The 57,671-nt window shown below is 39.4% G+C and carries 52 protein-coding genes and 1 tRNA gene (1 of these 53 only partly in view); 22 read left to right on the top strand and 31 right to left on the bottom strand.

All coding sequences use genetic code 11. The features are described 5' to 3' along the window. From rpoD to I6F53_RS03790, 10 genes are all read left to right on the top strand, one after another. Positions 1–1,730 carry the 3' portion of an RNA polymerase sigma factor RpoD gene (rpoD, locus tag I6F53_RS03835; RefSeq protein WP_165741636.1) on the top strand. The gene continues 121 nt to the left of window position 1, outside the view, so the window shows 1,730 of its 1,851 coding nt (coding positions 122–1,851); its start codon lies off the left edge, out of view; its stop codon occupies positions 1,728–1,730. Between the two features lie 67 nt (positions 1,731–1,797). Continuing rightward, positions 1,798–2,679 (top strand): 50S ribosomal protein L11 methyltransferase, encoded by an 882-nt coding sequence (gene prmA, locus I6F53_RS03830; protein ID WP_197238552.1) that lies wholly within the window; start codon positions 1,798–1,800, stop codon positions 2,677–2,679. Positions 2,680–2,961: 282 nt separating this feature from the next. Continuing rightward, complete coding sequence (gene dusB, locus I6F53_RS03825; protein ID WP_024603689.1) at positions 2,962–3,933, top strand: tRNA dihydrouridine synthase DusB; 972 nt, start codon at positions 2,962–2,964, stop codon at positions 3,931–3,933. 19 nt (positions 3,934–3,952) lie between these two features. Continuing rightward, positions 3,953–4,243: a DNA-binding transcriptional regulator Fis gene (gene fis, locus I6F53_RS03820; RefSeq protein WP_002957804.1), complete on the top strand. Its 291-nt coding sequence runs from the start codon at positions 3,953–3,955 to the stop codon at positions 4,241–4,243. 325 nt (positions 4,244–4,568) lie between these two features. Then, a complete protein-coding gene (purH, locus tag I6F53_RS03815) occupies positions 4,569–6,155 on the top strand; it encodes a bifunctional phosphoribosylaminoimidazolecarboxamide formyltransferase/IMP cyclohydrolase (protein ID WP_197238551.1) in 1,587 nt (528 codons plus the stop codon). A gap of 106 nt (positions 6,156–6,261) precedes the next feature. Beyond that, on the top strand, positions 6,262–7,083 hold the full coding sequence (locus I6F53_RS03810) for a class I SAM-dependent methyltransferase (protein ID WP_197238550.1): 822 nt from the start codon (positions 6,262–6,264) through the stop codon (positions 7,081–7,083). A gap of 15 nt (positions 7,084–7,098) precedes the next feature. Then, entirely contained in the window at positions 7,099–8,382 is a 1,284-nt protein-coding gene (purD, locus tag I6F53_RS03805; RefSeq protein ID WP_197238548.1) for a phosphoribosylamine--glycine ligase, read from the top strand. A 112-nt stretch (positions 8,383–8,494) separates the two neighbouring features. Then, positions 8,495–11,035, top strand: a complete 2,541-nt coding sequence (locus tag I6F53_RS03800) for an EAL domain-containing protein (RefSeq protein ID WP_197238547.1) — start codon at positions 8,495–8,497, stop codon at positions 11,033–11,035. Between the two features lie 22 nt (positions 11,036–11,057). After that, on the top strand, positions 11,058–11,867 hold the full coding sequence (locus I6F53_RS03795) for a DUF2797 domain-containing protein (protein WP_197238545.1): 810 nt from the start codon (positions 11,058–11,060) through the stop codon (positions 11,865–11,867). 6 nt (positions 11,868–11,873) lie between these two features. Then, positions 11,874–12,167, top strand: a complete 294-nt coding sequence (locus tag I6F53_RS03790) for a hypothetical protein (RefSeq protein WP_197238544.1) — start codon at positions 11,874–11,876, stop codon at positions 12,165–12,167. A gap of 8 nt (positions 12,168–12,175) precedes the next feature. Here I6F53_RS03790 and I6F53_RS03785 read toward each other — a convergent pair whose 3' ends face one another. The 6 genes from I6F53_RS03785 to I6F53_RS03760 form a co-directional block, all read right to left on the bottom strand. Further along, a complete protein-coding gene (locus I6F53_RS03785; RefSeq protein WP_197178034.1) occupies positions 12,176–13,093 on the bottom strand; it encodes a histone deacetylase family protein in 918 nt (305 codons plus the stop codon). A 118-nt stretch (positions 13,094–13,211) separates the two neighbouring features. Continuing rightward, positions 13,212–14,753, bottom strand: coding sequence for a serine hydrolase (locus I6F53_RS03780; RefSeq protein WP_197238542.1), 1,542 nt, complete (start codon positions 14,751–14,753; stop codon positions 13,212–13,214). A gap of 15 nt (positions 14,754–14,768) precedes the next feature. Beyond that, positions 14,769–15,263 (bottom strand): gamma-glutamylcyclotransferase family protein, encoded by a 495-nt coding sequence (locus I6F53_RS03775; protein ID WP_197238541.1) that lies wholly within the window; start codon positions 15,261–15,263, stop codon positions 14,769–14,771. A 32-nt stretch (positions 15,264–15,295) separates the two neighbouring features. Beyond that, positions 15,296–15,922 carry a LysE family translocator gene (locus tag I6F53_RS03770; protein WP_197238540.1) on the bottom strand — a complete coding sequence of 209 codons (627 nt, stop codon included), beginning with the start codon at positions 15,920–15,922 and terminating at the stop codon, positions 15,296–15,298. An 11-nt stretch (positions 15,923–15,933) separates the two neighbouring features. Beyond that, positions 15,934–16,707 carry a hypothetical protein gene (locus I6F53_RS03765; RefSeq protein WP_197238539.1) on the bottom strand — a complete coding sequence of 258 codons (774 nt, stop codon included), beginning with the start codon at positions 16,705–16,707 and terminating at the stop codon, positions 15,934–15,936. A gap of 59 nt (positions 16,708–16,766) precedes the next feature. Next, entirely contained in the window at positions 16,767–17,252 is a 486-nt protein-coding gene (locus I6F53_RS03760) for a CreA family protein (protein ID WP_197238538.1), read from the bottom strand. A gap of 209 nt (positions 17,253–17,461) precedes the next feature. Here I6F53_RS03760 and I6F53_RS03755 point away from each other — a divergent pair, with 209 nt between their 5' ends. The 6 genes from I6F53_RS03755 (at position 17,462) to I6F53_RS03730 (ending at position 21,866) form a co-directional block, all read left to right on the top strand. After that, a complete protein-coding gene (locus I6F53_RS03755) occupies positions 17,462–17,791 on the top strand; it encodes a 5-carboxymethyl-2-hydroxymuconate Delta-isomerase (RefSeq protein WP_166421783.1) in 330 nt (109 codons plus the stop codon). A 583-nt stretch (positions 17,792–18,374) separates the two neighbouring features. Further along, positions 18,375–19,718, top strand: a complete 1,344-nt coding sequence (locus I6F53_RS03750; RefSeq protein ID WP_197238537.1) for a tyrosine-type recombinase/integrase — start codon at positions 18,375–18,377, stop codon at positions 19,716–19,718. Then, the gene (locus tag I6F53_RS03745) at positions 19,715–20,386 is read left to right on the top strand and encodes a hypothetical protein (protein WP_197238535.1); all 672 of its coding nucleotides are present in this window, start codon (positions 19,715–19,717) and stop codon (positions 20,384–20,386) included. Before I6F53_RS03750 ends, I6F53_RS03745 begins: the two co-directional genes overlap by 4 nt. A 79-nt stretch (positions 20,387–20,465) precedes the next feature. Beyond that, entirely contained in the window at positions 20,466–20,666 is a 201-nt protein-coding gene (locus I6F53_RS03740; RefSeq protein WP_197238534.1) for a hypothetical protein, read from the top strand. Between the two features lie 2 nt (positions 20,667–20,668). Beyond that, complete coding sequence (locus I6F53_RS03735) at positions 20,669–20,956, top strand: helix-turn-helix domain-containing protein (RefSeq protein ID WP_197238533.1); 288 nt, start codon at positions 20,669–20,671, stop codon at positions 20,954–20,956. A gap of 313 nt (positions 20,957–21,269) precedes the next feature. Continuing rightward, complete coding sequence (locus tag I6F53_RS03730; RefSeq protein WP_197238532.1) at positions 21,270–21,866, top strand: YagK/YfjJ domain-containing protein; 597 nt, start codon at positions 21,270–21,272, stop codon at positions 21,864–21,866. A gap of 433 nt (positions 21,867–22,299) precedes the next feature. On the opposite strand, the gene I6F53_RS03725 is transcribed toward I6F53_RS03730, so the two are convergent. The 3 genes from I6F53_RS03725 to I6F53_RS03715 form a co-directional block, all read right to left on the bottom strand. Then, positions 22,300–22,376: transfer RNA gene (locus tag I6F53_RS03725), tRNA-Ile, on the bottom strand. Between the two features lie 1,063 nt (positions 22,377–23,439). Further along, positions 23,440–23,598, bottom strand: a complete 159-nt coding sequence (locus I6F53_RS03720) for a YqaE/Pmp3 family membrane protein (protein WP_166421653.1) — start codon at positions 23,596–23,598, stop codon at positions 23,440–23,442. Between the two features lie 72 nt (positions 23,599–23,670). Beyond that, positions 23,671–24,234 (bottom strand): BON domain-containing protein, encoded by a 564-nt coding sequence (locus I6F53_RS03715; protein ID WP_197238530.1) that lies wholly within the window; start codon positions 24,232–24,234, stop codon positions 23,671–23,673. Between the two features lie 328 nt (positions 24,235–24,562). On the opposite strand from I6F53_RS03715, the gene I6F53_RS03710 reads away from it, so the two are divergent. After that, positions 24,563–25,225, top strand: a complete 663-nt coding sequence (locus I6F53_RS03710) for a LiaF domain-containing protein (RefSeq protein ID WP_166421655.1) — start codon at positions 24,563–24,565, stop codon at positions 25,223–25,225. A 38-nt stretch (positions 25,226–25,263) separates the two neighbouring features. On the opposite strand, the gene I6F53_RS03705 is transcribed toward I6F53_RS03710, so the two are convergent. Continuing rightward, complete coding sequence (locus I6F53_RS03705) at positions 25,264–25,680, bottom strand: VOC family protein (protein ID WP_197238529.1); 417 nt, start codon at positions 25,678–25,680, stop codon at positions 25,264–25,266. A 255-nt stretch (positions 25,681–25,935) separates the two neighbouring features. Between I6F53_RS03705 and suhB the strand changes: the two genes are divergently transcribed. Beyond that, a complete protein-coding gene (gene suhB, locus I6F53_RS03700) occupies positions 25,936–26,739 on the top strand; it encodes an inositol-1-monophosphatase (RefSeq protein ID WP_166421657.1) in 804 nt (267 codons plus the stop codon). Positions 26,740–26,785: 46 nt separating this feature from the next. Here suhB and I6F53_RS03695 read toward each other — a convergent pair whose 3' ends face one another. The 6 genes from I6F53_RS03695 to queA form a co-directional block, all read right to left on the bottom strand. Next, positions 26,786–27,595, bottom strand: a complete 810-nt coding sequence (locus tag I6F53_RS03695; RefSeq protein WP_197238528.1) for a substrate-binding periplasmic protein — start codon at positions 27,593–27,595, stop codon at positions 26,786–26,788. A 324-nt stretch (positions 27,596–27,919) separates the two neighbouring features. Continuing rightward, complete coding sequence (secF, locus tag I6F53_RS03690; RefSeq protein ID WP_166420455.1) at positions 27,920–28,867, bottom strand: protein translocase subunit SecF; 948 nt, start codon at positions 28,865–28,867, stop codon at positions 27,920–27,922. 9 nt (positions 28,868–28,876) lie between these two features. Continuing rightward, entirely contained in the window at positions 28,877–30,736 is a 1,860-nt protein-coding gene (secD, locus tag I6F53_RS03685; protein WP_197238527.1) for a protein translocase subunit SecD, read from the bottom strand. 19 nt (positions 30,737–30,755) lie between these two features. Then, positions 30,756–31,094, bottom strand: coding sequence for a preprotein translocase subunit YajC (gene yajC / locus I6F53_RS03680; RefSeq protein ID WP_197238526.1), 339 nt, complete (start codon positions 31,092–31,094; stop codon positions 30,756–30,758). A 25-nt stretch (positions 31,095–31,119) separates the two neighbouring features. Next, the gene (gene tgt, locus I6F53_RS03675; protein ID WP_197238524.1) at positions 31,120–32,247 is read right to left on the bottom strand and encodes a tRNA guanosine(34) transglycosylase Tgt; all 1,128 of its coding nucleotides are present in this window, start codon (positions 32,245–32,247) and stop codon (positions 31,120–31,122) included. A 182-nt stretch (positions 32,248–32,429) separates the two neighbouring features. Then, positions 32,430–33,461 (bottom strand): tRNA preQ1(34) S-adenosylmethionine ribosyltransferase-isomerase QueA, encoded by a 1,032-nt coding sequence (gene queA / locus I6F53_RS03670; protein WP_197238523.1) that lies wholly within the window; start codon positions 33,459–33,461, stop codon positions 32,430–32,432. Positions 33,462–33,648: 187 nt separating this feature from the next. On the opposite strand from queA, the gene I6F53_RS03665 reads away from it, so the two are divergent. Continuing rightward, positions 33,649–36,180, top strand: a complete 2,532-nt coding sequence (locus I6F53_RS03665; protein ID WP_197238522.1) for a two-component system response regulator — start codon at positions 33,649–33,651, stop codon at positions 36,178–36,180. A gap of 190 nt (positions 36,181–36,370) precedes the next feature. After that, positions 36,371–36,583, top strand: a complete 213-nt coding sequence (locus tag I6F53_RS03660; protein WP_166420449.1) for a hypothetical protein — start codon at positions 36,371–36,373, stop codon at positions 36,581–36,583. Between the two features lie 30 nt (positions 36,584–36,613). Here I6F53_RS03660 and I6F53_RS03655 read toward each other — a convergent pair whose 3' ends face one another. From I6F53_RS03655 to I6F53_RS03625, 7 genes are all read right to left on the bottom strand, one after another. After that, positions 36,614–37,540: a hydrogen peroxide-inducible genes activator gene (locus I6F53_RS03655; RefSeq protein ID WP_149593788.1), complete on the bottom strand. Its 927-nt coding sequence runs from the start codon at positions 37,538–37,540 to the stop codon at positions 36,614–36,616. Between the two features lie 82 nt (positions 37,541–37,622). Continuing rightward, on the bottom strand, positions 37,623–38,891 hold the full coding sequence (locus I6F53_RS03650; protein ID WP_166420448.1) for an inorganic phosphate transporter: 1,269 nt from the start codon (positions 38,889–38,891) through the stop codon (positions 37,623–37,625). A 39-nt stretch (positions 38,892–38,930) separates the two neighbouring features. Next, on the bottom strand, positions 38,931–39,608 hold the full coding sequence (locus I6F53_RS03645) for a TIGR00153 family protein (protein ID WP_166420447.1): 678 nt from the start codon (positions 39,606–39,608) through the stop codon (positions 38,931–38,933). Positions 39,609–39,758: 150 nt separating this feature from the next. Next, a complete protein-coding gene (gene phoU / locus I6F53_RS03640) occupies positions 39,759–40,460 on the bottom strand; it encodes a phosphate signaling complex protein PhoU (RefSeq protein WP_166420446.1) in 702 nt (233 codons plus the stop codon). A 46-nt stretch (positions 40,461–40,506) separates the two neighbouring features. Next, complete coding sequence (gene pstB / locus I6F53_RS03635; RefSeq protein WP_166420445.1) at positions 40,507–41,334, bottom strand: phosphate ABC transporter ATP-binding protein PstB; 828 nt, start codon at positions 41,332–41,334, stop codon at positions 40,507–40,509. Positions 41,335–41,361: 27 nt separating this feature from the next. Beyond that, positions 41,362–43,011: a phosphate ABC transporter permease PstA gene (gene pstA, locus I6F53_RS03630; protein WP_197238521.1), complete on the bottom strand. Its 1,650-nt coding sequence runs from the start codon at positions 43,009–43,011 to the stop codon at positions 41,362–41,364. A gap of 15 nt (positions 43,012–43,026) precedes the next feature. After that, the gene (locus I6F53_RS03625) at positions 43,027–45,261 is read right to left on the bottom strand and encodes an ABC transporter permease subunit (protein ID WP_197238520.1); all 2,235 of its coding nucleotides are present in this window, start codon (positions 45,259–45,261) and stop codon (positions 43,027–43,029) included. Positions 45,262–45,642: 381 nt separating this feature from the next. On the opposite strand from I6F53_RS03625, the gene I6F53_RS03620 reads away from it, so the two are divergent. Further along, positions 45,643–46,149, top strand: coding sequence for a glycine cleavage system protein R (locus I6F53_RS03620; protein WP_197178043.1), 507 nt, complete (start codon positions 45,643–45,645; stop codon positions 46,147–46,149). A 181-nt stretch (positions 46,150–46,330) separates the two neighbouring features. Here the strand turns inward: I6F53_RS03620 and I6F53_RS03615 are convergent, their stop codons facing one another. The 7 genes from I6F53_RS03615 to I6F53_RS03585 all read right to left on the bottom strand — a co-directional run bounded on the left by I6F53_RS03615 (position 46,331) and on the right by I6F53_RS03585 (position 55,623). After that, positions 46,331–46,786: a hypothetical protein gene (locus tag I6F53_RS03615; protein WP_166420441.1), complete on the bottom strand. Its 456-nt coding sequence runs from the start codon at positions 46,784–46,786 to the stop codon at positions 46,331–46,333. A 191-nt stretch (positions 46,787–46,977) separates the two neighbouring features. Then, entirely contained in the window at positions 46,978–50,097 is a 3,120-nt protein-coding gene (locus I6F53_RS03610) for an efflux RND transporter permease subunit (protein WP_197238518.1), read from the bottom strand. A gap of 8 nt (positions 50,098–50,105) precedes the next feature. Then, a complete protein-coding gene (locus I6F53_RS03605) occupies positions 50,106–51,662 on the bottom strand; it encodes an efflux RND transporter periplasmic adaptor subunit (RefSeq protein WP_197238517.1) in 1,557 nt (518 codons plus the stop codon). Then, positions 51,652–53,028: a TolC family protein gene (locus I6F53_RS03600; RefSeq protein WP_197238515.1), complete on the bottom strand. Its 1,377-nt coding sequence runs from the start codon at positions 53,026–53,028 to the stop codon at positions 51,652–51,654. Before I6F53_RS03600 ends, I6F53_RS03605 begins: the two co-directional genes overlap by 11 nt. A gap of 255 nt (positions 53,029–53,283) precedes the next feature. Continuing rightward, positions 53,284–53,646 (bottom strand): hypothetical protein, encoded by a 363-nt coding sequence (locus I6F53_RS03595; RefSeq protein ID WP_331460748.1) that lies wholly within the window; start codon positions 53,644–53,646, stop codon positions 53,284–53,286. A gap of 94 nt (positions 53,647–53,740) precedes the next feature. Further along, a complete protein-coding gene (locus I6F53_RS03590; RefSeq protein ID WP_197238514.1) occupies positions 53,741–54,355 on the bottom strand; it encodes a paraquat-inducible protein A in 615 nt (204 codons plus the stop codon). Between the two features lie 2 nt (positions 54,356–54,357). Continuing rightward, entirely contained in the window at positions 54,358–55,623 is a 1,266-nt protein-coding gene (locus tag I6F53_RS03585; RefSeq protein ID WP_197238512.1) for an EAL and HDOD domain-containing protein, read from the bottom strand. Positions 55,624–56,088: 465 nt separating this feature from the next. Between I6F53_RS03585 and I6F53_RS03580 the strand changes: the two genes are divergently transcribed. Next, on the top strand, positions 56,089–56,655 hold the full coding sequence (locus I6F53_RS03580) for a PhnA domain-containing protein (RefSeq protein ID WP_166420435.1): 567 nt from the start codon (positions 56,089–56,091) through the stop codon (positions 56,653–56,655). A 49-nt stretch (positions 56,656–56,704) separates the two neighbouring features. Here I6F53_RS03580 and I6F53_RS03575 read toward each other — a convergent pair whose 3' ends face one another. Further along, the gene (locus I6F53_RS03575; RefSeq protein ID WP_166420434.1) at positions 56,705–57,544 is read right to left on the bottom strand and encodes a 23S rRNA (adenine(2030)-N(6))-methyltransferase RlmJ; all 840 of its coding nucleotides are present in this window, start codon (positions 57,542–57,544) and stop codon (positions 56,705–56,707) included. Positions 57,545–57,671 lie beyond the last annotated feature (127 nt).

Raw genomic sequence — 57,671 nt, 5'->3', positions numbered from 1 at the left:
TAGAAGATATCATAAGCATGATTAATGATATGGGTATCAAGGTTAGCGAAAACGCGCCTGATGCTGATGAATTAATGATGCAAGAAACAACGACAGACGAAGACGCAGCTGAAGCTGCCGCGGCAGCACTTGCAACTGTAGAAAAAGAAATCGGCCGTACAACGGACCCGGTTCGCATGTACATGCGCGAAATGGGTACTGTTGAACTTCTTACACGTGAAGGCGAAATTGTAATCGCTAAACGTATTGAAGAAGGCATTAACCAAGTACAGATTTCTGTTGCAGAGTACCCTGAAGCAATTACTTACCTGCTAGAGCAGTGGGATAAGTTTGAAGCTGAGGAAATGCGTTTAAGCGATATCATCGTTGGATTTATCGATCCGAATGAAGATACAGCGCCAATTTCAGCAACTAACATCGGTTCAGAATTAAGTGCTAAGCAACTTGATGATGACGATAAAGATGACAAAGATGATGCTGATAGCGATGACGAAGATGAAGAAGAAGTAGACACAGGTCCAGATCCTGAAGAAGCTCGTATTCACTTTGAAAACTTACGTGATTTATACAATAAAGCACGTGATACGTTTGAAGCTAAAGGTCGTTCGCATCCTGAATCACAAGCCGCCATTTTTGAAATTGGTGAGCTTTTCAGAACCTTTAAATTAATACCTAAACAGTTTGATCGCATGGTAAATAACATGCGTGAAATGATGGATAGAGTTCGCGTTCAAGAACGTCTAATCATGAAACATGCTGTTCAAATTGCTAAATTACCGAAGAAAACATTCGTTAAGCACTTTGCTAACAACGAAACTGATGCTTCTTGGGTTGATTTAGAAATTTCAGGTAACGAAAAGTATTCAGCTAAACTTGAAGAAGTGAAGCCAGAAATCATTCGTAGCATTAATAAATTATCTGTTATTGAACAAACAACAGGTTTAAGCATTGAGCGTATTAAAGACATTAACCGTCGAATGAGCATTGGTGAAGCGAAAGCACGCCGTGCGAAAAAAGAAATGGTTGAAGCTAACTTACGTCTTGTAATCTCAATTGCTAAAAAATACACAAACCGTGGCTTACAATTCTTGGATTTAATTCAAGAAGGTAACATTGGTCTGATGAAAGCGGTTGATAAGTTTGAATATCGCCGTGGTTATAAGTTCTCTACTTATGCTACGTGGTGGATACGTCAAGCAATCACTCGCTCTATTGCTGACCAAGCAAGAACAATCCGTATTCCAGTACATATGATTGAAACGATTAATAAACTTAACCGTATTTCTCGTCAAATGTTACAGGAAATGGGTCGTGAGCCAAATCCAGAAGAATTAGCAGAACGCATGATGATGCCTGAGGATAAAATCCGTAAGGTACTTAAGATTGCTAAAGAGCCAATTTCAATGGAAACACCAATCGGTGATGATGAAGATTCTCACTTGGGTGACTTTATCGAAGATACAACAATTGATTCGCCAATCGATTCGGCAACAATGGAGTCTCTTCGTGGCGCAACTAACGATGTACTAGCAGGCCTAACAGCCCGTGAAGCTAAAGTACTACGTATGCGTTTTGGTATTGATATGAATACCGACCACACCTTAGAAGAAGTAGGTAAACAGTTTGACGTAACACGTGAACGTATTCGTCAAATAGAAGCGAAAGCGCTGCGTAAATTACGCCACCCTTCTCGCTCAGATTTACTGAAAAGCTTTTTAGACGCTAAATAATTTAGCGCTACTATATAAACTAAAAAGGCCGCTATAGCGGCCTTTTTTCTATTTGAAGGAAATAATCATGGCTTGGATCCAAATTCGTATTAACGCCAATGCTGCAACAGCAGATGCAGTAAGTGACCTATTAATGGAAGCGGGTAGTGCTTCGGTAACCTTTATTGACGCAAAAGACACCCCTATTTACGAACCCAAAATTGGCACTGTTGTATTCTGGGCTGATACAACAGTAATTGGCTTGTTTGAAGCTAATCACGATATGAATACAGTCGTTGCGTTATTAAAACGCCATGATGAGCTAAAAGACAATTTAGTATACAAAATAGAGCAGCTTGAGGATAAAGACTGGGAACGTGAATGGATGGATAACTTCCACCCTATTCAATTTGGTGAAAGGCTATGGATTTGTCCAAGCTGGCGCGATATTCCAGACCCTACTGCGGTAAATGTACTACTTGATCCTGGCCTTGCTTTTGGCACCGGCACACATGCAACAACGGCCTTATGTCTTAAGTGGTTAGAAAGCCAAGACCTAACAGGTAAAACAGTTGTTGATTTTGGTTGTGGCTCAGGCATTTTAGGTATCGCAGCGATAAAATTAGGTGCAGAGCGCATGATTGGGATTGATATTGACCCTCAAGCACTCGAAGCAAGCCTTGATAACGCTAACCGAAATGGTGTTGCAGACAAACTTGAAGTATACCTTCCAGAAAACCAACCTGAGTTTACCGCCGATATAGTAGTGGCAAATATTTTAGCCCAGCCACTTCGCGAATTGCACAGTGTAATTTTAGGCTTATTAAAGCCTGGCGGCAAAATTGCCATGTCGGGTATTTTAGAAGAACAAGCGCAATCAGTTGCTGATATTTATGCACCCTTTATTGAGCTAGATGATATTGCCGTTGAAGGTGATTGGACTCGAGTAAGTGGCACCAAAAAAGCCTAATAAATCGCATAATCAAATTTAGAGCATTAACTCAAAACATCTGCGTAAAGCCTGTATTTAACAGGCTTTACTATTTTTTTACATATCAAAATATTTTCTGATTATTGTATAAAAAATAAAGACTGTACGAATTTCAAACAAATAAACCCAATTGTCATATGGTTATCAAAAGTCAATACGAAAAGGGCAAAAAAAAGTTACTTTTGTTCAATTTATAGCCTTTGATTTTTGCTAAAAAAACCGTAAACTTAGCGCCCCTTGAAAAGAGGCCTATTGAATATAGTGCGTATCGGTAAATACCAACTTGAGAATAATGTAATTGTCGCGCCAATGGCTGGCATTACAGACAGACCATTTAGACAACTTTGCCGTCGTTTAGGCGCAGGGCTAGCTGTTTCTGAAATGCTATCGTCTAATCCTAAGGTTTGGAAAACGGAAAAGTCGATGAATCGTATGGATCACAGCGGTGAGTCGGGTATACGCGCGGTGCAAATTGCAGGAGCAGACCCTGAGCTTATGGCGCAGGCCGCACAATTCAATGTTGCTAACGGTGCACAGATCATAGATATCAATATGGGGTGCCCAGCAAAAAAAGTGAACAAGAAACTCGCAGGCTCTGCCTTATTACAGTTTCCTGAACTTGTGGAAGAGATTATTGATGCAGTCGTTAATGCTGTTGATATACCTGTGACACTTAAAATCCGTACAGGATGGGATCCGGATAACCGTAATGGTGTAGAGATTGCGAGAATAGCTGAACGTTATGGCATTGCATCACTTGCTGTACATGGGCGTACGCGCGCATGTATGTACAAAGGTGATGCTGAGTACGCCACGATTAGGGATATAAAACGTTCAGTGTCGATTCCTGTTGTTGCCAATGGTGATATTACATCACCAGAAAAAGCAAAGCAGGTTTTAGACTATACGGGTGCAGATGCCATTATGATTGGCCGAGCCGCCCAAGGTCGCCCTTGGATATTTAGGGAGATAGACCACTATTTGCGAACTGGGGAACATTTACAGCCACCTGCTATTGCAGAGGTACGCAGTATTTTAATGGAGCATTTAACAAACCTCCATATGTTTTACGGTGAGCCGATGGGAGCGCGAATTGCTCGCAAACATGTATCTTGGTATTTGCAAACCCATGACAGTGATGGTCAGTTTAGGCGAGTATTTAATGCGCTCGACAACCCACAGGCACAGGTCGTCGCATTAGAGCAATACTTTAAAACACTAGCAGCTAACTAAGAAAGAAAGAGACTTAATAATGTTCGAACAAAACGTGACTTCTCCATTTATCACTAACCCTCATGTTCAGTCACACGAGAAACCGCAGCCATTGCGTGATGCAGTAAAAAAAGCTGTTCACCACTATTTAAAACAGCTTAACGGTCAAGATGTGCAAGACGTTTACGACCTTGTTCTTTCAGAGCTAGAAGCGCCATTACTTGAAGAAGTAATGACATATACACGTGGTAACCAAACTCGTGCAGCTATTTTACTAGGTATCAACCGTGGTACTTTACGTAAAAAGCTTAAAAAATACGGCATGAACTAATACCAATTATATTGAAAGCGTAAGTATTCTAACGAGCTAAACAAGCCCATAACGTCGTTAAAAATTTCTTATGTAGAATAACTACACAGCAAAATTTTTGCCTTGTTATAGACTTGTTTTTCTATCGTTATAACTACTTACTAATCCAATACAACTAGTATTATGCAAAAAAAGCACCCTAGGGTGCTTTTTTTATGCCCGTAATTTAATAGCCAAATTGCAAAAAGCTCATGGTTAATGGATCGTTATAAGTCGTTTTTTGAGTAGTAATCAGTTAAAATGCCCGCTTCTAAGCTAGCTCATTAACTGAGGAAATCAAACTACAATGGATACTCATCGTCCCATTCGTCGCGCACTATTAAGTGTGTCTGATAAAACCGGTATTGTTGAATTTGCCCGCGCACTAGAAGCGCAAGGTGTTGATATATTATCAACTGGCGGCACATGTAAACTACTTGCTGATAACGGCATAAAAGTGACTGAAGTGTCAGATCACACAGGTCATCCTGAAATCATGGATGGTCGTGTAAAAACACTTCACCCAAAAATTCACGGCGGTATCTTAGCCCGTCGCGGACAAGATGAAAACGTAATGGCAGATAACAACATTTCTGCTATCGACATAGTTGTAGTTAACTTATACCCCTTTGCGAATACTGTCGCTCAAGAAAACTGCAGCCTTGAAGATGCCATTGAAAATATTGATATTGGCGGCCCTACAATGGTTCGTGCAGCAGCTAAAAACCACAAAGACGTAACAATAGTGGTAAACGCGAGCGACTACGACCGTGTTATTAGTGAAATGCAAAACAACAATGGCTCTACTACGTACAAAACACGTTTTGATTTAGCTATTGCTGCTTACGAGCATACAGCTGCATACGATGGCATGATTGCGAACTACTTTGGTAAAATGGTTCCTGATTACACAGAGGAAGCTGCTGTAGAGACTAAATTCCCACGTACTATCAATATGCAGTTCACTAAAAAGCAAGATATGCGTTACGGTGAGAATTCTCATCAAGATGCTGCTTTTTATGTTGAAAGTGACATCGCTGAAGCATCAGTTGCAACGGCCACTCAACTGCAAGGTAAGGCCCTTTCGTTTAATAACATTGCAGATACCGACGCAGCTCTTGAGTGTGTTAAAGAATTTGACGTACCAGCGTGCGTAATTGTAAAGCACGCTAACCCGTGTGGTGTTTCAATTGGGGGCAATATTCTTGAGGCATACGAGCGCGCTTTTAAAACAGACCCTACATCAGCATTTGGTGGCATTATTGCCTTTAACCGAGAGCTAGATGCCGCAACTGCACAAGCAATTGTTGACTGTCAGTTTGTTGAAGTAATTATTGCACCTAGTATTTCGAGCGACGCTGCAAAAATTATTGAAGCTAAAAAGAACGTTCGTTTATTAGAATGTGGACAGTGGACAGGTAAAGCCGCTGGCCAAGACATTAAACGCGTTAATGGCGGTATTTTAGTTCAAGATCGCGACTTAGGCATGGTAACGCAAGGCGACTTAAAAGTTGTTTCTAAGCGCCAGCCTACAGAGCAAGAACTTAAAGATTTACTGTTTTGCTGGAAAGTAGCTAAGTTTGTTAAATCAAACGCAATTGTTTATGCCCGTGACGGTATGACCATTGGTGTAGGCGCAGGCCAAATGAGCCGCGTATACTCAGCTAAAATTGCAGGCATTAAAGCAGCTGACGAAAACCTTGAAGTTAAAGGTTCAGTAATGGCATCTGATGCATTCTTCCCATTCCGTGATGGAATTGACGCAGCCGCAGCCGCTGGTATTACTGCGGTAATTCAGCCTGGTGGCTCAATGCGCGACGAAGAAGTGATTGCAGCCGCTGATGAAGCCGGTATGGCAATGGTACTTACTAGTATGCGCCATTTCCGCCACTAATCACACAAAGGGTTAAACGTTGGTTTAACACTTTTTGTTTGCTATAAATTCACGTATTCTGATTATTCAATAACCTATTTAAAATTATAATGTGAAGGAACAAACAATGAAATTTGCGCTAAAATCGCTACTTGTAGCCACACTAACGATGACATCGACTATGGCGCTTAGCCATAACCACGAATCGAGCCTTGAGCATGCACTTCAATCAAGCGAACGCAGCGCTAAAAACAGCGTTCGTGACGAATATCGTCACCCGGCTCAAACATTGGCATTTTTTGGCTTTAAACCAACTATGACAGTTGTTGAAATTGCGCCAGGCGGTGGTTGGTATAGTGAAATTTTAGCGCCAGCACTAAAAGAGCAAGGCACTTATTATGCCGCGCACTTTCCTGCTGATTCATCAGTTGGCTACTACCAACGCTCTCTTGCGGGCTTTAAACAAAAAGTAGCTGAAGATGAGCGCTTTAGTAGCGTTAAAATTACTGAGTTTGCACCTGTAACACATTTAGATATCGCGCCAGCTGGCAGTGCCGATATGGTTTTAACTTTCCGTAATGTACATAACTGGTATATGGGTAAAGATAAAAGCGGTGCATTAAGTGCATTCCAAGCTTTTTATAAAGTCCTTAAACCAGGTGGTACATTAGGTTTAGTTGAACATCGTTTAGCTGAAGAACGAGCTGACGAAGATCAAAAAACCACAGGCTACATGAAGCAGAGCTACGTAGTAGACCTTGCTAAACAAGCTGGGTTTGAATTAGTAGCAAGCAGTGAAATAAATGCAAATCCAAAAGACACAGCCGATCACCCTAAAGGTGTATGGACGCTGCCACCAAGCTTAAGACTCGGCGAACAAGATGCCGACAAATACAAAGCCATTGGTGAAAGCGACCGCATGACGCTGAAATTTAAGAAATCGCTTTAAATAGGAATTTTCGCCATGAATGTTTTAGTCATTGGCAGCGGCGGCCGCGAACACGCTCTTGCGTTTAAAGCCGCTCAAAACACCAAAGTAAATACTGTATTTGTAGCCCCTGGTAATGCAGGTACTGCACTTGAACCAAAACTTGAAAACGTAGCAATAAACGTTGACGACTTAGAGGGTTTACTTAGTTTTGCACAACAAAACAAGGTAGAGCTTACTATTGTAGGTCCAGAAATACCGTTAGTACTGGGTGTTGTTGATAAGTTTCGTGAACATAACATGGCTATTTTTGGCCCTACAGCGGGTGCAGCTCAGCTTGAAGGCTCTAAATCGTTTACTAAAGACTTTTTAGCACGCCATAATATTCCATCAGGCGATTATCAAACGTTTGAACAAATTGAACCTGCCCTTGCTTATTTAAAAGAAAAAGGCGCGCCAATTGTTGTAAAAGCAGATGGTTTAGCTGCGGGTAAAGGCGTAATTGTCGCCATGACCGAGCGTGAAGCTGAAGATGCTATTCGCGATATGCTTGCGGGTAATGCGTTTGGCGATGCAGGAAGTCGTGTTGTTATCGAAGAGTTTTTAGACGGTGAAGAAGCGTCTTTCATTGTAATGGTTGATGGCAAAAATGTATTACCCTTTGCCACCAGTCAGGATCATAAGCGTGCTTACAATGGCGATGCCGGTCCTAACACGGGTGGCATGGGTGCATACTCACCTGCGCCAGTTGTTACGGATGAAATCCACCAGCGTATTATGAACGAAGTGATCTACCCTACGGTAGAAGGCATGGCAAGCGAAGGCCATCCGTACACCGGCTTTTTATACGCAGGTTTGATGATTGACGAAACAGGTACCCCTAAAGTAATCGAGTACAACTGTCGTTTTGGCGACCCTGAAACTCAACCAATGATGCTACGTTTACAATCAGACCTAGTTGAATTGATTGAAGCTGCTAACCGTGTAGAACTTGATAAAACAACGATTAAGTTTGATTCACGTGCAGCCGTGGGTGTTGTACTTACAGCTAAAGGTTACCCTGGTGATTACCCTAAGGGTGATGCTATTTCGGGACTAAAAGTTGATTACCCTGCGGGTGAAAAAGTGTTTCATGCGGGCACTAAGCAAAGTGGCAACGACGTTGTAACCGCAGGCGGTCGCGTATTATGCGCAACAGCACTCGGCAACACTGTTACAGAAGCACAGCAGCGTGCCTATGAGCTTGTTAAAGAAATTAGCTGGGATGGTATGGAATATCGTACAGATATAGCTTACCGTGCTATTGCACGCGAGCAATAGCCTATAATACCTATTCATTGGTATAACCAGTTAATTTAACTAAAAAAGCGCAGTTTATCTGCGCTTTTTTAGTGCTACACTAATTAAAAGGTTTTTTAAAAGTGTACAAACGTTGGAACTAAGAACTTTACGCTATCATTCAATTGCTGCTGCCATACTGATATTTATATTTTTTATAATCAGTACATTGGCATCAAACCTAATCGTGCCTACACGATATACAATTGATAAAACGGCTCCAATGTACCTCGATTACGCCTACTATATTGACGAAACCAAAACTAAAACATTCGACACCATCATTAACCAACCTGAACTACTTACCCATCAACCATTTTCAGATGTGCCATGGAGTTTTAGCCATCAAAACTATTGGTTGTTTCTTGATTTAGAGAATAAAAGTCTTAATAAGCAAAACGTTGTAGCACACTTTGATAACCCTATGGTCGATCACTTAACTATTTTTCGTCTCGATAAAAACAATAAACTAATTGAAACTTACAAACTAGGCGATAAAGAAGAAGCCCTCTCTTTATTTGAATATAGCGTGCCGCATATTCGCTTTTCGGTAGAAAGAAAATCCTCACAGCGCCTAGTAATGAAAATAGACACAACCGGTATAAGTAAAACACCTGTAAACTTATATCGTGATAAAGAGTTTATTGACTTAGTACGCTCCCAGGCCGGGATCTGGGGGATTTTTGTAGGCGTGCTATTAATGGCTGCGCTTTATAATTTGGTGCTTTACTTTGGTATAAAGGACCGTGTTTATTTAATTTATATTGGCTACATAGTTAGCGCTATCGCGCTAATGGGAGCCGTATTAGGCTTTGGCTTTTACTTATGGCCTAAGCAATGGCAGCTCTTTATTCACGAACAAATTGTGTTTAGTAATTATGGCGTCGCCTTTTTTACTCTTGCTTTTTGCACCATGTTTTTACGCTATCATAAAGACAAATGCTGGCGCTACAAAATGAGCATAACCTTACTTTGGCTTATGTTTGTTCTTGCTGTATCTAGCTTGTTTATTCCTGAAAGCATAGCGGCGCCTATATTTTTTGGTGTGATGGCAGTCTTATATATTGCCTGTATTATTTTAATATATAACAAGTTACGCAGTGGTTTTAGATGGGCTAAATTTTATGTTTTTTCATGGGTACCACTAATAATTGGTGCGGTAATTCAACCTATGGAACTCACCGGCTTTTTACCGTATACCTTTACAACCCGCCATGCCTTTTTAGTTGCTATTTTGTGTGAAGTTATTTTAATGGCCATGGCACTAGCAGACCGAGTAAGGTATCAGCGCGAACGTGCGCTTTACCATGCTACGCATACACAACAAACAAAATTACTTAATAGCTCTAAACTAAAACAAGCATTTATGGCACTACAAAGCCAAAATCGCTCAACAACTTTGTGTTTAATAAAAATACGTCACTTTAATTCACTCAATACTATTATTACCTCCTCTCAGGGCTACACCCTTATAAAGCATGTAGCTAAAGAGCTGGAGTTAGAACTGAGCCATGAACGCGAATTTACAAACCTCGAAACAGATTTAAATACCAGTCCACGCTTAGCCGATTTAAGTAGTGGTGTATTTGCCTGTATTTCTACTAAAACACAAAACCAAGAAATGCTAGAAGCACTACTGACTAAAATAATTAGCAGCCTACCAAAACAATATGAAATTAAAGGGCTAAACCTGCAGCTTAGTTACAGTATAGGTATTAGTAGTGCAGGTAAGAGTAACGACTTTGAATATTGGTTAAAGCGTGGTTATTTAGCCCTTAAAAAAGCAAAAGGTAGTGTTAATCAAGTTGGGTCATCGTCAAACGGTAATAATCTAATGATGGACGTTGCTCTAGCCGCTAAGCTGCAACAAGCTATCAAAACAAATCAACTAGCGCTTTACTACCAACCTCAAATTAATTTATTGAGTAACAACGTCAGTGGTGCTGAGGCTTTATTACGTTGGCCAGACCCAACTTACAGTAACTTATCAATAGAGGAGTTGATAACACTTGCTGAGCACACCGGCATTATTAACGAGCTAACACTGTGGGTAATAGAGCAAGCCTGTAAAGACATAGTTGAGCTTATAAAAAATGGCTATAACGAGCATACAATTAGTGTAAATTTGAGTGCTAAAAATCTAACTATAAATAACTTAGCCGAAAAAGTAGAAAACATTTTAATTAAATACCAAGTGCCAGCTTACTTACTTAAATTTGAGCTAACCGAATCTGCCTTTGTAGACAGCCAAGATGCACTTATAAAGTTAGTTGATGAGCTAACCGCATTGGGTATTAAAGTGGTATTGGATGACTTTGGAACTGGCTATGCATCACTTAGCTACTTAGTTAACTATCACTTTAGTGAGCTTAAAATAGATAAGTCGTTTGTTTTTGATTTACCTAATAACCCAACTCATCAAGTTATTGTACAAACAGCGATTGATATGGCGCATAACCTCAATTTATCAATAACAATTGAAGGAGTAGAAACACAAGAGATTCATCACTTACTCAAAGATATGAACGCTGATAACGCCCAAGGTTATTTATACGCAAAAGCACTGCCTTACACCGACTATTTACACTTCTTAAAAAGCCAATATAGCTTAAAAATGTTAGACTCCTCTTTTTAACATCTTTAGGGGCCAAGTAAAGATGCAAGGCACACTGCGTAAACTAAAATCGAGCTTAACCGAACCAGTACAATATCACTTACCTGTAGGTGAACACCTAGTAGACTTAAATGCATTTATAGGTAAAGAGCTTACCATTACATTTAGTGGCACCATTCTATGCTCTAACTGCGGTAAAAAAACTAAAAAAAGCTATTCTCAAGGTCACTGTTTTGTATGTATGCGCAAGCTCGCTAGTTGCGATATGTGTATTATGAAACCAGAAACCTGTCACTACGACCAAGGCACCTGTCGAGAGCCAGAATGGGGCGAAGCGAACTGCATGATCCCACACTATGTATATCTCGCTAATACCTCAGGGTTAAAAGTGGGCATTACCCGCCACACACAAATACCGACTCGTTGGGTTGATCAGGGTGCGACTCAAGCATTGCCTATTTTTAAAGTGCAAACTCGCCTGCAATCAGGTTTAGTGGAAGTTGCATTGGCTGAATTTATTGCCGACAAAACTAATTGGCGCAATATGCTAAAAGGTCAAAACGAAGCAATTGACTTAAAAGCCGCTGCAGCCGAACTGATCCCACAAATTAGTGAAAAGCTAAACGAGTTAAGTGAGTTATTTGGCGCAACAGCAATAGAACAACTTGATGAAGATGTGGTTGATTTAGATTTTCCGGTAACCGAGTACCCAACAAAAATCAGCTCATTTAACTTTGATAAAGACCCTGTTGTAAGCGGTGTTTTACAAGGTATTAAAGGCCAATACTTAATTTTTGAAAAAGGCGTTATTAATATTCGTAAATTTACGTCTTACGAAGTGACAGTAGGCTAAAGTGCTATGTTAAACAGCTACCCACTGTTATTGGTTATTTATAATGAGCTTGAAATAGCCCATAACCAACAAGAGCAACAAGAGTGCTTACACAGTGTCATGCAAAGTGAGATAAGCGATGTGCGAGTACTTAATAAGCAAGGTGACTACCTTAATTTACAAGGTATTGCTTGCCCTGCTCTGAGTGGCGAGCAGCTAGCACTGTTGGTTACTGCTTACTTATTAAATGAAGGGCAATGCTGCCTTGGTAAAATTAAAACCCTAAGCACAACCCAGGCGTTTGATTTACTAGGGTTATAAAGCTCTCTTTAAAGCTCAGTAAGCACTTTTATATGCGCTACAGCACTTCTACCCAACGCTGATAGCGCATAGCCACCTTCTAAATACGAGATAACACCTTTGCATCCGCCCTCTTTTGTTACCTTACATAGCTGCTCGGTAAGCCAAATGTAGTCATCTTCAACAAACTTTAAGCTCGCCATATCATCTTCTAGGTGGGCATCAAACCCTGCGCTTATAAAAAGTAATTCAGGCTTAAACGCTTTTAATTTTGGTAACCATTGCTGAGTAAACACCTCTTTTAGGTCATCGCCATTGCTGGCAATTGGCAAAGGAGAGTTAACTATATGGCTATTATTTTTAACGGCTGTATTTGGATAAAACGGATACTGAAATAACGAACAAAGCAGTACGTTTTCGTCATCAATAAAAATGTCTTGTGTGCCATTACCGTGGTGTACATCAAAGTCAGCAATCGCAATCCGCTTAATCCCTTTGCTTTGAGCGTACTTAACGGCAATTGCTAAGTTATTAAACACACAAAACCCAGATGACGAATCTTTATTAGCATGATGCCCTGGCGGGCGTACTGAGCAAAACGCAGCATCGAGTTTGTCGGCAAGTATTTCATCAACCGCTAACAACCCGGCACCTACTGCACGCTCAATCGCTTTAAACGAATCGGGGCACAACCACGTATCGCCGTCTAAATTAGCGAGCCCTTCGGTTGGTAGCGTGTTTTCTACGTGTTTAATGAGCGCTTCATCATGGGCTAATAAATAATGCTCACGCTCAGCCTTAGGCGCTTGTAGGTGTGTTAAGCCAACATCTACACCACTTGCAAGTAATCGGTCGGTAATTGCATCTAGGCGCTCTGGGCACTCGGGATGGTCATCTATCATTTTATGTTTACGGCAATGAGGATGAGAAATAACAGCGGTACGCATAAAAAGTCCCTTACAAGGTGTAAAAACTTAATATAACAAAGCCACCGACAGGTGGCTTTGCGACTTTGGTTTATATTGATATTTAGAGTATCGATACTTTAAATATCAAAGCTATTAGCTACTTTGCTTTTAAATGCAGGTTTCTAAAGTCAAAGCTAAAGTCGGTTACTTGTGTTGATACTGCGCGCATTTTAGCGCTGTTCACTCTATTTTTAGTACTCATATCAAAAGTAATAAACGCATCTGCTTCAAGCAGCTTTTCATCCCACTTAACTATAAATGTATTACCGGTGTAATGCTCAAGTGTGCCTTTTAAGCGCTTGGTATGCGTAAAATCAATATGCAATTTACTATCAAGCTGCTCAATAATTACATCGCCATACCAATCATCATGTAATGTACCGGTATAATTAATGTTTGGTAATTGCAGTTGGTAGTCAGCCGGGGCTTCTGGTTTTGCATTAGCGTATGCTTGCTGTTTGCCTTCAAAATGACTTTTAGCTAAATCCTCTACCCAGTCTTTATCTTCAAGCTCAAGCGCATCTTCAAGTACTTCATGGGTTACTGCCGAAAGTGCACCAAAAGCTTGTTGGTTAGATAAAATAACAATACCGAGCTTTTTCTCAGGCAATAAAGTAACTTGCGATACCATTCCTAAAATACCACCACCGTGACCTAACTTTTTAAAGCCGTGGTAGTCTTCAATACTCCAACCTAATCCATAACCTCTAAACTGCTGATGATACGACTCAAACGCGCTTTTAGACGCCATAGACGTAATATGTGGGTGCCACATTTGCGCTTGTTGCTTTTCGCTAAACAGTTGCTCACCACTTGGCATTTTACCGCCCGCTAATTGCGTGCGAAGCCACTGGCTCATATCGCTTACACTTGAGGCAATGGCACCTGCGCCTCTAAAGTCTTCGAGGTAATTCACAAAAAATGGATGAAGCGTGCCATCCATAGGAATATGACCTGTAGCCCAGTTTTTATTACTTTTTGGAATACGCGAAAACCCCGCGCGCGAGTTATCCATGTGTAGCGGCTGTAATATGTTTTTTTCGATATAATCATTCCAACTCATACCCGACACACGTGCAACCACCTCACCAGCGGTTACAAACATTAAGTTGTTATAAGCGTACTTACTGCGAAAACTGCTAGCCGGTTTTAAATACTGTAATCCCGCTAAAATTTCATCAACTGACTTGTCGGTACTTGGCCAAATCATTAAATCGCCCTGCCCAAGTCCGAGCCCACTGCGGTGACTTAATAAATCACGAATACGCATTTCGCGTGTTACGTATGAGTCGTATAATCTAAACTCTGGTAAATGATCAATTACGCGGTCATCCCAGCTTAATTTGCCTTCATCAACCAACTTAGCCAGTGCCGCTGTCGTAAATGCCTTGGTGTTTGAAGCAATACCAAACAAGGTGTCTTTGTTTACTTTTTTGTTGGTATCGAGATTAGTTACACCAAAACCTTTAGCAAATATCACTTTATCGTTTTCAACAATGGCGACTGCCATACCGGGTACGTCAAAACGTGCCATTGACGCTTTAATAACGTCGTCAATTTTGTTGGTATCGACTTGTGCCCAGCTACTAAACGTAGTGCCAGCTAATAATGCAATTGCGGCAAGTTTGGTTAATTTCATATCAATCCTATTTTATTATTTTTGATGAACTGCAAACTCAATGGCTGCGCGTTCTTGATTGGTATCGCTTTTTTGTGCGCGATTTAATATGGCATCACTGTATTCTTTTGGTACGCCCGCTTCAAGTGATCCGCGATGAACGTGTTTTATGTACCAATCGTATGGGAGTACATCGCTGTCGTGCGTATTAGCTATATAACAATGTGCGGTTAGAGTCTCACCGCTTAAAAGCGTTGGGGTTATATCTACGCAATCGTAACCCACGCCTTCTATACCATCTAAAATAGCTTTTTCATCTTCATTGAGCTCATAAATAACGCCGTAAACCAGCGCGTCTTCTTTATCGCTTGGGCAAATACTGCATTTACCTGAGCCATCTTTAAATAGCATATCAAAAGTAAGTTCGTAGCCTTTAAGTACCGCAGTTCCTACACGCTTTACATTGGGTAAGCGCGCTAGCAAACGATTAAATGACATATTAGAGCCAAACGAAAAATTATATAACGGCATTTTATCTCCTACTCTCTCATTAAAAATATAACTTAAATAACAACGCGAATAGCCAAAGCAATTAAAATTACACCTATACCTCTATCAAACCAGTAACCACTTTTTTGAAAAAAGCCGCGCACACTCGGTTTACAAAGCACTAACGATAACATTGAAAACCACGCCCAAGTAGCCAATGCCATGTACACGCCGTAGCCGACCTGTATGCTAGTAGGTGTTGTTGGGCTAATCACGAGTGTAAATAACGACATAAAAAACAATGTGGCTTTTGGGTTTAATGCATTGGTGAAAAAGCCGCGTCTAAAGGCCAGCCAAACAGATTCTTCGGCTACCGTTTTTGTTTCTATATTATCTTGATTACTTGCTGGAGGTTTTGCAGCTCTGAGTGCTTGTACGCCTAAATAAGCTAAATATGCACCGGCAAGATACTTAAGCGCCATAAATAAACTAGGCGATTGCGTTAAAATAAGCGCCACACCTAAAACGCAATAGCCAACGTGCAGTAAAATAGCAGCGCCAACACCGGCGCTTGTCCACAGTGCATTGCGTCTACCTTGTTGCACACTTTGCTTAAGTACTACGGCAAAGTCAGGCCCTGGGCTTGCTACTGCAAAAAAATGAGCAATAACAATCAGTAAAAATTCATCTAAGTATTCCACGCAGATCCTTGCTAGTTTGGTGAATAAGCTAATAACAGCGGATTAGCCGAGTTATTTACCAATGCTTTAATTTCTTTTTGCGCTTTTTTAAACTGACCGCGCAAATGCGGCTTTAAATGCTTTTTAGAGTCTTTATCGTTTTTAAAGTAACTAATAAGAGCATGCATAAATACCGTGTGCGTTTCACTTAACTTAGCTTCACGATTAGCGTATGGGTTATAACAAGAGCCACACCCCCCTTTAAACTGATACACCGTGTTGCTCATCATTACACCAAACCCTAAAAAGCAGGCAAGCGCATCGGCAGCTTGTGGTAAATAATCTTTACCCCCAGGTGGTAATACACCAACATGATGAATAAGTATGGTGGCCAGTGTACCCGCATAACTTGCTACTAAATCTTGTGGCTGATTTATCTGATTTGGATTAAAAGAAATATTAATCGTATGGCTTGGCGGCACAATTAAATGACTACCTTCGCCACGTATTTGTTCACTAAATTCAAAATGCGGAAAAACCTGCGGTTGTAATTGCTGAGGTGCAACTAATTGAATAGGCCATGCATTCATACCCGCGTAATTAGTAACGCGGGTAAAAACGTTGGTCGCCATTTCTTCAATGCTCGATACCGAGTCAGGAAAAAACGTGGCTGTAGGTAGTATTATTTGAGTGTGCTTAGTAAAAAATTCAGCCTCAAAATTTTCTACAGCCCAAATAAATGTATCAATAAGCCATTGCTGTTCTTGCTGCTCTAATAATGGCTTTGATTTAAATAAAGCTAACATAGTGTGCTCTTTTAGGTTTCAGTTTAAGTGCTAGTTTAAGTGTTATTTTAGGTGCTGCTTTAGTCTTTTTGTGTAAGTGCCCAGTCCCACGCTTGAGTATTATATAGCGGCACTGTTGATAGCGCATGGTGGTGACTACCACTAGATTCTTTAGTTGAGTACGATAAATATAATAAGGTACGATTTTTAGCATCGTAAATACGGCGCACTTTTAGTGATTTAAACAAAATACTCTTAGATGATTTAAATATCACCTCGCCCGACTTGCTACGGTCTATTTTTTGTAGCTGCTGCGCTGTAATAGGCCCCGTTTGACGACATGCAATAGACATATCAGAGGGATCTGAAAAGTCCAAATTAGCCTCTATATGACTAATATGACAAGTAACGCCTTTGAGGATTGGATCTTGCTGCGAATTAACCACAACATCTTTAGTTGTAAATAACCCAAGGCTTACCGACGCAACATCATCAGAGCAAGCACTTAACGTAACAACTGCACCTGCAAGTAACGCTAAACGTTTAAATTTTTGTGGTAATTTCATACTTATCCTTAATCAATATATAGGTAACTTAGTAGCTAAGTTACTAAGCGAAGGTTCACCTGTTTGTTTTTATACTAACATCAAAAATAAATACGACTAAATTAGTTTAAAGTAAACATTTTAATGTCGTGAGGGGTTAGCGAGTATCGACGTATTTGCTACAATAAGGCTCTCGTCGCAAGTAGTAACTCATAATAGGAAACGCTGTAATGCCGCATATTATTATTGAACACTCAGAAGATCTCCCTGTATTACCACAAGTTCTCGTAGAAAAAATTCACAACACCGCCTTCCAAAGTAACTTATTTGAATTAGAAACCATAAAAACGCGCGCTATTGCTTATCAGCAATATCAACTTGGCGCAGGAAAATCAGGGTTTATACATATTGCGGTACATATATTGGCTGGGCGCTCAATTGAGCAAAAGCAAATGCTAAGCGAACTGCTACTTTCGTGCTTAAAAACGTATTGTCGCGATTCAGATAGCTTAAGTGTAAACATTTACGATATTGAGCATGAGATATACCGTAAAAATTAGTTAACTCTTGTAGTTTTGAGCAATAAAAGTAAACACTAATAACATAAAGCCCCGATTGGGGCTTTTTTGTATTCTTAAATTAGATGCTGCTGACTGTCATTTATAGCGCGGAGCATACATAGCATCTGATCTAACGCTGAAATTTAATAATGTATTTGCACTCTTTCTAATTTAAGAAAGCTTAGCTTAATCTATGGATTAACTTTATTTAGATTACTTTTTATTATTAGGGGTACTAAAGAATAATAAATAACACGAAATTAAATTCATGTAGTTTTGAATAATTTGAGTAGGTATTTACTTGGAAAGTTTGTAAAAGTGGTGGCCCCTCCCAGACTCGAACTGGGGACCTAACGATTATGAGTCGAAGAAGAAAAGCATTTACCCGCATTGATTGAACCTCAGAAACCCCCATAAATACTAGCCTTCAGCACAACAATCACATATGGCGCATTGTTTCATATTGATGTATATTTACTCAAAACAGATCCGCAGCCGTTCCGTGAGCGATCCGCAAAGATAAAAAGCCCTAACTATGCGCCAACACAGCTAGGGCTACCAGAAGAACCATAAGGAGGTTCAAATGGCTAAAGTAAATACTAACACTAATAAGGTAAATTTTACCGCTGACCGAGTACGCAGCTTTAAATGTGCCGATGATAAAAAAGAGTCCTTTCTATGGGATAGTGGTTGCACAGGGTTAGGCATAAGAGCTTACTCATCTGGTAAAAAAACATATATATTCCAAGCGTCAATAAATGGCAAGACAAAAAGAGCTGTAATTGGTCCTGTCGATAGCTTTGATATAAACGAAGCCAGAGATAAAGCGAACGAATATCAAAAAAATGCTAAAAACTTTATCAGCCCAACCAAAGTTAAACGAGAAAAAGCAGCTATAGAGTTAGCCGAAGAACAAGAAGAATTACGCGGCATTATCAAGTTAAAACAAGTATGGCTTGAATATATAGAATCGAACAAAAGTCGATGGGGCGAAAAGCACTATAAAGACCACCTAAAAGCAATACAAGAGCCTAATCAGCCTTGGGCTAGGGGCAAAGGTCGATTAACTAAAGCTGGTTGTTTATATCCATTAATAGACACAAAGTTGAAAGACCTAACACCTAAAAAGATTGAATCTTGGTTGCAAAAAGAAAACGAGACACGCGCAGGAGTTGCCGCGCAAACTTACCGCTTACTATTTGCCTGTTTAAGTTGGTGTACCGAACAAGAGCAATACACTGGTTTAATTGATGTAGCAAAACTAAAAACAAAAGACGTAAAAAAAACAGTCGTTAAACTGAGCGCACGAACCGACAGCTTACAAAAAGAACAGTTACCCGCTTTTTTTAAATATGTAAGACAAATACAAAACCCCATTATTTCAGCGTTTGTGCAAACACTACTCTTAACGGGTGCGCGAAGAAATGAGCTAGTGGGCCTTAAATGGACCGAACTAGATTTACAGTGGAATAGTATGACCATACGCGATAAAGCCACCAGCAGCGGCTCTGACGCAGGTTATAGAGTAATTCCCTTAACGCCTTATGTAGCTAGTTTGCTTGTTAACCTACCCCGTAGAAACGAATGGGTTTTCTCTACCCCTACTGGCACAACAGGCAAATTAACAGACCCTAGAAAAAGCGTAGAACCTGCCCTATCAGCCGCTGGTCTTGAGGGATTAACGCTACACGGTTTAAGACGCAGCTTTTCAAATCTTAGTGAATGGGTAGAAATTCCAACGGGCGTTGTTGCTCAAATCATGGGCCACAAACCCAGTGCCACCGCTGAAAAGCATTACAAACAAAGGCCGCTCGATTTATTAAGGAAGTGGCACACAACGTTAGAAGCTTGGATATTAAAGCAAGCTTGTGTAGCTATGCCTGCGATCAATGAGCAGCGCTTAACAGTGGTTGGAGGTGGACTATGATGGTTTCAAAAAGAATTGAGTGCATCAAGCTATACCAAGTAAAAGAGTTTTCTTTTTTGCATGTGAAATATGAGAAAGAAAACGTAGAGGAAAGTTATAGAGCTTTTTACTTTGTAGAATTAGCTTTTAAAGAGTACCAACTCTTTGGCGACGACTATAAATTATTAAAGGCTGTTGAGTTTGGTGTAAAGGAGTTACTTTTTGAAAATTATCGCGAAGATTTTCTAGACTATATAACCCGAAAAGAAGCTAAAGGACAAGTAGGAAAATCAAAAGAATCTGACGCCAACATATTGTTTTCTCGTGATTTCATCTGGAGAAAAGTACACTACTACCTTGGGCAAGGAATTAAATTACACGCTACTAATGGAGCATTAGTTCTAGCTGGCGAGGATTATGGTTCGATAGGTAGAACCACAGCAAAAACACGCTACAAGGAGGCCGCAGAACTTCTTGAACGAGCAGCAAATGACAAAAGTTCACCCAATGTATTACGTTTAATCAAAGACGTATATTTCAGAAGAGGACGCATTGATAAAGTAAAGGAAATAATTAATGCGGCAATAGTAAATAAGAAAGGAAAAGAGTACGGAATTACGCTTGCCTGCCAAGAGCTAAAAATTAAAAGAAGCGAGTGTTTGAAGTTCTATGAAGCTAATGGTCAATAAAACCCAAATTTAATTGACCATCAACAACTATCCATCCCCTCTATATTAGACCCATATTAAACAACACAAGCAGAAAGATATGGCTACAAATATAGTAACAAACCAAAGAATAACCACAGAACAGCTTGGCTATGCTGTACACACGAAACCCAACAGCATTAGAACGCGCCTATGTAAAACAGGCAGCTTTTACGGCATTAAACCAATCAAACTCCCATCAGGCCGTTTATTATGGCCTGCCGAAGCTGTGCAAGCTTTATTAACTGGTAAGGGAGTTTAATCATGGCTAAACGCGCCCTATCAGCTACAAACCAACAAGTTCAAGTTGCAAAGTATATAAATAATCATGGTTCTATTAACCGCTATGAAGCTGATGCTATCGGTATCTGTCATTTAGCCCCACGTATCAATGCTCTTAAGCGTCGGGGCATTAATTTTCATTGGATTAATCAAATAATAATAGACTCGAACGATTTTGAACATAAAGGCATAAGACGTTACTGGTTTGATTATGAAAAAATGACGAAAGAACAAATAGAAACGCTTACTAAGTTACTTGGGAAGTCCTAGAACGCATAGCTAAACACTATACGAACTAAGACTAATAACCACAGCTGGTGGGGAAGTTTGGCGACCTAGCCACCAGCTAATTAAGAGTAACTTATTCATGCTTAATATTCATTTTTTTTACTGTCTGAATTTTATTTTTTGCTTTATAAAAGTTTGGCGGTTTTGTCTTTACTCACACTTGGCGGTTTTGTCTTGGCGGTTTTGTCCGTGGGTTATTGCTTTAAGCCCAGCAGTGGCAATATGTGCATTGTTATTAGGTAGTGCAATTTCAGACGGTCGTTTATATTATCCCTTTAAAAGTACCTGTTAGTTTATGCAAAAACATAATCGTAAAAATACAACAGGTCGAAAACACATTTCAAAATCCAATACTGTTTCCCATCGAGGTGAGTTAATACCTGTTAATGCTGGTGGTTCGGGTTGCTACCCTTACATGCTTAAAAAATCATTTGAACAATTTGATATAGGCTTGGATAAATGGAAACGGCAAGTATTTGTCATGGTTGAATTGCACCAATCCGAACCGACCGATGACAATAAACGAATGACGCTATTTAGAAAGCGATTGATGACACGTATTACCGCGCATTATGGCATTACTGAAATCGGCTATTGTTGGGTAAGGGAGTTAGAAAACGCCAAGGCACAGCATTATCATGTCGCATTATGGCTTGATGGTGACTTGGTGAAAACATCACACTACATTTGTAAAATTGCCAAGCAGGTGTGGGAAGATATGGGCGGGTTTTATTCCAAAAATAGAAGAAGCTATATCTATGTAGATTCGCCAGAGGAAAGGCTTAATGCCTTACATTGGTTATCTTACTTGGCAAAAGGCCGAGGCAAGGGCTATAAAAGCACTCAAACTAAGGACTACAGCACAAGTAGGCTCAATAAACCTAAAAGCTAAATACTGTACTTGTAGTTGATGGTTATTCACTCGTAGTTTAATAAGTCTGTTTATTGTCAAAAATTGACTTTGCTACTGTTAAGGGCTGTTAACATTTATAGGGTTTTCTGACTCCATAAAAAGCTAAGTTTTCCTAGTACTAGAACCTCATAAAACCTGAGGAGCTTAGCAAAACTCAACTTTTAGAATCTGTCAAAACCTATCAAAACCTAACATTTAAAAATGTAGCGTGATTGCTTATTCCTAAATTACGGTAAACATAAACAGTTTGGCTATTTTCTTTGATTAATATTCGGAGGGGTATGTGTAAGGCTAAAGTGATTTATGTAAAATTATCGGTCGGAGGTATTATCTCAAATCCGATCCGCTATCGTTCCGTGAATTAAATTATTTTATTTTGTTAGTAGGTATTCACTTGGAAAGCTTTGAAAAGTGGTGGCCCCTCCCAGACTCGAACTGGGGACCTAACGATTATGAGTCGTGTGCTCTAACCAACTGAGCTAAGGGGCCAACTTTTATATAACTGCAAAACAGTTAATTTTTGAAGCGTTCAGTCACAGAGCGACTAAAGCGGGTTGCAGTATAAAAACTTTTTAGGTGCTTGTCACTACCAAACACCTTTATTTTAACAATCAGTAAGCTAACTGCTTAAATAGTAATCTTTTAGGTGGGTATAAACGTAAAATGTAAGATATTTCCCATGACATTCACTGCATTAAATTATAAAAACCTTCCACCCACATCAGTCTTTTATATTTACCGCTCTACTTTTTAAGTAAAGCTAACATATATGTGTAGGCATACAAGGCTGTAAAAAATATGCTTGGGGCTACTGTAAGTGCCAAATTAGGTGTCTGATTAATTACATTCACCAGAATTACTAAGCTCGATTGAACAGTAATCGGAATTACAGGCGCAAAAAGTACGCCTGCTATTTTTTTGTTGTTTAAATACGAGGCGCTGGAGTTAATTGCATTATTAAAGCTTTGTCGTATTGCTACGTTTTGTGGTGTTTTAGAGAGAAACATACAAATAATAGGAGTTACAAACGCAAGCGTTACATAACTCGACTTATACTTGTTGACGACCTTTTCTAAAATAAAAGTAAAAAACAGCGTTACAAATCCACTATACAAGCCTTGCACTAATGCAACTTGGAGCGTGATCGATTTTACAATATCTGCCGAACTGTTTGCCCAGTAGGCCCAACTAAAATAAAAAATGAATGACACAACACCTTACAATATAAACCGAATGTTCAATTTACTACCTCTGTATATATAAAGCGCTATTTAATAATATCAATACAAATCATGATAATGCTATTACTAGATAATAAGGTAATTAATTGCAGATGCACAAAGAAACGAGCATTAAACACCTGCTAAACAGGAGCTCTCCAAAATTAGTTCTTTAGTGTGGTAGACGGTAATTGGGATTTTTTAGTACAGAATAGATGTAGTGCGGAATAATACTAGAAGTAAGTTAAAATTAATATTGTGAGCCGATTAGCACTGAGAATATTCGCTTAGCTAAACCTCAGTTATCGGCTTACACAATATATAATGTATCATTATTTTTTCGCAATAATGTAAATTGCATGTATTAACCCTGGGAAATAACCTAGCAGTGTTAATAAAATATTTAACCAAAAATGCATACCTAAGCCAACTTGCAAAAATACACCTACTGGCGGTAATAAAACCGAAAATATTATACGGATAATATCCATAACCAAACTCCATTTAAATTAAGCATTAAAAAGGGGTAAAGCCCAGTTTTACTGGGCCTTAGCTATACTGTATTATTCAGCAACAATAGTTAACTTATCAACTACGTCACGAACATCTTCAGCATTTTTGGCAATTTTAACTGCTAACTGTTTTTCAGCATCAGACTTTACAGAACCATTCAAAGTTACTATACCGTTGTCTGTATCAACATCGATGCCTGTACCACCAACTTCTGAATTAAATAGAAAGCGAGTTGTGATTACAGTAGTGATTTTAGCGTCCGTTAGGTCATTATCATCATCCATCATATCTTTGTCTGTATCCTTTGCACCCATTTGATTAACAACAGTAAGGCTGTTTTCAACATCAGATACGCCATCTAGGCTAAGTATTAGCTCTTCTGCAAGCTCTTTATCAAGCTCGCTATTAACTTTACCTGTAAGTACTACCTTGCCATTTTTTACATCAGTGTTAATGTCAAAGTTGTTTAGATTAGTGTTCATAAGAAGAACTGTTTCTGCCTTACCATCAATCCAAGCATCTTTACTTTCGTTTTCCCAGCTGTTCGCTTGGGCACCCATAGCCGTAGTACCAAGAACTAAAGCTGCGATAATAGATTTGTTAAATGTTTTCATAATCTTTCTCCTTTTGATTAAAGACACTTTAACTTATGCGAGCTTTAGGCCAAGTTTATTTATCCTTAAAATTCAATTGCTTGGGTTGTTTTCATGATAAAGCTTTAACTATAGCTGTGTAACTATTTACAGGCTACTCGGTAAAACTTTCTCAAATAGTGAAAATAGCTAGATAATTGCTCTTTTGGTTAATCTATCGTTAATATAACAAAGAAAAAAACACCATTAAAAAATAACCAATTGATAATTAAAGTAATTATATTTGGTACGCGGTTTGCAATTAAACATTAAGATAAGTATCAATAGTAAATATAATAAGGAATATCTCATGTCTGTAAAAGTTGAAGACCGTCCGATAGAGCAAGTACGCGAACAGGTGATTGATCAATTAATTTATAATTACAGTCATGGGGTTATTTCAGTTGATGCATTTGAGAGACGTTTAGATGACGCGATGGATGCATCTAACAACGAAGCTCTTTTAGCCTTAGTAGAGGATTTAACACTTAATACAGACCAGCAATATAAAGCAGAAAAACAGTCGCAATTTTCTCCACACTATAGTGCACAACAAAACAGTGATGATGACTTTACACTACGCAGTATTTTAGGCTCTAACGAGCGCAGCGGGCAGTGGGTAGTACCAAAAAACATTTATCTCAGTAATTTTATGGGATCGGTGGTGCTAGATTTTACTGATGCCATTTTTGCGCATCAAAATGTAACTATTCACGTTAACTGTATTTTTGGTAGCGATGAAATATATGTACCAGAACATGTAAACGTAGTCTCTAAAATGTTTTGTATATTAAGCAGCCTTGAAAATAAATCGGTATCACTTAACAAGCGCCAAGGTCCTACTATTCATATTGAAGGTAAAGCGGTAATGGGCTCTGTCGAAATAAAAATAAAACGGACTATTAAAGAAAAGTTTATGAGTTTTGCTAATGAGCTAAAAACACAATTAGGCGCTGGAAATAATCGTTCATAAAGCTTGCTTAAGCACCGCTCTTTGCGGTGCTTAACCTGTTATAAATCGTTATTTCGCTCGCTTGGTATATCACTTAAATACTCTACAAATTCCACCTCAAACCCAGCGGGATCAATAAAGTAAACATTTTTTCTGAAAGGATTCTCACTACCTTGCTTACTTATCCGAAAACCCGCTTTATTTAAGCGTATCACTACCTCATTTAAGTTATTAGTCACATAAGCAAAGTGTGCAAAACCAACTTGATGGCCCGATAAGTTTCTGTTTTCACCTTCACCATGGTCGCTTATCGCAATGTAATGCGTGTCATCTCCAAAGTGTACCCAGCGTCTTGGTTTTCCGTGCCAATCACCTCTACCCTCACTTCTGATTGACCAATGCGGAAATACAGCGCGATAAAATTTAAGCATACTATCTATATCACTCGCGACTAAGTTTACATGCTCTAAATACATAATGTTGTCCTATCAATTAAGTAAACAGCACGATAAAACCTCAAGCTAGCTTTAGGTAAAGTGTTATTTAAAATTAATTCGATTTAATTAGGGCCTGTGACTTAATTATTATCTTGAAAAAATATATACACTTTTTAATCTTGTATAAAAAACAAACATAAGTATTTAGGGTTTATTGTTTACTTTATGTCAAAAGTCGCTAAAATATGCCGGCTGAAATATATAAACGTTCTTTTACAACCCAAAGGTAATACCATGCATCCAATGTTAAACATTGCGGTTCGCGCTGCGCGCAACGCAGGCAAAATTTTACTTCGCGCAAGTGAAGATTTATCAAAAGTTGAAGTGCAACAAAAAGGCGCTAACGACTTAGTAACTAACATTGATAAAGAAGCCGAAGCCGTAATTCGTGACACTATTTTACAGTCTTACCCTACTCACTCTATTGTTGGTGAAGAACTAGGTGAGCATAAAGGCAAGGATGATGATTACCAATGGATTGTAGATCCTATCGATGGAACAACTAACTTCATCAAAGGCATCCCTCATTACGCGGTTTCTATCGCACTTAAAGTTAAAGGTCGTTTAGACCAAGCTGTTATTTATGATCCAATTCGTGGTGAGCTTTTCACTGCTTCTCGCGGTCAAGGCACTCAGTTAAACAGCAAACGTCTACGTGTTAGCAAAACTACAGTTCTTGCAGGCACTGTACTTGCTACAGGTTTTCCTTTCAAAAACAAAAACCACATGGATGCATACACAGAAGCGTTTAAAGCACTGTTTGTACACACTGCAGACATTCGCCGTGCAGGTTGTTCTGCTTTAGATATGGCATACGTTGCCGCTGGCCGTGTTGATGGATTTTTTGAAATCGGCTTAAAACCTTGGAACTCTGCTGCAGGCGAACTTATGGTTAAAGAAGCGGGCGGTATGGTTGTAGATTTCGCTGGTGGTAATAACTATAACCACAGCGGCAATATCATCTGTGGCTCACCAAAACTGACTCAAGCAATTGTTCGCGAAATTCGTCCAGTATTACCTGAGTCGTTACTTCGCTAATAAATAGCATGATGAAAAAAAGGAGCCTAGGCTCCTTTTTTTGTGCCTAAAAATAAGGGTTATCGAGCTTAATTTCAACCGTTTTGCCTTTTGTATAAGGTAGGGTATTTAAACCCTTTGCGAAGTATTCATTAAATAATGCGTCAAACTCACCGTTTTCTTGCATTTTTATCAAGCCCTCTTCAACTGCCTTCGCCAATTCAGGTTTACTCTTTGTCACAAAGTAATAAATACCGGTTGGATAACTTATGTATAAATTAGGCACGATTACTAAATTACTTTGTTTGTTTTCAATAAGCTCAGAGTTAACCTCAATAAACGAGCGAGGAAAGTAATCTATTCGCCCTCGGCTCGTTAAAGTGAACATGGCTTGGTAGTTAGTAAGCGGCCTTACATGTAATCCGTTATACGACATGATTCTTGTATCTGGCCAGTTATGGCCTTGTACTGCTGAAAACTCTCCTAGCTGCTCAAGAGTTTTTACGTTTTTAAAACGTGCTACATTTTGTTTATTAGTGAGTAAAGCCCGCTTTCCTATGTAACCTTTAAATAGCGGTATTTTAATAGCTAAGGCAAGCGCCTCTCGCTCTGGGCTGCTCATACTCCAATACATATCCAATTCGCTATCATCTAGGTTTATTAACTTACGCTTTTGCAGATCTGATATGGGGATCATTCGGATAACACCGGGGTAGTTTACGCTTTCCAGTGCACGTACCAGTAACTCATTGAGATACTCTTCTCGGGCATTTTGGGTATCTTGCTTTTGAGCTACATTAATTATTTGCTCTTCCGCCATAAGTGCAAAACTTATAAACAGACTTAACACACTAATAGAAAGTTTTATTGGCAACATAATAATTACCTACTTTATTTAAATTACCTATTTATTGGCTGAAAGGATAAGCGCTTCAAGAGCCCCCTTTGAGCATATAAATAAATAGATAACTTTAGCGATAACGCTTGGTTTATTTTAGCTTCAGTGGCCTGTGCCTTAACCTGCAGCGATTTGTACATTATTGCAAAAAGGCCCTACCAATTCATACTACAAAGTTAGCACTGTTTTCGTAAGCTTGCACTGTTATACTCGCTAATGAAAACTTAGACGCCTGAATAATTAATAAATTGCAGATATAAAAAAACCGCTCATAAGAACGGTTTTTATTAAGTACAAACCCAATTACGGCATAGCGTCTTGGTCAGCACCTTCTTTTTCTATTACTTCTGGTATTAAATCTTCTTTGCTTACGCCCATTGCTATGGCAACAGAGCTGGCAACATAAATAGAAGAATAAGTACCAATAAACACACCAAATAGCAATGCAGTTGCAAAGCCATGAATGGTTTGTCCGCCCCATGCAAACAAAGCAATCAATACTAAAATAGTCGTGATTGAAGTTACAAGTGTACGGTTAAGTGTTTGCGTAAGTGAAATATCGATTATTTCGATAGTGTCGTCAATGCGTACCTTACGGAAATTTTCACGAATACGGTCAGATACAACAATCGTATCGTTGAGCGAGTAACCTATTACCGCAAGAATTGCCGCTAATATTGTTAAATCAAACTCCAAACCTAATACCGAAAACAAGCCCACAGTAATAATAACGTCGTGTATTAATGCACCTACCGCGCCCACAGCAAAACGCCATTCAAAACGAAACGCAACGTAGATTAAGATACAAATAAGTGCAGTTAACATGGCAAGGCCACCCTGCTCTTTTAAGTCTTCACCTACACTTGGGCCTACAAACTCAATACGGCGCATTACTACGCTGTCGTCTGCTTTTTTAAGCGCATCAATTACTTGGTTACCAATCACTTCAGCTTTAACATCACTACCGCGTGGTGCTAAACGAACTAAAATCTCTTGGCTAGAACCAAATAATTGTACCGATGCATCAGCAAAACCATTATCAGCTAGCGCTGCACGTACTTTTTTAAGGTCTGCTGGCTGTGAAAAACCAACTTCTACCGCAGTACCGCCGGTAAAATCTAAACCAAAATTTAGACCTTTGACAAAAACTGATGCAAACGACGCTAAAATTAATAACGTCGAAAAACCCATAGCCACTTTACGAAGAGACATGAAACGAAGGGTTCTACTACCCAAACTTAAAATTTGCATGTCAGCTCCTTAAATCGAAAGTTTATCAATACGTTTACCACCAACGAACAAGTTGATTACCGCACGGGTACCAACAATGGCTGTAAACATTGAAGTTAAAATACCAATCGCAAGTGTTACTGCAAAGCCAGCTATTGGGCCGGTACCTACTGCAAACAGTATAATGGCAGCAATTAGCGTGGTGATGTTGGCATCAAATATGGTGCTAAATGCGCTATCGTAACCAAAGTGAATGGCTTGTTGAGGGCTACGGCCATCGGCCAGCTCTTCACGAATACGTTCAAAAATAAGTACGTTAGCATCAACCGCCATACCTACCGTTAATACAATACCAGCAATACCAGGTAGCGTAAGTGTAGCGCCCGGAATTAAAGACATAACACCTACAATTAGTACTAAGTTAGCCGCAAGCGCAAGGTTTGCAACCATACCAAAGCCTTTGTAGTACACAAGCATAAACACAAGTACAAACGCAAAACCAAGTGCAACCGCAGTCATACCCGCTTCAATGTTTTCTTGGCCTAAGCTTGGACCTACTGTGCGTTCTTCAACAATTTGAATTGGCGCTACTAGCGCACCTGCACGAAGAAGCAAACTTAAATTATGTGCTTCAGCTGGGTTGTCGATGCCTGTAATACGGAACGAGCGATCAAGACGTGCTTGAATCGTTGCTACGTTAATTACTTCTTCTACCTTAATAGGTGGAAGCGCTTTACCGTCTGCATCTTTTTTACCTGATGGCTTGTACTCAATAAATACCGTTGCCATACGTTTGCCAATAGCACGTTTGGTAAAGGCATTCATTTTTGCCCCACCTTTGCTATCAAGCGTAATACTTACTTGCGGGCGTTGGTATTCATCTGCACCAGATTGCGCACCAGTAATATGGCTGCCTTCTAGGATGATGCGTTTTTTAAGTACAACAGGGTAACCGTCGCGGCTCATGATCATTTCAGTACCCGCTGGGATACGACCTTGAGCAGCAGCACTTGCATCAGCATTTTCGTCTACTTCACGAAATTCAAGCGTTGCTGTAGCGCCTAAAATCTCTTTAGCACGAGCTGTGTCTTGAATACCTGGTAGTTGAACAATAATACGCTCAGCGCCTTGGCGTTGTACGTTAGGTTCTGCAACACCGATTTGGTTGATACGGTTACGAATAATCGTTTCATTTTGCTTGATAGCGTAGTCACGAATTTCTTTGAGTTTTTGCTCACTCATTGTCGCAAAAAATGCTTTATCATTACTGCTGTCATCAATATAGACATTCAGCGGGTAGCGAGTTTCTAAGAAGCTCTCTGCTGCATTTTTGTCTGCTTCGGTACGCATTTCTACACGCATACGATCAGAGCCGGCTACGCGGCGAACACTACGGTAGCGTAGTTTTTCTTCGCGTAAATCGCTACGAAAATCTTGTTCCATTTGCTCAAGCTGGTTATCAACCGCTGTTGCCATGTCGATTTCCATGGTGAAATGTACGCCACCACTTAAATCAAGACCTAGCTTCATAGGGTCACCACCAACCGCTTTTAACCAAGCTGGTTGAGCAGGTGCCATATTAATAGCAGAAATATAATCATCGCTCAGCAAATCACGCAGTAAGTCATGCGCTTTAAGCTGTTCTTCAACATTTTTTAAACGAACTAAAATTTGCCCATCTTCAAGTATTGTTGATTTAGCGGTTACATTATTTTTTTCAAGGATTGCGTTTACTTTGTCTACAACACTGAGATCTACATCAGCGCCTTTAGCACCTGAAACTTGTATAGCCGGATCACGACCATACAAGTTTGGAGAGGCATATAAAAGGCCAATGGCTACCACAGCTAAAACAAGTAAATACTTCCAAACTGGAAACTTGTTTAACACGGGGTCGTCCTTATTATTTTTATAGCGACTTCATTGTGCCTTTTGGCAATACTGCAGAGACAGATGATTTTTGTACTGTTACTTCTGCTTGCTCGTTTAAAGAGATAACGATGAAATCTTTCTCTTCAGAAATTTTCACAATTTTACCCACTAAACCGCCTTGGGTAAGTACTTCATCGCCTTTAGCCATCATACTCATTAAGCTTTTGTGCTCTTTAACGCGCTTAGCTTGTGGGCGATAAATCAAAAAGTAAAAAACTAAACCAAAAATAGCTAACATAATTAGCATTTGCATAGTTCCGCCGCCCGCCGCTGCTGCGCCTGTACTTGCTTGTGCATTTGAAATAAATAAACTCATGATACTTCCTCTTTAATTTTAAAGTTTAATTTTTTATATCTGCTAGCTCTGGCACATCTTGGCCTCGGCGAGCATAAAAATCTTGTACAAATTCTTCTAATTTACCTTCGCTAATTGCATTACGCAAACCTTCCATAACACGTTGATAGTAACGTAAGTTATGAATTGTGTTTAGTCGTGCACCTAAAATTTCGTTACATTTATCAAGGTGATGCAAATAAGCGCGTGAATAGTTTCCACACGTATGGCAATCACACTCAGGGTCAAGTGGCCCTGTGTCTGTTTTATGTACTGCGTTACGTATTTTAACTACACCGGTGGTAATAAATAAATGGCCGTTACGCGCATTACGTGTTGGCATAACACAGTCAAACATATCAATACCACGGCGAACCGACTCAACTAAATCCTCTGGCTTGCCTACACCCATAAGGTAACGTGGTTTGTCTTCTGGCATTTTAAACGCACAATGATCAAGAATATTCATCATTTCGTTTTTAGGCTCGCCTACTGATAGACCACCTAATGCATAGCCATCAAAGCCAATTTCTTCTAAGCCTGCTTGCGATTGTGCACGTAATTCTGGGTACATACCACCTTGAATAATACCAAACAAAGCAGATGGATTGTCGCCATGCCCTTCTTTTGAGCGCTTAGCCCAACGAAGAGATAACTCCATAGAATCTTTAGCTTCTTTTTCAGTTGCTGGATATGGCGTACACTCGTCAAAAATCATAACAATATCTGAGCCTAAGTCGCGCTGTACTTCCATCGACTTTTCAGGCGACATCATAATTTCATCACCATTTACTGGAGATTGAAATAACACGCCTTCTTCAGTGATTTTACGCATTGCGCCTAAGCTAAATACTTGAAAACCGCCTGAGTCAGTTAAAATTGGGAAATCCCAATTCATAAAGTCGTGTAAATCACCATGTTGCTTAATAATTTCAGTACCTGGACGAAGCATTAAATGAAAGGTATTACCTAAACATATTTGCGCACCAGTGGCTTTTACTTCATCTGGCGTCATACCTTTTACAGTACCGTAAGTACCAACAGGCATAAATGCAGGTGTTTCTATTACACCACGGTCAAAAATCAAGCGGCCGCGGCGCGCTTTTCCGTCAGTACAATCTAATTCAAATTTCATATCATCCTCAATGTCAGAAAAACAGTCCAACAAGCTATAATTTAACCGCTCGATTCTACCCTTTTTGCCTCATTAATACTATTAGCTGCGATAAATTCAGTTTTGCTTATTACGTAAACAAAAATCCCAGCTTTGTCGCTGGGATTTTCTGTATTATTTACTGAGTAATAAATAATAAGCTGTTACTTGCGTGTTAAAAACATCGCATCACCGTAACTAAAAAAGCGGTACTGTTGGTCAATTGCCGTATTATATGCACCCATAATATTGTCTTGTCCGCTAAAAGCGCTGACTAACATTATTAGAGTTGATTCTGGTAAGTGAAAATTAGTGACCATGGCATCCACAACATTAAACTGATAGCCCGGGTAAATAAATATATCAGTATCACCAAAATACGTATCTAATTTGCCGCCATGAACTTTAGCTGCCGATTCTAATGAACGCACTGAAGTTGTACCAACCGCAATTACGCGCCCGCCATTTGCTTTGGTTTGTGCAACGGCTTGCACTACGTCATCAGGCACCTCAATGTACTCTGAATGCATTATATGCTCATCAACACTATCTACTCGTACTGGCTGAAAAGTACCAGCACCTACGTGCAACGTAACAAAAGCCATGTTTACACCTTTTTCTTTCAGTGCATTCATTAGCTTATCGTCAAAATGTAAGCCCGCTGTTGGCGCAGCAACTGCACCTGGCTTTTCGCCATAAACAGTTTGATAACGCTCACGGTCAGCTTCGGTATCTGGTCGGTCAATATAAGGAGGCAGTGGCATGTGGCCAATATCATTAAGTATATCTAGCACGTTTTGGCTATGATCAAATTCAAGCTCAAATAAGGTATCATGGCGCGAAACCATTATTGCCTTGGCTTTGCCTTCAAGAATAACTTCGTTACCAACCTTGAGTGATTTACTCGCGCGAACATGTGCTAGCACTCGATGTTCATCAAGCACTCGCTCTACAAGCACTTCAACTTTGCCGCCAGAGGCTTTTTGACCAAACATACGTGCTGGGATCACTCGGGTATTATTAAATACGAGTAAGTCGCCTTCATTAACTAAATCAAGCACGTCACTAAACACTTTATGTTCAATGTTGCCACTAGGGCCATCTAAAGTAAGTAAACGGCTGCTGGTTCTATCCGCTTTAGGAAAACGAGCTATTAATTCATCAGGTAAGTCAAAGCTAAAGTCAGCCACGCGCATAATTAGTAATCCACATCATTTAAAATCGCGCCAAGTGTATATGTATCGGGTATTAAGCTCAAGAATTCAGCCAAACTTATAATATCTTGTTTGCGTGTTTATCATTAAATTTTCTTGTTCTTATGGTTAAATATCATTATTCTTGTTCGGCTGAATTATTATAAGTTTCATTAGGGGTGTTCAACACGTGCCAAACCAGCTTAAATTGCTAATATTAAACGCAAGTAGTGCTGAACGTCGCGCGATTAAGGCCACTTTAGATAGCTTAAATGTATTTACCTTTATTGATGCGCAAGATAGCCAACAAGCTTTAAAGCTTTTAAAACAACACCCTGTTGATATTATAATAACGGGCATTAATGTTGGAAAAATTGACGGTTGGCGCTTTTCTAGGATGATCCGCTCAGGATTATTAAAAACACCAAAAAATACTCCTATTTTACTTATTCCGCCAATTTACTGTGAGCGTATTGCCGAAACAACAGCCCGAAGCTATGGGATAGATGCTGTATTGCCGTTTGAGCATAAAGACATGCTGCCTCAAGTACTTGCGAATGTTTTATCTACTCACCTAGAAAAAAGCAGCCGACTAAATTTATTACTATTAGAGCCAGCTCAAAATACGGCCGACAGAATTAGTGAACAGTTAAAGTTAAACTTTGCTATTACTCACGTTACCTCAGCTAAAGCAGCACTAAACGCTTACAACCAACAACAGTTTTCAATCGTGCTACTCGATGCCACTACATCAAGTGCTGAGAGCTCAAGTGTACTCGTTGAAGAAATTCTCCAACACAATTCTAAACAAGCTATTGTTACGATTATAGAAAGTGACGATGCTGATTATGCTGAACAGCTTTTACTTTCTGGCGTTACCGACTTTATTAGAGCCCCATACGACCCTTCATTTTTAAATAAAGTGTGTGACCACGCTGCACGACGTGAAGATTTTATGGTGAGTTACGCTGAATTTGCCTATAAAGTAGAGCAGCTAAGCGTGAGTGAAGTACGCTATAAAGAGCTATTTTCGGCTCATCAGCGTATTTTATTACATCTAAATACTGTTGTTTTAGAGCTTGATCAACAAGGTAATATTCGTTTTATTAATCCTGCATGGGAAACTTTAAGTGGCTTTGGTGTTAAATCGTCGCTACAAAACCCACTAAGTACTTATTGTAATAATGAAGATAAGGGAAGACTAAACTACACTATTAACGACATTTTACATGGTGGCGAGCAGCAACAACAAATAGAAGTAAAGCTGACCCATAAAAATGGCAACTTAATTTGGGTTGAATGCAGATTACAGCTAATAAAAAACAGCCGTAATAACGCAACTATCACCGCCACCATCGACAATATACACGAACGGAAACAAGCAGAACTTCAACTACGTCATTTAGCACACCATGACCCCTTAACTGGTTTACACAACCGTTATTACTTTGACCAACAACTTAATAAAATATGCCAAGATAAATACACCTATGATGGTATTGAACATGCTGTTATTTATATCGACCTCGATCACTTTAAAATAATAAACGACAGTAAAGGTCATCACCAAGGCGATATAGTATTAAAAGAAGTGGCAAAATTATTTAAAGTAAATATTGGCGACGATCACCTAGTCTGCAGAATAGGCGGCGATGAGTTTGCAGTCATACTTACTGATATGAATTTATTGGATGCCCACCTCATTGCTGAAGGTGTGTGTAGTGCGATAGAAAAACATGCTTTTAAATCAGAAGATCAAATATACACAATTAGCTGCTCTATTGGTTTAACTCAAATTACAACACAAAACAATGACCCTAATGAGTGCTTAAAACAAGCTGATATTGCTTTGTATATTGCTAAAAACCTAGGGCGTAATTTAGTACACTGCTACTCAAAAGAAGATGCTCAAAACAATACGCTTCAAACAGGGCTTGAATGGGGTCACGAAATTCGACAAGCCTTGCAGCAAGATAATATTGAGCTGCATTACCAACCTATTTGGGATTTTAAAGAGTGTAAAGTTGCTTACTTTGAAGCGCTCTTACGCTTAAAACTCAAAGATGAACTTGTATACCCAAATCAGTTTATTCCCTCTTTAGAAATGCTCAACGATACATTTTTGATGGATCAATGCGTTATACGTAATGCCGTTGCTTGTGTGTCTAAGCACCCTGAGTTAAATCAAGTTGCTATTAATTTGTCTGCACAATCATTTTTAGATGAGCGCTTACTGCCTTTAATTGAGTCTAATCTTGAAAAGTATAACGTGCCCGCTTCACGGATAATTTTTGAAATAACTGAATCTGCAAGTATTAACAATTTAAAAGCGACTCGTAAAATGATCGAGAAGCTTAATAGTCTAGGCTGTCATTTTTCTATTGATGATTTTGGAACAGGCTTTAGTACGTTTAACTATTTAAAACAGCTACCAGCACAACATGTAAAAATTGATGGCTCATTTGTAAGTGACATGCTTAATGACCCTATAGACTTAGCGTTAGTAAAAGCCATAAATGATATTAGTAGATCACTCGATAAGCGCTCTGTAGCTGAGTACGTTGAAAACGAAGAGATATTTTTTGCTCTAAAAGAAATTGGTGTTGATTATGGGCAAGGCTATTTTATTGCACGCCCAATACCGGTTGAAAAAGTAAAAGATGAGCTTGAAAAAATTTCAAAAAATAAAACGTTTTACCAACAACAAGCTAGCTCAAAATAAACAAAATTGAACAATTTTAATCATTTTATTACTACCAATATTACCTTTCTTGCCTATACTTTCAGTATCAAATAAAAATGTCGTGCCTTTTAATGCATTTCACTTTAAAAACATGACATTACCTTTTGTCGATGTAGTACTGATATTTATAGTGGGTTTCAAAGCTATTTAAGCTTTTAAGGAGAAAGGTATGACACAACTAGTTATATTGTTACTGATTATACATTTTGCAATTGCGTATCAGTGTTATCGCTACGCGAATATTAAAGGCTACCCAGTTAAAGTTTTTACTGTATTAGGCTGCGTGCCTTATTTTAATTTGGTGGTGTGGATTTATTTACTATTTTTACCCGAACTTGAGCCTTTTGAAAGCCATCTTCAAAATCAAAAGCAGCCTTTATAGGCTGCTTTTGCTAACTTATTAGTTCACGTATTATTCTGCTTTAGAAAAATCTAAACTACATTGCCGCTTTAAAAACACCTCAAGCTGTTGACTAAATAACCTAAAGTCGCGGATACGCCCCGTAGTTTTACGCCACAATATGCCAATATCTCTATATGCATCACTTTGTGATGGTGTGGCCACCATATTTTTATTATCTAAAATACCGGCGTTAATCGCCATTTGTGGTAAAAAAGTCACCCCAAGCTGATGCTCAACCATACTTAATAAAGTATGCAAGCTTGCTGCTTCAAATGGGTTAATACAACTCGCACGGTTTAAATGACATGCACTGAGCGCATGGCCTGTCATACAGTGCTCACGCTCGAGTAAAAATACGCTAGCCTCTGGCAACAAATTAAAGTCTACTACGCCCTTGGCAGCGCTGTAGTCTTTGTGGTGCACTAAACTAAACTGATCTTTTGCCAATACTTGTGTATGAAATTTATCTGTTTCGTATGGCAGTGCAAGTAACGCTAAATCAATATGACCATGCTCAAGTTTATCAAGCAGCTTATCACTCGTATCCTCTATTAGTACCAGCTCTAAATCACAAAAGGTTTCTTTGCAAAAATGATAAAGCGGTGCAGCAATAAAGCTTGCGATTGTAGGTATAACACCGACGGTTAACTTACCATTTAGCGGTGTTAAAAAGCTTTTAGTGAGCTCTTTTAAACTAATTGTATCGTTAATTATTTTACGAGAACGCTCAACAACTTCTTCACCAATGCTGGTAAACATAAGGCTGCGATTTTCGCGCTCGATAAGCTGACAACCCAACGTTTCTTCAAGGTTTTGAATTGCACTACTTAGAGTAGATTGTCCAATAAAGCAGGCACTAGCGGCTCTACCAAAATGCTGATGTTGATGAACAGCTAATAAATACTGTAGCTGTTTAATACTTGGAAGATTGGTCATTTTTTCTTTCCACAAATAAAAAGACCCCAACACCTAGGGCATTGAGATCTTTTCAAGCTAAAAGTCTTTTAGTACTTTTTTATTAAACCCCAAATGCGGTTCTTAGTACGTAGAAAATAACAATAGCAAGGGCAGCGCCAACTGGCAATGTAATTACCCAAGAAACTACGATGTTTCTGATAACACCCATGTTAAGCGCGCCAATTCCACGTGCCATACCTACACCTAATACCGCACCTACTAAGGTTTGAGTAGTAGAGATTGGCATACCAGTACCTGAGGCAATAACAACGGTAGAAGCAGCAGCTAGTTCAGCAGCAAAACCACGGCTAGGCGTTAAATGTGTAATACCTTCACCAATCGTTTTAATTACTTTTTTACCTAAAATAGCAAGACCCGCAACAATACCAAAACCACCTAAAGGTAGAATCCACCAAGCAATAGCGGCTTTCTTAGCAATTTCACCGTTATTTTCAACAATGTTTACAACAGCAGCTAGTGGACCAATTGCATTAGCAACGTCGTTAGAACCATGTGCAAAAGCCATACAACATGCTGTTAATACCATTAATACTGCAAATACTTTTTCAACATTGTTGAACTGCATTTTTTTATCAGCTTTAGGATCAATTTTTAAGCGCGAAATAGCAATTTTACCAATTACACCAACAACTACTGCAACTGCGATTGCAAGGGCATACCCTTCGGCTGCACCTAAATCAACACCAACATGCTTTAAGCCTTTTTTAATTGTAACCAAGGCCATTATAAAACCTGCTAAACCCATATAAAGTGGTACATAGCGTTTAGCATTTTTTAGTGGTGCATCGGTATTGAAAATGAGTTTTTGTGCACTCATAAATATTAAGTATGCAATAAAGCCTGATATGGCGGGCGTTATAATCCAACTACCAACAATACCACCTACTTTATCCCATTGAATCGCCTCAGTACCTACTGCAACTAACGCAAAACCAATGATTGCGCCAATGATTGAGTGAGTCGTTGATACTGGCCAACCTAAGAACGAGGCCATTAATAACCAAGCACCCGCTGCAAATAAAGACGAAATCATACCCAGAACCATAAGCTCCGGAATATCTGCAAATGGTGCCGCATCAATAATTCCTTTACGAATTGTTGATGTAACCTCACCACCTGCTAAGTAAGCGCCTGCAAATTCAAAAATCATCGCTATAAAAATAGCTTGTTTGATTGTAAGTGCTTTTGAACCTACAGATGTGCCCATGGCGTTCGCTACGTCGTTCGCGCCAATACCATAAGCCATAAAAAAGCCGACTGCTGCGGCAATTAAAATTAATACCGTGCCGTAAGATGCAATGATATCCATTGTAAAACCTTAATCTTTCGTGTTTGAACTGATTTTAAATTAACGAGCTAACATCAGCTCAAGACGTGATCCTACGCGCTCTGCAATATCTGCAAGCTCGCCAACCCATTCAATGATTTTGTATAAAAACATCACATCAATTGGATTTAACTCACCCTCTACTGCACGTAGCTGGCGGCGTACTTTTATCTGCATTTCATCCGTGTCTTGTTCTATCGCATCCAATTCAACTAGCATTTTTTCAACTAAGGTCACTTCACGACCTTTAAAACCTGTTTCTAGCAATTCTTCTAACTCGTTAATTGCTTTAGATGCTTGTTTAGTTGCATCTACACAACGCGTTAAATAAGCTAGAAAGTCAGTTTGCATAACTTTTGGTATGGTCATTTCACGACCAATCACTCGTCCTGCAATATCTTTTGCTTTATTGGCAATCTTATCTTGTTGGGTTACTAATTCGAGAAGATCTGTACGCTCTACCGGCATGAATAAACCACGTGGTAATTGTAAACGTATATCTCTTTTCATATCATCAGCTTCACGTTCTAAATTGCGAATAGTGATGCGAAGCTCTTCTGCTTGTACCCACTCTTCTTTAAATACGTGATTAAAAAAAGGTATCAAGGCTTTACTTGCTTGATGAACCTTCTTGATGTGTTCTTCCATTGGTTTGATAGGAGATTTTGCAAATACTCCTAAAAACGCGTTTGTAGGCATAACTGACCCTTTAATCAAATTGATATGCTTTGCAGCATGAATTTTACAGTATTAACCAAGATTGTGAACGCTTTTTATTACTTCACTCAAGCTTGCAATACACAAAGCGGCATTAAGCCGCTTTAATAAAAAAATAAAAACAGGTAAAAATTATAGCGATTTTTCTATATCTTCTTGAGATGTATGACGAATATCTTTGCCATTCACAAAATAAATAATGTATTCAGCAATATTCTGACAGCGATCTCCTATACGCTCTAATGAGCGAACAGACCAAACTAGGTCCATAATTTTCGGGATTGAGCGCGGATCTTCCATCATATAGGTCATTATTTGACGTGTGATGGCTTCATATTCACGGTCAACTTTTGCATCTTCTTTGTGTACTTGAAATGCGCGCTGCACATCCATACGTGCAAATGCGTCGAGTACGTCGTGTAACATTTTTAAAACTTGGCGGCCCATATTCTCAATATTTACTAATAGGTCTTGTTGATCCTTAGTAAATGAGTCTAGTGCAACTTTGGCAATTCGCTTTGCTTCATCGCCAATACGCTCTAAATCGGCGATGGTTTTAGCAATTGCAATCACCAAACGTAAATCACTTGCTGCAGGCTGACGACGAGCAATGATACGCGTACATTCTTCATCAATGCTGACTTCCATCGCATTTACTTTGTAATCGTTTTGACGTACTTTTTGAGCAAGCTCAGCATCATTACGACTCACCGCATCAAGCGCACTATTTAATTGCTGCTCAACTAATCCACCCATGCTTAATACATGATTACGTACATTTTCTAGTTCTTGGTTAAAGCGCCCAGAAATATGCTTATTTATATTATGTTCCATAGTTACCTTCTCTCTTAATCTTGTGCAACACGCTATAACGGGCTAATTAACCGTAACGACCGGTAATGTAGTCTTCGGTCTTTTTCTTTTTTGGTGTAGTAAATAAGGTATTTGTATCTGAATATTCAATCAATTCGCCCATGTACATAAAGGCTGTTTGATCAGATACACGCGCTGCTTGTTGCATGTTATGTGTAACAATAACAACGGTAAATTTGTTTTTTAAATCGTTTATTAACTCTTCGATTACCAAAGTAGAAATAGGGTCGAGTGCCGATGTAGGTTCATCAAGTAAAAGTACTTCTGGTTCAATTGCAATTGAACGAGCAATTACTAAACGCTGTTGCTGACCACCCGATAGGCCAAATGCGCTATCGTGTAATCTATCTTTTACTTCATCCCACAAAGCAGCACCACGAAGTGATTGTTCTACCACTTCGTCTAATTTACGTTTCTCTTTAATGCCTTGTAAACGCAGGCCGTAAACTACATTTTCATAAATTGATTTAGGAAATGGATTAGGACGCTGAAACACCATGCCCACATTACGACGAAGTGCAGCGACATCTACGCTCTTATCGTAAATATTTTGACCGTGAAGTAATATTTCGCCTTCAATTCGGCAAATATCAACCAAATCATTCATGCGATTAATACAACGCAGTAATGTTGATTTACCACAACCCGATGGTCCGATAAACGCAGTTACTTGGCCTTTAGGAATATTCATATTTACTTTATTAAGCGCTTGCTTATCACCGTAGTAAAGATCGAGGTCTTTAATCTCTAGCGCTTTTTGGTCATCAGTTAAGTTTTCTAGGTCTAACTTCTGGCCTATATTAGCTTGGTTTACTCGTGGAGCGACTGTAATCATTTTTATTACCTATAAAATCTTTACTAATTAGTGTTCAAGCGATCTGAATTTTTCACGTAAATGGTTACGTATACCAATGGCCGTTATGTTTAAGGTAATAATCACCGACACCAATAAAAAGGCCGTTGCGTACACCAGCGGGCGTGCCGCTTCAACATTAGGGCTTTGGAAGCCAACATCGTATATATGAAATCCTAAGTGCATAAACTTTCTATCTAAGTGAAAATACGGAAAGTTGCCATCAAGTGGTAATGTAGGCGCCATTTTTACAACACCCACTAACATTAATGGTGCAACTTCACCTGCAGCACGCGCAACTGCCAGTATTAAGCCTGTCATAATTGCAGGGCTTGCCATTGGAATAATGATACGCCATAACGTTTCAACCTTTGTTGCGCCAAGCGCTAGCGAACCATCACGAACCGTACTTGGAATACGAGATAAACCTTCTTCAGTCGATACAATAACAACTGGCAGAGTAAGTATAGCGAGCGTTAACGCTGACCACATAACACCAGGCGTACCAAATACTGGCGTTGGCGACGATTCAGGATAAAATAATTGGTCTAAGCTGCCACCTAGCATGTATACAAAAAAGCCGAGGCCAAATACACCGTATACAATTGATGGAACACCGGCCAAGTTAATCACCGCGATACGAATCATTTTAGTCACTGCATTTTTAGCGGCATATTCGTGTAAGTAAATTGCTGCAACCACACCAAACGGCGTTACTATTACAGCCATCAACATAACCATAAATACAGTACCAAATATAGCAGGGAACACACCGCCTTCTGTATTTGCTTCTCGTGGGTCATCAGATACAAACTTACCTAGCTGCACAAAGTAATGACCTAGTTTTGCAAAAAAGCCCATGTCGTTTGGAAACCAAACATCAAGGACTTGGTACATTGGAATCGTTACAATTTCGCCGCGCATATCTTTTACAGTTACATGGTCACGCTTAGCTTGTTTGCGTAGTGCAAATAAATCTTTTTCAAGTACACCATATTCTGCACGTAATTCAGCTCGCTCTTGAGCTAGCTCAGCAACACGCTCATCAGTAAGTGCGTTATCGAGTAAGTAGCCCTTTTCTTTTAAACGAAGGCGCTCAAGTGCGTAGTTAATATGCCCAATGTCACCATTTTGCAAATCAAGTGCTTCGTCGTTCAAATCAACAGCACGCTCTACAAGCTCATGTAGCGCTTCTATTTTATCGCCACTAACCGGTTGACCGTCTTTAATAACATTTTCAACATAACCATAAAAGTTACCGTTTTTACTACGCTCAAACACAGCAAGCGCCGCTGGTGCTGTTTTATTTGTTATGTCGGTTTCTAATATCCAACGAAAATCTAAATCTACGTACTCGCGGTTACCTGTTTTAATAAGTAAACGCTCTATTTCTTCTTTTTCAAACCCGCTAACGTCAATACCTGTTGCCGCTAAACGCGATTTTGGCACTAATTCACGGTCGTAAACTTCACCAATAACGGTTTGTTTTGCAATTGACCCTTCAAGTTCAAACTGCACAACTTCTGAAGGCCAAAAAAAACTTAATCCCTTCCAGGCTATCATTGCTAATAAGCCTAAAACTGAAATCAAACTGATGCTCACTGCACCACCGGTCATCCAAATCCAAGGAGAACCAGACTTAAACCACTGCTTTACCATGTCGTGTCTCTCCGCTTACATCGAGCTGTATTTTTCACGCAGTTGCTGGCGAACAAACTCAGCGACTGTGTTAAAAATGAATGTGAATATGAATAGTACAAAGGCTGCTAAGAACAATATTCTGTAGTGCGAACTGCCTACTTCAGACTCTGGCATTTCAACTGCAATATTTGCCGCAAGCGTACGCATGCCCTGGAAAATACTCCAATCCATAATCGGTGTATTACCCGTGGCCATAAGTACAATCATGGTTTCGCCAACGGCGCGCCCAAGTCCCATCATTACTGCTGAGAAAATACCTGGGCTTGCTGTTAGTAATACAACGCGTATTAGTGTTTGCCACTGCGTTGCACCTAATGCTAATGAGCCATTTGATAAGTGTTTAGGTACACTAAATACAGCATCTTCTGCAATTGAGAATATGGTAGGAATAACCGCAAAACCCATCGCAATACCAACAACAAGTGAATTACGTTGATCGAATGTCATACCCAGCTCATTTGTTAAGTACTGACGCACATTGCCGTCAAACATCCAAAGTTCAACAAATCCGCTCATCGCAAACGAAAACCAACCAATAAGTAAAACGACCGGAATAAGTATAATGGAATGAGAACCTTCAGGAATTCTGTGGCGAATTTTTGCTGGTAATTTAGTCCAAGCGAAACCAGTCGCTAGCATACTTAGCGGTAATAGTACGAGCAATCCAACAATGGCAGGTAAATGCTCTTCTATTAACGGTGCTAACCAAAGACCTGCTAAAAACCCTAAGATAACCGTTGGTAATGCTTCCATTATTTCAACGGTAGGTTTAACCACTTTACGTAGTTCGCTCGACATAAAGTAAGCCGTATAAATAGCCGCTGAAAGCGCGATTGGTACAGCAAATAACATCGCGTAAAGCGCAGCTTTTAATGTCCCGAACGAAATAGGCACGAGTGAAAATTTAGATTCAAAGTCATCACTGGCTGATGTTGACTGCCAAATATAACCCGGCTCTGGGTAACCTTCGTACCATACTTCTTGCCAAAGTGCCGACCAAGTAACTTCTGGATGCTCATTATGAATGTTTAATACGGTGAGCTTGTTGTCCGCTAAAATTAACGCAGCATTTGAACGTGGTGCAATTGCAAAGTGCTCTATTGCGCCTTCACTTACCCTACCTTGCCAAAGTTTTGCTTCGCTGGTTGTGTAATACACACCTAGCTCACCATTACTGCTGGTAGTAAAAAAAGTGCGACGATAAAACTCAGTAAATACATTTAATTTACTTTGCTTAGTTGTTTCAAATGAACGGATTTTTTGATATTCACGGCCAGTATCAGTGTTTACTTCAAACCACTGCGAAACCTCACCGTTATCATTAGCAAGCATGAGTGAGTTAGCACCAGCCAATAATTGTGCCGACACAATATTTGCATTTTCTTCGTTAGCTGATAGCAATTGAATTTGCTCTACATCACTTGGGTCACGCGTATCGTATACGTAAACTTGATTGGCAGAACGTACAAAAGTGCGTGTTGTATCTGGCGACATTAATAGCTCGTCTACACGTCCTTCAACATCAAGCTCGGTACGTTCAATAACCCATTCAACTTCACCGGTAAACATGTTTTCTTCAGCAACAAAACTACTAAACAGAACACGCTTGTCCTCTGTAAGTGCTACAACCGCTGTTTTGTCTTCATAGTGACTAAATGCAAAGCGTTTAATGGCAGCGCCTTGCTCATCTACTTCTAAAGCTGCTTCCCCAAGAGGAAAGCCTAAACGAGGTGTTAATTTACGCTCGTTATTTGGAAAGGTAACCAAAAATTTAGGTGCAACAACCATTACGGTGCCATCTTCTAAACCAAACGCATAATGCCCTTGAAAAGGCGCACTAGTCGCAAAGCTTGTTGCATCACTTGGTAACTCTGCATTAAGCGTTTTGAGTTTTTTACCAAAACTGCCTGACTCAACACTGTAAAAATCAACCTGCCCTTGCTGACTCAGTAAATAAGCAACTTCAGTTTGCTCTTCTACGCCTAAGCCTGCTATTTGCTGTGAATTAGCGACATGAAAGCTATCGCGTTTTTCTACTTTTGCTGATTCAAAAATTGGCTGTACTACATAAAGAAGGTAAAAGAATATCAGTAGCAGTGCTACCAATACCATTATCCCACCTGCGGTTATACCAAATTTGGCAAACCGATCTTTAAATAGACGGCTTCGATCCGTATTAAAAGTCGGTTTATTCGGATTTGAAGTCATCAAAACACCCTTAAATCTTAACGTTGCATAAATTATATTTCATCAAGATGACAGTAATGTTACAGCAGTAATAATAAGCACTTTAAAACGATTTTAAATAAAACTAGCGGATAAAATGTCTAAATAAGCTTCAAATTGAAGATTTATGAGTGAACTAAATCATAAAATAATTGGACAAAGTATTTATCGAGGTCAATACTAAAAGAGTACTTAGTAAATAATAATTACTATTAATACTGCGTATAGTCAACACAACTATATTCATTTTTATTAATTTAAAATCAAAGATTTATAAAGAGTGCAACAACACACAATTTTGATTGAACAACACACTTAATGCCTATGCATTTACTTTCTTTGGGCTTAAAAAGAGAATTATTTATGAAGCAGTTGGTTATAACTATTTTAGGGCAAGACCGCCCTGGTTTAGTAGAGAGCATCTCATCAGTCGTATTACAAAATCATGGTAACTGGCTAAGCAGTAACTTGAGCCATTTATTAGGTCATTTTGCAGGTATTATTCAACTTGAAGTTGCTGAGGAGCATTTTCAATCATTACAGAGTGCTTTAAATAAGTTACCTAAGTTAGACGTTCGTATTGAAACCGGAAACACTGAAGTTGAACCATCAACACTAGAGCAAATTAATTTAGTAATAACAGGCAACGACCGTCCTGGTATTGTGCAAGAACTGGCAAGTGTAATACGCCACAAAGGCGCTAACATTACTCATTTAAATTCAAGGCAGCAAAGTGCGCCTAATTGGGGAGTGCCTATTTTTAGCGCTGTTGCGACCGTAACTTTACCAAAAGGCATAGACAAAGATGAAGTGATTGAAGCGCTGGAATCAATCACAAGCGATTTGATTGTAGATACAGAAGAAGTTTAACCTCCCTTTTTGCGTGTCACTCTGCTGACACGCATCTCATTCTAACTAATTTTATCAAAATGCTCTGCAGATTATTTAACGCAGACATAAAATAAGCCGATGCAAGCATCAGCTATTTTAAATAACGACCTTAAAGCTAATAAGAGCAAGATAAACTCAGTAATCCCGCTCTTTTATAAAGCTACATATCCATATGACGATTAGTACTTTGCATCATTTGTTTAATGCCTTGCTTTTCAAGCTCTAGTATTTGTTGAAGCTTTTCTTGCCCACTTTCTGTTTCAGCTCGTTCAAGTAAGTATTCATATAACTCAATTACTTTTTGATGCTGCTCTGATAAGTAACCTTGAATAGCTTGCTCATCAAATTTTTGATCTTTGCTAATATCTTTAAAAGTAATTAACTCAGGATTTTTAGCAAAATATTCGTAGCTGTATGTATCGAGCGTATTTATTTCGGTTATCGCTTTAAAGCCAACTAAATCTTCAGCGAGTTTTTTTTCGTAATTTAGATAATAGTCCACCAGCATTGCGTTATGTTCATCGAGTAAATCCTTTACGCTATAAAAATTAGCCGCCATTTGCGTATGAAACAAAACGGTCCAATCGTATACCTCTTTAATTGTTTTAACTTGCATGTGCATTCCTTACTTAGTTGACTGTATAGGTAATACATTGCGTAAAGCGTGCCAATTAAAAAGTTATTTAAAAAACAGCTAGTTAATTTAAATATGAGTAATAACAAGCTATTTAATAGAACAACTTACAAATTATAGGTAATTTTTATAGAGCAATGCGTGAGTAGTAACACCATTGCTCTATCGTCTTATTATTTAAGTCCTTGTTTACGCCATAGTAGGTAAACCGCAGGAATAACAAGTAAGGTGAGTACAATTGCACTGCCCATACCGCCAACCATAGGCGCTGCTATTCGGCTCATTACTTCGCTTCCGGTGCCCGTGCCATAAAGTACAGGTAATAAACCGATAATAATTGTCGCGACAGTCATCATAACTGGGCGTACTCGAAGCCCTGCTCCCTCAATAATAGCTTGCTGTAATTGCACTAAGCTAAGTGGCTTACCTGCCTGCTCTGCTTCGAGGCACTTTTCTTGATAGGCTTGGTTTAAATACACCAACATAATGACCCCAATTTCTACCGCTACCCCAGCTAAGGCAATAAAGCCCACACCTACTGCAACTGAAAAGTTAAAGCCCTCTAAATACATTAGCCATACGCCACCAATCATTGCCAGTGGCAACGTGGCCATAATAATAGTGACCTCAGCAAAGCTTCTAAAATTAAGGTAAAGCAATACAATAATAATCGCTAATGTAAGTGGTAATACATAAGTCAGTTTGTCTTTAGCGCGCTGCATGTATTCATACTGCCCAGCCCACGTAATTGAGTAGCCAGCAGGTAGTATTAGGTCTTTATCGAGCACTTTTTGTGCGTGCTCAACGTAAGTACCAATATCAACGCCATCTATATCAATAAAACTCCAACCGTTTAAACGTGCATTTTCGCTTTTTATACCAGGCGGTCCATCTTCAATAAATACATCGGCTACATCACCAAGTGCTATACGCTGCCCTGTAGGCGTTACAATAGGTAACAACATTAACTCTTCTGGCGAGTCTCTGTATGCTTGCGGATAACGTAAATTAACAGGGTAACGCTCTTGCCCTTCTACCGTTTGTGTTACGTTTGTGCCGCCTATTGCAGTAGATACAACTTGCTGTACATCGCTAATGTTTAAGCTATAACGCGCGGCTTTTTCACGATTTATATCTACTTTTATATAACGTCCACCGGCTACTCGCTCTGAGTAAACCGATGCGGTGCCTTGCACATCTTTTAAAAGCACTTCTATTTGTTGACCAATTTTTTGAATTTCACTCAACCTTGGTCCCGCAACTTTAATGCCCACGGGAGTTTTAATACCGGTTGCGAGCATATCGATACGTGTTTTAATTGGCATTACCCACGCATTCGTCAACCCCGGAAACTTAACCAAACCGTCGAGTTCTTTTTTAAGCTTTTCAAGAGTCATACCCTCGCGCCATTCGTCTTTTGGTTTTAACTGAATAAACGTCTCTATCATTGTAAGCGGCGCAGGATCTGTTGCAGTTTCTGCTCGCCCCACTTTACCAAATACCGTTTTAACCTCGGGTACTGTGGCAATTAACTTGTCGGTTTGCTGTAGTATTTCGCGCGCTTTACCTACCGATAAACCAGGATACGTTGTGGGCATATACATTAAATCGCCCTCATCGAGTGGCGGAATAAATTCACTGCCTATTTTATTTAACGGGTAAAAGCCAATAACAGAAACAACCACCGCGAGTACCAATGTCATTTTTGGAAATTTAAGCACCCAGTTAAGTAGTGGACGATACGCTGCGACGAGTAATCGGTTAACTGGATTTTTTTGCTCCGAAATGACTTTACCTCTAATAAAGTAACCCATTAATACCGGCACTAAGGTAATCGCAAGCCCAGCAGACGCAGCCATAGCATAGGTTTTAGTGTAAGCCAGTGGCGCAAACATACGTCCTTCTTGCGCTTCTAAAATAAATACCGGCATAAAGCTGACGGTAATAATTAATAAACTAAAAAATAATGCAGGTCCTACTTCACTCGCCGATTTAGCCACAACTTCCCAGCGGTTTTCGTTGGTAAGAGGCGTTTTTTCCATATGTTTGTGCATATTTTCAATCATGACGATAGCACCGTCGGTCATTGCGCCTATCGCTATTGCAATTCCCCCTAAAGACATAATATTGGCGTTAATCCCCTGCCAATACATAATTATAAATGCCGTTAAAATCCCAAGCGGTAACGTAATAATCGCCACCAGCGATGAGCGCACATGAAACAAAAACACCACACACACTAAGGCAACTACAATAAGCTCTTCAATTAGCTTACTTGTTAGATTATCTACCGCGTTATTTATTAAGTTGGAGCGATCGTACACAGGGACTATTTCAACGCCCTCTGGTAATCCCTTTTTAAGCGATTCTAATTTTGCTTTTACAAGCTCAATAGTTTTTTGTGCATTTTCGCCATAGCGCATAATAACAATGCCGCCGGTTACCTCGCCTTCGCCATTAAGCTCTGCAATACCACGGCGCATTTGCGGTCCGACTCTAATATCGGCTACATCACGCAATTGCAGCGCAGTACCATTAGCATTTACGCCAAGCGGAATCGCTTCTAAGTCGGCAACACTTTTAATATAGCCGGTGCTTGTTACCATGTATTCTGCTTCAGCCATTTCAACTACCGAGGCGCCCATCTCTTGGTTGCCTTGTTGAATAGCGGTTTGAATAAGGCTAAGCGGAATACCATATGCACGTAATTTATCGGGCTCTACATTAACTTGGTATTGCTTAACCATGCCACCAACAGCAGCCACTTCAGAGACTCCAGGCACGGTTTGTAGCTCAAACTTTAAAAACCAATCTTGTAAGCTTCGTAGCTGACTAATATCGTGTTTATTGGTTTTATCAACGAGTGCGTATAAGTAAATCCAACCTACGCCTGTTGCATCAGGGCCAAGCTCTGGCGTAGCGCTATCGGGTAATCTGCTTGCTACTTGGCTTAGGTATTCTTGTACTCGGCTACGCGCCCAATACAAATCAGTTTTTTCGTCAAAAATAACGTAAACGTACGAGTCACCAAAAAACGAAAAACCCCTTACAGTTTGTGCACCCGGAACAGAAAGCATTGCTGTGGTGAGCGGAAATGTAACTTGGTCTTGCACTACTTGCGGCGCTTGCCCCGGGTAAGTGGTTTTTATAATGACCTGAACATCAGATAAATCAGGCAGGGCATCCACGGGAGTGTTTTTTAGTGCAAACACTCCTCCACCCAGTAAAATTAATGTAAGCAGCAACACAAAAAAGCGATTGCTAACAGACCAGCGAATAATGGCGGTTATCATAATGGCTCCTAGTGAGAACTGTTTTGCATAGGTTGCATAGTAGAATGATCAATCGGCTCTGCGTTTTGCGCTTTAGTTATTACAAATTCATCGTTAATAATGCTAAAAGTAAAATTAATATACTGGGCATTTTCAAACTGAGTAATGTCGATGTCTGGCGCTAATACAAAGTCCATTGTGGCGGGTTCTCTATTCCATTTTTCAATGGCTTCTCGGCTAATATTAATAATACGATTTTGTGTATCTATGGCATTAATAGTACCGTTAACAGTCGCATTTTGTGGCTGCATATCCATGTTCATATTCGAGCCTGAACCAGAACTCATACTTGAGCTAATACCAGAGCCAGGCATTTCCATTCGTTTAAAGTCAGAGCTTTTACTCGACTCAGAATCAATTAAAAATTGCGCTGAGGTCACTACCGTGTCACCTGCCATTACACCTGACAAAATCACCGCTTCGTTACTATTAATTTGCCCAACGTCAACTTCTATCGATTTAAAACGACCCTCACCTAATGCAATAACCACACGGTTTTGATGCTGCGTGCGAATTACCGCTTCTTTAGGGACTGTAAATTGCGCCTTACTCGCTTTAGCGTGAATGCTCACTTGTGCAAACATATTTGGTTTTAACCGATGATCTGCATTATTAAACCTAAGCCTTACACGCAGAGTCCGGTTTTTAGCATCAAGCGCGGGGTAAATGTAATCAACCTTACCTTCCCACTTTTGACCTTTTAAGTAATCAAGCGTCATTGTAACGGGCAACCCAACACTCACTTGTTCTGATTGGCGCTCGAACACTTCCGCCTCTACCCAAATTTCATCAAGCTGGGCAATGCTCATCATTGATGTGCCTGGTTTAACGTAAAAGCCTTCTCGTACTGTTAGCTCATCTACCACACCACTTTGCTTTGCGTAAAAAGTAATATTTTGCATTACCTTTTTATTTTTTTGTAGGCGTTCAATAAATCCATCCGACACATTTAACGACTCTAAACGCGCCTTTGCAGCGCGAATTAACACGGTATTATTACGATTAACTGCCAGTAAAAGCTCTTCCTGTGCGTTCACCAATTGCGGTGAGTACAAGGTATATAAAGGTTCACCGGCTTTAACCTCTGCTCCCTGCGCTTTAACATATAAACTTTCAATCCAGCCCTCTACACGCGGATGAATGTGAATAAGTTGGTCTTGGTTATATTGCACATAACCCACAGTATTTATATCGCTGTGAAGTGTTTTAAGCCCTACTTTGGCAGTTCTTACGCCAAAGTTATTAACTACTGCAGGCGAAATAGTGACAGCACCTGGTCCATCCTGAGCGTTGCTAGCGTTTTCATACACAGGTACTAAATCCATTCCCATTGGGGAAAGCCCTGGCGCGTCACGCCTGTAATTACTATCCATAGGGGCTACCCAATATAAGGGCTGTTTGTCAGCGCTTTGTTGTTCATTCATTGCCGAGTTGCTAGGTAAAAATTGCATAACTAAGCCGCCTATTAACCCAAAGGCGCCTGCGCCAACTAAGGCGGCAACAAGTAACTTTAAATTAGTATTCATTGTGTAATTCTCCAGTTTGCTCGCTCATTACTTGGGTGTCTAAGCTACTTGCATAATAATTAAGGCGGGCGGTAATAATATGTTGATCTACTTGAATGTTCAGTGCGTCTATTTTGGCGTTAAGTTCACTAATGCGCGCGCGCATCACATCAGAAAAATTTCCATCGTCGCGCGTATAAGCATTAAGTGTTGCTTGAGATTGCTCTGACATTTGCGGTAATAACGTATTTTGATAAAGCGCATCGCGTTTTTGCAAACGAGCGAGTTGGCTAAACTCCTTAAAGTACATGCCTTTGAGTTTTTGAAGCGCCACCCGCTTTTGTGTTTTAGTCGCTTCTGCACTAGCGATAGCCGATTTAACCTGTTGATCTTGTCTGTTATCGGTAAACAATGGCAAATCAATACTAAACCCTACCGAGAGTAAATCAGCTCGCGACTCCCCCATCGGGGTATCATCTCGGTAACCATAACCCACATTAACGCCCATTTGAGGTTTGTAGCTTTGCTTAGCGAGTGCAACTTCGGTTTGCTTTGCCATTACGGTTTTATCTATCGCAATAATTGCGGGATGCGCCATAAGCAACTGTATTAGCTCATCAAATTCAAGGCTCGAAAAATCAACCAGCCCTGCGGTTTTAGTAAACTCAGTATTTAAAGGCTGCATAAGCATGTTCATAGGTAACCACTGTGCTAAACGGTTTTTAGCACTTTCAAATTGCTGATCAAGCATAACCAGCTTATCTTCAAGACGGGTGAGCTCTAATTGCGCACGAATAATATCTTGCTGGCGTGTTTTACCTAAGGTACTTGCGTAGCTTGCTTCGGTAATGTCAATAAGTTGAGTAAATAGCCCTTTATCTTGCTCAATTAAAGCAATACTACGCTGAGCACGATACGCGTTTAACCACGACTCAATCACAATTGCTTTTACTTGTGCTAAGCGATCGGCGCGCTGCCAAGGGTATTGTTGAGCAGACTGTGCTAATGCTTTTTGTTTAAGCGCTAAACTATTCCCTCGGCTAAACTTTTGGCTCAAATCAACTTTAAACTGCGTCATCCCTTCTTGATCAAACGCATAACCGTTAGTAGGTAAGTTGAGTAAGCCAACCGTTAAAACAGGATCGGGTAAGGTGCCTGCGGCAATGCTTTGCGCTATTGCTGCATATTCTTGGTAGCCACTCGCTTTTAGCCATGGCTCATGCGTTAGCGCATAATTAAGCGCTTGCGTTAAGCTTAGCGTTTGCTCATTACTAGTTTGATTTAGTATTTCGGTATTTAGGTTATTTTGATTGTTTTGCGCATTAACAGCGGTGCTAAATAACACAACACTACATAATACGACTTTAATACTTACAGCGTGGTTCATCACCTGCTCCATCTAAAAATAAAAGAAAATCTTAAATTAGGAAGCAAAAAAGGTGTTTAGGAGTTTTACAAAACCTTCTATATCAATTGCATTGAATTAATGATCTATTATTGCGGTGGGGAAATAGCTCTATAACAAGGAAAAAATTACGCAGTATATCTGCTTTATATAAGTAATTTTTAACGCAGTTAGAGAGGTATTTAGATCCTAAATGAGCATGTTTTCAATACAATTGATATTACACCTATCTTGCTATTAAGCAGACATAGGAGGGCGGTAGAGTGAACGAGGTATATTAATTTGTGTAGTAAATACACGTACATTTACTTTTTCAGATTCAAGTAAAGTAACGCTAAATAAAGTATCAACATTAAGCATTGAATTAGCAGCGCAGCCACTCATAGGGCATTTACAGTCATTTTGTGGCGTACTTTCGTCGTCGCAACAATCCATCTGCATCATATTATCAGACATGCTAGCGACAGCGGTTGCATCACTACTTTGTGTCATTGGCATTTGGGCATGCATTGCTTTTTTAGTTGGCATATGAGGCATTTCGCATACCATAGCTACAGACGCAACTGCCTGACCCACAAAAGTGAGCAGCAAAGTTATCATGAGTAAACTAGAGTAAAAACGTTGCAACATTATGCCTTTTAATAAACTTTAAAATGATTGTAAGGTAACCTAACGGCAACTACAAATACTTTAATTATGTAGACTGCGGTTTATCAGGTGTTTTAATTAAGTTACTCGCGATAATTGCAAATATACAATATGCGCTAAAATACCAAAACCCTTCACCAAATTGTGCATTCATAACAAGTAGTTCACCACTTTTACCATGGGCGTTACCTGCTAAGTAAGTCACTATTAATGCAATAACAAATACATCAACCATGCTCCACTTACTTAATGCACAAATAACCAGACCGAGCTTTTGCTTAAACCCATTCAAAGGAAGGCAACAATAAAGCAATTGTAATAGCAGCTTCAAGCTTGGAATAACAATAGAAAACAACCCCACTAAAGTGGCTACAAATAAATTATTATTGCTAGCAAGCTCTTTAACTGTGCCTAAAATACTTTGTGTTTTGTTGTAGGCGCTAATCTCACCTTCTAACTTATCAAGCCCTAGCATGTTCGAGAACATCATTAGCATACTGCGAGTTCGACCATCACCTTCTTCAGCCAGCATCTCTATACCCGCTTGGGCTAATTTTGATTTGTCTATATTGCCTTCAATTGTTAATACTGGCTTTGTAATACCAGGAAACAATAAACAAAGAGCAATCACTACACTTATAACCGACAACCAATTACGCATATTTACTCTGCTATAGCCTCAATAATGTCATCACTGTATAAAACAGCATCCAGTAAAAAATTAAACATATGCCCAACATGTAGCTCAGGATTTATTTTAGCCAACAGAGCCATCGCCTTATCAAGGTTATCTACTTCAAACTCTTTTATTAATGATAAACACTTGCCTAAAATACCTTTTTCAAGCAATAAGGCATCTGATATAGCTGCATCCAAGGTGAATTCATTAACTATATCTTTTAAATCAGCATCTAAAATGGCATCAAGCACAGAAAACAGACCTACTAAGTAGCCTTGTTCGGTCAAATCGCTGTTGTTTTGCTCCAAAATAAGCGACATAAATTGCGCACGCGTTAAAGCAAGCTTAGTTAATTCGGTTGGCTTTTCGACACCTAACTCACTAATTGCTAAAACACGTACAAATTGCCTAATTGTATCTTCACCTAAATAAATGACAGCCTGCGAAATCGAAGTAATGACTAAATTTGCTTTACCTGAACGCGCATTAGCCAGCTTTAAAACTCGCGCTGTTATGGCTACATCTCTAGCTACACGTTGATGAACTTCTTTAAAGCAAAGTGTTTGTTTTGCGGTAAAGCGCAAAAGGTCAAATACTGTTAGCTTTGAAGGTTCTACACCTTTATACGTAATCATTTCTGGGCGAGAAAAAAAGAACCCCTGAAATAAATCGCAGCCTGCCAATTTTAATGTATTAAATTGCTCATGCGTTTCTATTCGTTCAACAATTATTTTTGCATGTGGATTTGCGCGTTTTATTTTTTTAATGCGCATATTGGTTTTAATAACCGGATCATCTATCTCAATTTTTATGTAATCAACATGTGCTAATAGTGGCTCCCATTTTGGATCGCCATCGTAGTCATCCAGCGCAAAAACATACCCTTCTTTTTTAAGTTCTTGCACACGCTCAGCAACCGCAGGAATATTCCCCGTGCGCTCTACTATTTCAATAACGCTATTTTCTGGCAATAAAAGTTTGGGAAAATTATCTAAAATAGTTTCTGATGATAAATTTATAAACGCCAAGTGATGCGCTGTTAGTCTATCTAGCCCTAATAGCATTAACGCATTGAAAAACAATCGGCTTGTCGCATGCACATCAGAAGTACCTACAGGAAACGCATTATTGGCTGAGTCTCTATAAAGCAATTCGTACGAAAAAACATTTTGATCAATATCAAAAATAGGTTGCCGCGCGACAAACTGAGTTATTTTTTGGGCCTCATCAGAGATATTATGTAATTTCACTTGGCTCTAAACCTATAAATAAGAGATGGCAAAACAGCCAATAATACGTGTACTTTAATGCAACTCGCATAAGATAAACATAGTAATCATTACAAAACAGCTAAAACTACACAACACTCATATAATAACTTTAATATAAAAGGTGGCGCTTTGACCAACTTTATTCAGATATTAAAGGTTTATCCTTTGCTATTTATATTTTCAACTTTAGCGAAGCCTAACACCGCGCCTTTAAAATATAATGAGAGTGTATCAGACAACCATTATCAATTTTATAAAAACGATTCGGCCAAACCGCATTCTCCCAGGAATAATCAAAAAAGGCCTCAAGGCTATATAAAAAGTATTAAAGATAAGTATATGAGTAATATACCCACACAAAATTAAGGGACTAATGGCGCAGAGCTCATATTTTGGAGTATAATAGCAGCAAATGTTAACTCGACCAGAACTAGAAAGAGCCCCATGAGTATTGAAAAAGCCTTAATCGAACGTAGTAGTAGTCAATGTGAATTATGCGGTGCAACCGAAAACTTATCTGTTTACGAAGTACCACCAGTAACTGAAACCCACTCAGATAAATGCATTTACACGTGTCAAACATGTAAAGATCAAATCGAGAATAACAGTGACATAACGCCTACACATTGGCACTGTTTAAACGACAGCATGTGGAGTCAAACACCTGCTGTGCAAGTTGTAGCTTATAGAATGCTTTCGCGTTTAGCACCAGATAATGGCTGGGCACAAGATGCACTAGACATGATTTATCTTGAAGAAGACACGCTAACATGGGCTAAAAAAGCACTTGCAGAAGATGACGATTTAAAGCATGTAGATAGCAACGGTGTAGTTCTTCAAGCGGGCGATACTGTTACCCTAATTAAAGACTTAGACGTTAAAGGCAGTAGCCTTACCGCTAAACGTGGAACAGCTGTTCGAAATATTGGCCTAACCAGCAACCCTGAACATATTGAAGGGCGTGTTGATGGCCAGCGTATTGTGATTTTAACTAAATACGTTAAAAAATAAGACATATAAACAAGCGCTGTATTGCACAGCGCTTTTATTTAATATTTAGCTATTCATTCACTAATTGTTCGCTACGATAAAAGCCGCTCGGCTTGCTTAATAAAGCCATAAGCTCTGGTAGCAATGCATCCATCGTTTGTTTTAGTTTCCATGGAGGATTAATTACAATCATGCCAGATGCTGTCATACCGTGTACATCGGTATCGGCTTCGGTGCCTAATTCAAATAACTGAATGTTGCGCATACCCGAATCAATTAAGCCCTGCTCCATATTATCAATACGCTCTCTGTCTACTACCGGATACCAAATCATGTAAGTACCAGTAGCGAAACGCTGATGAGCTTTAACTAAGGTTTTTACAACCGTTTCGTAGTCATCTTTAATTTCGTATGGAGGGTCAATTAATACACATGCCCTGCGAGATGCTGGTGGTAATAAACCAACTAAACCTGCGAAACCATCCTCGCCTCGCACCCGAATAGAGCGCTTACCTTGCATGTTTTCTTCAAGCAATAATAAATCGCGCGGATGCAGCTCAAAAAACCAGCCCTTATCTTGACGACGTAAAAAATGCTCTGCAATTTTTGGTGAACCCGGATAAAACGCAAGTTCGTCAGTGTCGTTAAATGACTTAATTAATTCAATGTACTCATTAAGTTCAGCATGCTCGCTTTTATGTTGCCAAAGCTTTTCAATACCATCTTGGTACTCTTGCGTTTTTTGCGCATCGGCAGCGGCAAGTTCAAAAAAGCCAGCACCTGAATGTGTGTCTATATAATCAAGCGGTTTATCTTTAATTGTTTGATAATTTAGTACTTGTGCCAGTACTAAATGTTTAAGTACATCGGCAGGATTACCCGCATGAAATGAGTGTCTGTAACTAAGCATTATTTATTTTCGCCATACGCAATTTAATATCGTAAGTGAACCATAAGCACTGGGCTTTGGCAACTTACACCAAGATAAGGGAGTGTTTAAGTGAACCATTTCTGAATGAAAAAGCTCATATGCTGAA

Origin of the sequence: Pseudoalteromonas sp. SWN29 (assembly GCF_015864465.1) — a bacterium.
Lineage (GTDB): Bacteria > Pseudomonadota > Gammaproteobacteria > Enterobacterales > Alteromonadaceae > Pseudoalteromonas.
This window is presented reverse-complemented; position numbering and strand designations above follow the sequence as displayed.

Excerpts from the sequence above, each read along its gene's own strand:
- I6F53_RS03625 (WP_197238520.1), bottom strand. The coding sequence starts at position 45,261 with ATGACTTCAAATCCGAATAAACCGACTTTTAATACGGATCGAAGCCGT.
- I6F53_RS03660 (WP_166420449.1), top strand. The coding sequence starts at position 36,371 with ATGACACAACTAGTTATATTGTTACTGATTATACATTTTGCAATTGCG.
- pstA (WP_197238521.1), bottom strand. The coding sequence starts at position 43,011 with ATGGTAAAGCAGTGGTTTAAGTCTGGTTCTCCTTGGATTTGGATGACC.
- I6F53_RS03610 (WP_197238518.1), bottom strand. The coding sequence starts at position 50,097 with ATGATAACCGCCATTATTCGCTGGTCTGTTAGCAATCGCTTTTTTGTG.
- I6F53_RS03795 (WP_197238545.1), top strand. The coding sequence starts at position 11,058 with ATGCAAGGCACACTGCGTAAACTAAAATCGAGCTTAACCGAACCAGTA.
- I6F53_RS03600 (WP_197238515.1), bottom strand. The coding sequence starts at position 53,028 with ATGAACCACGCTGTAAGTATTAAAGTCGTATTATGTAGTGTTGTGTTA.
- I6F53_RS03695 (WP_197238528.1), bottom strand. The coding sequence starts at position 27,595 with ATGTTGCCAATAAAACTTTCTATTAGTGTGTTAAGTCTGTTTATAAGT.
- I6F53_RS03735 (WP_197238533.1), top strand. The coding sequence starts at position 20,669 with ATGGCTAAACGCGCCCTATCAGCTACAAACCAACAAGTTCAAGTTGCA.
- I6F53_RS03785 (WP_197178034.1), bottom strand. The coding sequence starts at position 13,093 with ATGCGTACCGCTGTTATTTCTCATCCTCATTGCCGTAAACATAAAATG.
- tgt (WP_197238524.1), bottom strand. The coding sequence starts at position 32,247 with ATGAAATTTGAATTAGATTGTACTGACGGAAAAGCGCGCCGCGGCCGC.
- I6F53_RS03720 (WP_166421653.1), bottom strand. The coding sequence starts at position 23,598 with ATGGATATTATCCGTATAATATTTTCGGTTTTATTACCGCCAGTAGGT.
- I6F53_RS03710 (WP_166421655.1), top strand. The coding sequence starts at position 24,563 with ATGTCTGTAAAAGTTGAAGACCGTCCGATAGAGCAAGTACGCGAACAG.
- I6F53_RS03740 (WP_197238534.1), top strand. The coding sequence starts at position 20,466 with ATGGCTACAAATATAGTAACAAACCAAAGAATAACCACAGAACAGCTT.
- I6F53_RS03705 (WP_197238529.1), bottom strand. The coding sequence starts at position 25,680 with ATGTATTTAGAGCATGTAAACTTAGTCGCGAGTGATATAGATAGTATG.
- prmA (WP_197238552.1), top strand. The coding sequence starts at position 1,798 with ATGGCTTGGATCCAAATTCGTATTAACGCCAATGCTGCAACAGCAGAT.
- I6F53_RS03575 (WP_166420434.1), bottom strand. The coding sequence starts at position 57,544 with ATGCTTAGTTACAGACACTCATTTCATGCGGGTAATCCTGCCGATGTA.
- fis (WP_002957804.1), top strand. The coding sequence starts at position 3,953 with ATGTTCGAACAAAACGTGACTTCTCCATTTATCACTAACCCTCATGTT.
- I6F53_RS03810 (WP_197238550.1), top strand. The coding sequence starts at position 6,262 with ATGAAATTTGCGCTAAAATCGCTACTTGTAGCCACACTAACGATGACA.
- I6F53_RS03750 (WP_197238537.1), top strand. The coding sequence starts at position 18,375 with ATGGCTAAAGTAAATACTAACACTAATAAGGTAAATTTTACCGCTGAC.
- I6F53_RS03755 (WP_166421783.1), top strand. The coding sequence starts at position 17,462 with ATGCCGCATATTATTATTGAACACTCAGAAGATCTCCCTGTATTACCA.
- phoU (WP_166420446.1), bottom strand. The coding sequence starts at position 40,460 with ATGGAACATAATATAAATAAGCATATTTCTGGGCGCTTTAACCAAGAA.
- I6F53_RS03745 (WP_197238535.1), top strand. The coding sequence starts at position 19,715 with ATGATGGTTTCAAAAAGAATTGAGTGCATCAAGCTATACCAAGTAAAA.
- I6F53_RS03580 (WP_166420435.1), top strand. The coding sequence starts at position 56,089 with ATGAGTATTGAAAAAGCCTTAATCGAACGTAGTAGTAGTCAATGTGAA.
- I6F53_RS03765 (WP_197238539.1), bottom strand. The coding sequence starts at position 16,707 with ATGTTAGCTTTATTTAAATCAAAGCCATTATTAGAGCAGCAAGAACAG.
- I6F53_RS03655 (WP_149593788.1), bottom strand. The coding sequence starts at position 37,540 with ATGACCAATCTTCCAAGTATTAAACAGCTACAGTATTTATTAGCTGTT.
- I6F53_RS03780 (WP_197238542.1), bottom strand. The coding sequence starts at position 14,753 with ATGAAATTAACCAAACTTGCCGCAATTGCATTATTAGCTGGCACTACG.
- I6F53_RS03620 (WP_197178043.1), top strand. The coding sequence starts at position 45,643 with ATGAAGCAGTTGGTTATAACTATTTTAGGGCAAGACCGCCCTGGTTTA.
- I6F53_RS03595 (WP_331460748.1), bottom strand. The coding sequence starts at position 53,646 with ATGATAACTTTGCTGCTCACTTTTGTGGGTCAGGCAGTTGCGTCTGTA.
- secF (WP_166420455.1), bottom strand. The coding sequence starts at position 28,867 with ATGCAAATTTTAAGTTTGGGTAGTAGAACCCTTCGTTTCATGTCTCTT.
- I6F53_RS03615 (WP_166420441.1), bottom strand. The coding sequence starts at position 46,786 with ATGCAAGTTAAAACAATTAAAGAGGTATACGATTGGACCGTTTTGTTT.
- I6F53_RS03605 (WP_197238517.1), bottom strand. The coding sequence starts at position 51,662 with ATGAATACTAATTTAAAGTTACTTGTTGCCGCCTTAGTTGGCGCAGGC.
- purD (WP_197238548.1), top strand. The coding sequence starts at position 7,099 with ATGAATGTTTTAGTCATTGGCAGCGGCGGCCGCGAACACGCTCTTGCG.
- purH (WP_197238551.1), top strand. The coding sequence starts at position 4,569 with ATGGATACTCATCGTCCCATTCGTCGCGCACTATTAAGTGTGTCTGAT.
- I6F53_RS03760 (WP_197238538.1), bottom strand. The coding sequence starts at position 17,252 with ATGAAATTACCACAAAAATTTAAACGTTTAGCGTTACTTGCAGGTGCA.
- I6F53_RS03590 (WP_197238514.1), bottom strand. The coding sequence starts at position 54,355 with ATGCGTAATTGGTTGTCGGTTATAAGTGTAGTGATTGCTCTTTGTTTA.
- queA (WP_197238523.1), bottom strand. The coding sequence starts at position 33,461 with ATGCGCGTGGCTGACTTTAGCTTTGACTTACCTGATGAATTAATAGCT.
- I6F53_RS03650 (WP_166420448.1), bottom strand. The coding sequence starts at position 38,891 with ATGGATATCATTGCATCTTACGGCACGGTATTAATTTTAATTGCCGCA.
- I6F53_RS03775 (WP_197238541.1), bottom strand. The coding sequence starts at position 15,263 with ATGCCGTTATATAATTTTTCGTTTGGCTCTAATATGTCATTTAATCGT.
- I6F53_RS03790 (WP_197238544.1), top strand. The coding sequence starts at position 11,874 with ATGTTAAACAGCTACCCACTGTTATTGGTTATTTATAATGAGCTTGAA.
- pstB (WP_166420445.1), bottom strand. The coding sequence starts at position 41,334 with ATGATTACAGTCGCTCCACGAGTAAACCAAGCTAATATAGGCCAGAAG.
- yajC (WP_197238526.1), bottom strand. The coding sequence starts at position 31,094 with ATGAGTTTATTTATTTCAAATGCACAAGCAAGTACAGGCGCAGCAGCG.
- I6F53_RS03645 (WP_166420447.1), bottom strand. The coding sequence starts at position 39,608 with ATGCCTACAAACGCGTTTTTAGGAGTATTTGCAAAATCTCCTATCAAA.
- suhB (WP_166421657.1), top strand. The coding sequence starts at position 25,936 with ATGCATCCAATGTTAAACATTGCGGTTCGCGCTGCGCGCAACGCAGGC.
- I6F53_RS03730 (WP_197238532.1), top strand. The coding sequence starts at position 21,270 with ATGCAAAAACATAATCGTAAAAATACAACAGGTCGAAAACACATTTCA.
- I6F53_RS03715 (WP_197238530.1), bottom strand. The coding sequence starts at position 24,234 with ATGAAAACATTTAACAAATCTATTATCGCAGCTTTAGTTCTTGGTACT.